General features: G+C 62.4%; 53 protein-coding genes (2 of these 53 cut by a window edge). 16 read left to right on the forward strand and 37 right to left on the reverse strand.

Translation table 11 applies throughout. From position 1 onward, the window contains the following. The 3 genes in view from AC1DWZ_RS16270 to AC1DWZ_RS16280 are tightly spaced (each overlapping or abutting the next) and all read left to right on the forward strand, a layout consistent with a single transcriptional unit that may run on beyond the window. A protein-coding gene (locus AC1DWZ_RS16270; protein WP_477169967.1) for an XdhC family protein crosses the window boundary here: on the forward strand, positions 1–603 show its 3' portion. It extends 72 nt beyond the left edge of the window; only the last 603 of its 675 coding nucleotides appear in the window; its start codon lies beyond the left edge, outside the window; its stop codon occupies positions 601–603. After that, the gene (locus tag AC1DWZ_RS16275) at positions 600–2,273 is read left to right on the forward strand and encodes an NTP transferase domain-containing protein (protein ID WP_477169968.1); all 1,674 of its coding nucleotides are present in this window, start codon (positions 600–602) and stop codon (positions 2,271–2,273) included. The genes AC1DWZ_RS16270 and AC1DWZ_RS16275 overlap by 4 nt, the downstream gene beginning before the upstream one ends. Beyond that, positions 2,270–2,680, forward strand: coding sequence for an iron-sulfur cluster assembly scaffold protein (locus tag AC1DWZ_RS16280; RefSeq protein WP_477169969.1), 411 nt, complete (start codon positions 2,270–2,272; stop codon positions 2,678–2,680). The genes AC1DWZ_RS16275 and AC1DWZ_RS16280 overlap by 4 nt, the downstream gene beginning before the upstream one ends. Here AC1DWZ_RS16280 and AC1DWZ_RS16285 read toward each other — a convergent pair whose 3' ends face one another. From AC1DWZ_RS16285 to ftsE, 4 genes are read right to left on the reverse strand one after another with little or no spacing between them, the layout of a single operon-like run. Then, positions 2,681–3,391 carry a lysophospholipid acyltransferase family protein gene (locus AC1DWZ_RS16285; RefSeq protein WP_477169970.1) on the reverse strand — a complete coding sequence of 237 codons (711 nt, stop codon included), beginning with the start codon at positions 3,389–3,391 and terminating at the stop codon, positions 2,681–2,683. It lies immediately after the preceding gene. A 10-nt stretch (positions 3,392–3,401) separates the two neighbouring features. Next, positions 3,402–4,145, reverse strand: a complete 744-nt coding sequence (locus AC1DWZ_RS16290; RefSeq protein WP_477169971.1) for a YdcF family protein — start codon at positions 4,143–4,145, stop codon at positions 3,402–3,404. 21 nt (positions 4,146–4,166) lie between these two features. Further along, positions 4,167–5,102 (reverse strand): cell division protein FtsX, encoded by a 936-nt coding sequence (locus AC1DWZ_RS16295; RefSeq protein WP_477169972.1) that lies wholly within the window; start codon positions 5,100–5,102, stop codon positions 4,167–4,169. Next, positions 5,099–5,830, reverse strand: a complete 732-nt coding sequence (gene ftsE / locus AC1DWZ_RS16300; RefSeq protein WP_477169973.1) for a cell division ATP-binding protein FtsE — start codon at positions 5,828–5,830, stop codon at positions 5,099–5,101. Before ftsE ends, AC1DWZ_RS16295 begins: the two co-directional genes overlap by 4 nt. Before the next feature lie 309 nt (positions 5,831–6,139). Here ftsE and AC1DWZ_RS16305 point away from each other — a divergent pair, with 309 nt between their 5' ends. Both AC1DWZ_RS16305 and AC1DWZ_RS16310 read left to right on the forward strand, forming a co-directional pair. Next, on the forward strand, positions 6,140–6,955 hold the full coding sequence (locus AC1DWZ_RS16305; protein WP_477169974.1) for a zinc-ribbon domain-containing protein: 816 nt from the start codon (positions 6,140–6,142) through the stop codon (positions 6,953–6,955). 410 nt (positions 6,956–7,365) lie between these two features. Next, positions 7,366–7,749, forward strand: a complete 384-nt coding sequence (locus tag AC1DWZ_RS16310) for a response regulator (protein WP_477169975.1) — start codon at positions 7,366–7,368, stop codon at positions 7,747–7,749. 69 nt (positions 7,750–7,818) lie between these two features. Here the strand turns inward: AC1DWZ_RS16310 and AC1DWZ_RS16315 are convergent, their stop codons facing one another. From AC1DWZ_RS16315 to argH, 5 genes are all read right to left on the reverse strand, one after another. Further along, positions 7,819–8,355, reverse strand: a complete 537-nt coding sequence (locus AC1DWZ_RS16315; RefSeq protein WP_477169976.1) for a DUF4166 domain-containing protein — start codon at positions 8,353–8,355, stop codon at positions 7,819–7,821. Between the two features lie 124 nt (positions 8,356–8,479). Continuing rightward, the gene (locus AC1DWZ_RS16320; protein WP_477169977.1) at positions 8,480–11,017 is read right to left on the reverse strand and encodes a TIGR02302 family protein; all 2,538 of its coding nucleotides are present in this window, start codon (positions 11,015–11,017) and stop codon (positions 8,480–8,482) included. A 79-nt stretch (positions 11,018–11,096) separates the two neighbouring features. Then, complete coding sequence (gene lysA, locus AC1DWZ_RS16325) at positions 11,097–12,356, reverse strand: diaminopimelate decarboxylase (RefSeq protein ID WP_477169978.1); 1,260 nt, start codon at positions 12,354–12,356, stop codon at positions 11,097–11,099. 27 nt (positions 12,357–12,383) lie between these two features. Continuing rightward, positions 12,384–12,560, reverse strand: a complete 177-nt coding sequence (locus tag AC1DWZ_RS16330) for a hypothetical protein (RefSeq protein ID WP_477169979.1) — start codon at positions 12,558–12,560, stop codon at positions 12,384–12,386. After that, a complete protein-coding gene (gene argH / locus AC1DWZ_RS16335) occupies positions 12,557–13,984 on the reverse strand; it encodes an argininosuccinate lyase (protein ID WP_477169980.1) in 1,428 nt (475 codons plus the stop codon). Before argH ends, AC1DWZ_RS16330 begins: the two co-directional genes overlap by 4 nt. On the opposite strand from argH, the gene AC1DWZ_RS16340 reads away from it, so the two are divergent. Then, a complete protein-coding gene (locus tag AC1DWZ_RS16340) occupies positions 13,950–14,546 on the forward strand; it encodes a TlpA disulfide reductase family protein (protein ID WP_477169981.1) in 597 nt (198 codons plus the stop codon). The two genes, argH and AC1DWZ_RS16340, sit on opposite strands and share 35 nt — an antisense overlap. Before the next feature lie 28 nt (positions 14,547–14,574). Here AC1DWZ_RS16340 and AC1DWZ_RS16345 read toward each other — a convergent pair whose 3' ends face one another. The 6 genes from AC1DWZ_RS16345 to AC1DWZ_RS16370 all read right to left on the reverse strand — a co-directional run bounded on the left by AC1DWZ_RS16345 (position 14,575) and on the right by AC1DWZ_RS16370 (position 20,132). After that, positions 14,575–16,128, reverse strand: a complete 1,554-nt coding sequence (locus tag AC1DWZ_RS16345; RefSeq protein ID WP_477169982.1) for a hypothetical protein — start codon at positions 16,126–16,128, stop codon at positions 14,575–14,577. A gap of 37 nt (positions 16,129–16,165) precedes the next feature. Next, the gene (locus tag AC1DWZ_RS16350) at positions 16,166–17,041 is read right to left on the reverse strand and encodes a 3-hydroxybutyryl-CoA dehydrogenase (protein WP_477169983.1); all 876 of its coding nucleotides are present in this window, start codon (positions 17,039–17,041) and stop codon (positions 16,166–16,168) included. A gap of 86 nt (positions 17,042–17,127) precedes the next feature. Beyond that, positions 17,128–18,063 (reverse strand): FAD-binding protein, encoded by a 936-nt coding sequence (locus tag AC1DWZ_RS16355; protein WP_477169984.1) that lies wholly within the window; start codon positions 18,061–18,063, stop codon positions 17,128–17,130. A gap of 11 nt (positions 18,064–18,074) precedes the next feature. Further along, positions 18,075–18,827, reverse strand: coding sequence for an electron transfer flavoprotein subunit beta/FixA family protein (locus AC1DWZ_RS16360; RefSeq protein ID WP_477169985.1), 753 nt, complete (start codon positions 18,825–18,827; stop codon positions 18,075–18,077). A gap of 549 nt (positions 18,828–19,376) precedes the next feature. Further along, on the reverse strand, positions 19,377–19,937 hold the full coding sequence (locus tag AC1DWZ_RS16365; RefSeq protein WP_477169986.1) for a cob(I)yrinic acid a,c-diamide adenosyltransferase: 561 nt from the start codon (positions 19,935–19,937) through the stop codon (positions 19,377–19,379). Positions 19,938–19,940: 3 nt separating this feature from the next. Then, positions 19,941–20,132 (reverse strand): twin transmembrane helix small protein, encoded by a 192-nt coding sequence (locus AC1DWZ_RS16370; RefSeq protein ID WP_477169987.1) that lies wholly within the window; start codon positions 20,130–20,132, stop codon positions 19,941–19,943. A 110-nt stretch (positions 20,133–20,242) separates the two neighbouring features. Between AC1DWZ_RS16370 and AC1DWZ_RS16375 the strand changes: the two genes are divergently transcribed. The 3 genes from AC1DWZ_RS16375 to AC1DWZ_RS16385 all read left to right on the forward strand — a co-directional run bounded on the left by AC1DWZ_RS16375 (position 20,243) and on the right by AC1DWZ_RS16385 (position 23,404). Beyond that, complete coding sequence (locus AC1DWZ_RS16375) at positions 20,243–21,076, forward strand: aldo/keto reductase (RefSeq protein WP_477169988.1); 834 nt, start codon at positions 20,243–20,245, stop codon at positions 21,074–21,076. 160 nt (positions 21,077–21,236) lie between these two features. Continuing rightward, positions 21,237–21,725, forward strand: coding sequence for a GNAT family N-acetyltransferase (locus tag AC1DWZ_RS16380; protein ID WP_477169989.1), 489 nt, complete (start codon positions 21,237–21,239; stop codon positions 21,723–21,725). Between the two features lie 257 nt (positions 21,726–21,982). Continuing rightward, complete coding sequence (locus AC1DWZ_RS16385; protein ID WP_477169990.1) at positions 21,983–23,404, forward strand: calcium-binding protein; 1,422 nt, start codon at positions 21,983–21,985, stop codon at positions 23,402–23,404. 181 nt (positions 23,405–23,585) lie between these two features. On the opposite strand, the gene AC1DWZ_RS16390 is transcribed toward AC1DWZ_RS16385, so the two are convergent. The 18 genes from AC1DWZ_RS16390 to AC1DWZ_RS16475 form a co-directional block, all read right to left on the reverse strand. Beyond that, complete coding sequence (locus tag AC1DWZ_RS16390) at positions 23,586–24,959, reverse strand: FAD-binding oxidoreductase (protein WP_477169991.1); 1,374 nt, start codon at positions 24,957–24,959, stop codon at positions 23,586–23,588. A 37-nt stretch (positions 24,960–24,996) separates the two neighbouring features. After that, positions 24,997–25,260 (reverse strand): DUF2061 domain-containing protein, encoded by a 264-nt coding sequence (locus AC1DWZ_RS16395; protein ID WP_477169992.1) that lies wholly within the window; start codon positions 25,258–25,260, stop codon positions 24,997–24,999. A gap of 132 nt (positions 25,261–25,392) precedes the next feature. After that, positions 25,393–26,208, reverse strand: coding sequence for an aminotransferase class IV (locus AC1DWZ_RS16400; protein WP_477169993.1), 816 nt, complete (start codon positions 26,206–26,208; stop codon positions 25,393–25,395). Next, the gene (gene pabB, locus AC1DWZ_RS16405) at positions 26,205–27,644 is read right to left on the reverse strand and encodes an aminodeoxychorismate synthase component I (protein ID WP_477169994.1); all 1,440 of its coding nucleotides are present in this window, start codon (positions 27,642–27,644) and stop codon (positions 26,205–26,207) included. The genes AC1DWZ_RS16400 and pabB overlap by 4 nt, the downstream gene beginning before the upstream one ends. Positions 27,645–27,728: 84 nt before the next feature. Next, positions 27,729–28,112: a winged helix-turn-helix domain-containing protein gene (locus AC1DWZ_RS16410; RefSeq protein ID WP_477169995.1), complete on the reverse strand. Its 384-nt coding sequence runs from the start codon at positions 28,110–28,112 to the stop codon at positions 27,729–27,731. A 3-nt stretch (positions 28,113–28,115) separates the two neighbouring features. After that, positions 28,116–29,255 carry a C45 family autoproteolytic acyltransferase/hydolase gene (locus AC1DWZ_RS16415; RefSeq protein ID WP_477169996.1) on the reverse strand — a complete coding sequence of 380 codons (1,140 nt, stop codon included), beginning with the start codon at positions 29,253–29,255 and terminating at the stop codon, positions 28,116–28,118. Between the two features lie 234 nt (positions 29,256–29,489). Continuing rightward, entirely contained in the window at positions 29,490–30,182 is a 693-nt protein-coding gene (locus AC1DWZ_RS16420; RefSeq protein WP_477169997.1) for a gamma-glutamylcyclotransferase, read from the reverse strand. Positions 30,183–30,264: 82 nt separating this feature from the next. Beyond that, positions 30,265–31,098: an energy transducer TonB gene (locus AC1DWZ_RS16425; protein ID WP_477169998.1), complete on the reverse strand. Its 834-nt coding sequence runs from the start codon at positions 31,096–31,098 to the stop codon at positions 30,265–30,267. A 5-nt stretch (positions 31,099–31,103) separates the two neighbouring features. Beyond that, a complete protein-coding gene (exbD, locus tag AC1DWZ_RS16430) occupies positions 31,104–31,568 on the reverse strand; it encodes a TonB system transport protein ExbD (RefSeq protein WP_477169999.1) in 465 nt (154 codons plus the stop codon). A gap of 10 nt (positions 31,569–31,578) precedes the next feature. After that, positions 31,579–32,559 carry a tonB-system energizer ExbB gene (gene exbB, locus AC1DWZ_RS16435; protein ID WP_477170000.1) on the reverse strand — a complete coding sequence of 327 codons (981 nt, stop codon included), beginning with the start codon at positions 32,557–32,559 and terminating at the stop codon, positions 31,579–31,581. A 165-nt stretch (positions 32,560–32,724) separates the two neighbouring features. Beyond that, positions 32,725–33,948 (reverse strand): PepSY-associated TM helix domain-containing protein, encoded by a 1,224-nt coding sequence (locus AC1DWZ_RS16440; RefSeq protein WP_477170001.1) that lies wholly within the window; start codon positions 33,946–33,948, stop codon positions 32,725–32,727. Between the two features lie 15 nt (positions 33,949–33,963). Continuing rightward, on the reverse strand, positions 33,964–34,644 hold the full coding sequence (locus AC1DWZ_RS16445) for a Fe2+-dependent dioxygenase (protein ID WP_477170002.1): 681 nt from the start codon (positions 34,642–34,644) through the stop codon (positions 33,964–33,966). A 77-nt stretch (positions 34,645–34,721) separates the two neighbouring features. After that, on the reverse strand, positions 34,722–37,283 hold the full coding sequence (locus AC1DWZ_RS16450) for a TonB-dependent siderophore receptor (RefSeq protein ID WP_477170003.1): 2,562 nt from the start codon (positions 37,281–37,283) through the stop codon (positions 34,722–34,724). A gap of 167 nt (positions 37,284–37,450) precedes the next feature. Beyond that, positions 37,451–38,413: a DUF4880 domain-containing protein gene (locus AC1DWZ_RS16455; RefSeq protein WP_477170004.1), complete on the reverse strand. Its 963-nt coding sequence runs from the start codon at positions 38,411–38,413 to the stop codon at positions 37,451–37,453. A 107-nt stretch (positions 38,414–38,520) separates the two neighbouring features. Continuing rightward, positions 38,521–39,030, reverse strand: coding sequence for an RNA polymerase sigma factor (locus AC1DWZ_RS16460; RefSeq protein WP_477170086.1), 510 nt, complete (start codon positions 39,028–39,030; stop codon positions 38,521–38,523). 137 nt (positions 39,031–39,167) lie between these two features. Next, positions 39,168–40,637, reverse strand: coding sequence for an efflux transporter outer membrane subunit (locus AC1DWZ_RS16465; RefSeq protein ID WP_477170005.1), 1,470 nt, complete (start codon positions 40,635–40,637; stop codon positions 39,168–39,170). 37 nt (positions 40,638–40,674) lie between these two features. Further along, positions 40,675–42,669 (reverse strand): MacB family efflux pump subunit, encoded by a 1,995-nt coding sequence (locus tag AC1DWZ_RS16470; protein ID WP_477170087.1) that lies wholly within the window; start codon positions 42,667–42,669, stop codon positions 40,675–40,677. 145 nt (positions 42,670–42,814) lie between these two features. Next, complete coding sequence (locus AC1DWZ_RS16475) at positions 42,815–44,119, reverse strand: efflux RND transporter periplasmic adaptor subunit (RefSeq protein ID WP_477170006.1); 1,305 nt, start codon at positions 44,117–44,119, stop codon at positions 42,815–42,817. 186 nt (positions 44,120–44,305) lie between these two features. Here AC1DWZ_RS16475 and AC1DWZ_RS16480 point away from each other — a divergent pair, with 186 nt between their 5' ends. Then, complete coding sequence (locus AC1DWZ_RS16480; protein ID WP_477170007.1) at positions 44,306–46,036, forward strand: long-chain-fatty-acid--CoA ligase; 1,731 nt, start codon at positions 44,306–44,308, stop codon at positions 46,034–46,036. A 19-nt stretch (positions 46,037–46,055) separates the two neighbouring features. Here the strand turns inward: AC1DWZ_RS16480 and AC1DWZ_RS16485 are convergent, their stop codons facing one another. Both AC1DWZ_RS16485 and AC1DWZ_RS16490 read right to left on the reverse strand, forming a co-directional pair. Beyond that, entirely contained in the window at positions 46,056–47,585 is a 1,530-nt protein-coding gene (locus AC1DWZ_RS16485; protein WP_477170008.1) for an HAL/PAL/TAL family ammonia-lyase, read from the reverse strand. Positions 47,586–47,689: 104 nt separating this feature from the next. Then, positions 47,690–48,580 carry a LysR family transcriptional regulator gene (locus tag AC1DWZ_RS16490; RefSeq protein WP_477170009.1) on the reverse strand — a complete coding sequence of 297 codons (891 nt, stop codon included), beginning with the start codon at positions 48,578–48,580 and terminating at the stop codon, positions 47,690–47,692. Positions 48,581–48,671: 91 nt separating this feature from the next. On the opposite strand from AC1DWZ_RS16490, the gene AC1DWZ_RS16495 reads away from it, so the two are divergent. Beyond that, entirely contained in the window at positions 48,672–49,481 is an 810-nt protein-coding gene (locus AC1DWZ_RS16495; protein WP_477170010.1) for a phytanoyl-CoA dioxygenase family protein, read from the forward strand. A gap of 4 nt (positions 49,482–49,485) precedes the next feature. Here the strand turns inward: AC1DWZ_RS16495 and AC1DWZ_RS16500 are convergent, their stop codons facing one another. Both AC1DWZ_RS16500 and AC1DWZ_RS16505 read right to left on the reverse strand, forming a co-directional pair. After that, positions 49,486–50,787: an HlyD family secretion protein gene (locus tag AC1DWZ_RS16500; RefSeq protein ID WP_477170011.1), complete on the reverse strand. Its 1,302-nt coding sequence runs from the start codon at positions 50,785–50,787 to the stop codon at positions 49,486–49,488. Further along, positions 50,784–51,149 carry a DUF3302 domain-containing protein gene (locus AC1DWZ_RS16505; RefSeq protein ID WP_477170012.1) on the reverse strand — a complete coding sequence of 122 codons (366 nt, stop codon included), beginning with the start codon at positions 51,147–51,149 and terminating at the stop codon, positions 50,784–50,786. The genes AC1DWZ_RS16500 and AC1DWZ_RS16505 overlap by 4 nt, the downstream gene beginning before the upstream one ends. A gap of 280 nt (positions 51,150–51,429) precedes the next feature. On the opposite strand from AC1DWZ_RS16505, the gene AC1DWZ_RS16510 reads away from it, so the two are divergent. The 5 genes from AC1DWZ_RS16510 to kdpC form a co-directional block, all read left to right on the forward strand. Then, a complete protein-coding gene (locus AC1DWZ_RS16510) occupies positions 51,430–52,257 on the forward strand; it encodes a substrate-binding periplasmic protein (protein WP_477170013.1) in 828 nt (275 codons plus the stop codon). A 258-nt stretch (positions 52,258–52,515) separates the two neighbouring features. After that, positions 52,516–52,605 (forward strand): potassium-transporting ATPase subunit F, encoded by a 90-nt coding sequence (locus tag AC1DWZ_RS16515; protein ID WP_477170014.1) that lies wholly within the window; start codon positions 52,516–52,518, stop codon positions 52,603–52,605. A 29-nt stretch (positions 52,606–52,634) separates the two neighbouring features. After that, entirely contained in the window at positions 52,635–54,350 is a 1,716-nt protein-coding gene (kdpA, locus tag AC1DWZ_RS16520; protein ID WP_477170015.1) for a potassium-transporting ATPase subunit KdpA, read from the forward strand. Positions 54,351–54,379: 29 nt separating this feature from the next. Beyond that, positions 54,380–56,443, forward strand: coding sequence for a potassium-transporting ATPase subunit KdpB (gene kdpB, locus AC1DWZ_RS16525; RefSeq protein WP_477170016.1), 2,064 nt, complete (start codon positions 54,380–54,382; stop codon positions 56,441–56,443). 12 nt (positions 56,444–56,455) lie between these two features. After that, positions 56,456–56,551, forward strand: partial view of a potassium-transporting ATPase subunit KdpC gene (gene kdpC, locus AC1DWZ_RS16530; protein WP_477170017.1) — the start only. It continues 474 nt past the right edge of the window; only the first 96 of its 570 coding nucleotides appear in the window; it begins with the start codon at positions 56,456–56,458; its stop codon lies off the right edge, out of view.

The following is a 56,551-nucleotide window of genomic DNA, read 5'->3' on the forward strand; positions in this document are numbered from 1 at the left end:
CTTGAAAGCGGTACGCAGTCCGTCTTCACCGTTGCCAACGCCAACGGCGAGGTCGCGCAGGCCATTCAGGATGATCGCAGTGGCGAACTCATGCTCGACGGCAAACGTTGCTTCGTGCTGGTCCGCAATCCGCCCTCGCGCATCATCATCATCGGTGCTGTCCATATCACCCAGGCGCTGGCCCCCATGGCGACGCTTGCCGGTTACGACGTGACCGTGGTCGATCCGCGCGGTGCTTTTGCCACGGCAGACCGCTTCCCGGGCGTCACCCTGTCACAGGACTGGCCCGACGAGGCGCTGGAGACGCTGAAACCCGACCAGCGCTCAGCCATCATCACCCTGACCCATGATCCGAAGCTAGACGATCCGGCGTTAGCTGGCGCCTTGCGCTCCCCGGCCTTTTATATCGGCGCCTTGGGCAGCAGGAAGACCCATGCATCGCGCCTTGAGCGCCTGCATGCGCTGGGTTTCACCGAGGCGGAGATGGCGCGCATCCATGGCCCGGCCGGTCTCGATATCGGTGCCAAATCGCCGGCCGAGATCGCGGTTTCGGTCTTGGCGCAGCTCACCGCGGCGCGTCGGCAGAAGCCCACCGCGCGATGATTTTCGCTGCCTTGCCCCTGGCCGACTGCATCGGCGCCGTGCTGGCCCACAGCCAGCGCGTGGGTGCTGACATGTTCCGCAAAGGGCGCATCCTCACCGCTGCCGATATCGCCGCCCTGCGTGCTGCCGGGCATGAAGCCGTGACGGTCGCCAAGCTGGAGCCGGGCGATGTCGGCGAGAATGAGGCGGCCCAGCAACTGGCCACAGCGCTCACCGGTGGTGACCAGAACCTGCCGCTCGAACCGGCCTTTGCCGGCCGGGTCAACATCCATGCCGCCACGGCCGGCGTCTTGGCACTGGAGGCGGCTGCGATCGATACTCTCAATGGCATCGACGAGGCGATCACCCTGGCGACGTTGCCGCCTTTTGCCGCGATGATCCCCGGTCAGATGGCCGCCACCATCAAGATCATCCCCTATGCTTTGCCGAAAGCCGTCCTGTCGCAGGCTTTGGAGCGCATAGCGGCGACGGGACAGAAGCTGCTGCGCCTTCACCCTTACCGTCCGCACAGGATCGCGCTCATCCAGACCGAATTGTCCGGCATCAAGCCCAGTGTACTGGACAAGACCGAGCGCGTCATGACCGAGCGTCTTGGAGGCATGGGACAGGCAGCGCCGATATCGACCCGCTGCGCCCATAATACCGCTGCCTTGCAGGACGCCCTCGGCGCCGCCCTGACGGCGGGCGCCGAGATGGTGCTGGTTATCGGTGCCTCCGCCATCAGCGACCGGCGCGATGTCATCCCAGCCGCCGTCACTGCGCAGGGTGGCACGGTCGATCATTTCGGCATGCCGGTCGATCCCGGGAATCTGTTGCTGCTCGCCCATATCGGCCATGTCCCAATCCTCGGCCTGCCGGGCTGTGCGCGGTCGATCAAGCTCAATGGCTGCGATTGGGTAATGCAGCGCCTGCTGGCGGGGCTCGCCGTCGGACAGCAGGACATTCGCGCACTCGGCATCGGCGGCCTGCTCGCGGAAGTCCCCAGCCGCCCCCTGCCACGGGAAGCGCGGCCACCGGAATCCGCTGCCCCCAGGATCGCCGCCATCGTGCTGGCCGCCGGCCGATCCAGCCGCATGGGCCGCAACAAACTGCTGCTCGATCTTGCCGGCCGGCCGATCGTGGCGCATGTGCTCGACACCGTAGCCAAATCAACCTTCGCCGAAATCGTCGTCGTCACCGGCCATCAGGCCGGCAAGGTGAAGGCAGCCCTGAGCGATGTGCCGGCGCCCCTGAAATTCGTCGAGGCGCGCGACTATGCCGACGGCATGGCGGCGTCGTTGAAGGCCGGCATCAAGGCCCTCTCGCCCAAAATCGATGCCGCACTGGTGATCCTCGGCGACATGCCGCAAATCTCGCAGCAGCTCGTCCGCGACATCGTCGCTGCCTACAATCCACTGGAAGGCCGCGCCATCGTGCTGCCCGTGGCGGACGGCAAGCGTGGCAACCCGGTGTTGTTCGACCGCCGCTTCTTTGCCGAGATGCTGACACTCGACGGCGACGTCGGTGCCCGTCATATCATCGGCGGCAACGGTGAACTGGTTGCCGAAATTCCCGCCGAGCCGGGGCAGATCTTCATGGATGTCGACACGCCCGAAGCCTATCGCCAATTGCTGGCCCAGGGGAGCGGCCAGGAAAATGGCCAGGAAAACGATCAGGACCGTGCCTCATGAGCACGGCGCTCTATCACGATGCGCTGGTGGCGAAGGCCCGGGCAGGCGTTGGTAAAGGCCGGCTGAAGGATGCGACTGCTACGGCGCGTCTCGACAATCCACTCTGCGGCGACCGCGTCACCATCGACCTGCGCCTCGAAGGCGGCAAGATCATGGAAGTGGGTCACGAGGTCAAAGGCTGCCTGCTCTGCGAGGCAGCCGCCGCCAGCATCGCTGAACTCGGGCCCGGCAAGACCACCGCAGAGGCGCGGGAACTTGCTGCCGGCATCACCGCCATGATGAAGGAGGGTGGTGCTGCACCTCTGCCGGCGCTCGAGATATTTACGCCCGTCCAACAGGCAAAGTCGCGCCGCGATTGCGTGCTGCTGCCCTACGGCGCCCTGACCAAGGCGCTGGCCGGATTCTAGCTAGGGGTGCGTCGCCAGCCGTTCGGCAGCCGTTTCGATGCGGGCTTCCAATTCGCGCATGAAGGTCTTGCGGTCGAGGCCTGGCGGGATCTGCGGCAGATATTCGATGGTGATGATGCCGGCCTTCTTGACGATCGCCTTACGACCCCAGAACAGGCCGGAATTGAGCGCGACCGGCACCACCGGCACCTCAAGCTGCGCATAGAGCGCTGCGATGCCCGGCTGATAGGGCTGGCGCGCGCCCGGCGCCACCCGCGTTCCTTCCGGGAAGATGATCACTGGCCGGCCGGCGGCAAATACGGCCTTGGCATCGGCCACCATCTTCTTCAGGGCGCTGGCCTTGCCGCTGCGGTCAATGGCAATCATGCCGACCCGCTTCAAGAACCAGCCGAAGACCGGGATCATCAGCAATTCCTGCTTGAGCACGAAGGCCGGATGATTGAGACGCCACGAAAGATAAAGCGTCTCCCAGGCCGATTGATGCTTGGCCGCAAAGAGTGCCGGACCCGCCGGCAGGTTCTCGGTACCGATTTCGCGCACCGCGAGACCGACGCAGACCTTGAGCAGCCACAAGGCACCGGCGATCCAGACCTTACCGGCAGCATGAATGGTTTGCGGCGAGGCCAACAGCAGCGGCAGGCAGACGATATGCATCGCCACCGTCCACAACAGATAAAGAATGTTGAAGATGATCGCGCGCAGGGCTGTCATGACGGCACCGTCACAGTTTCGGCAGCCAGTCGGGCCATTTCCAGTCCGGGAGCGAGATGTCCGGCCAGGACCAGCCGCTCTGGTCGCGCAGATTGCTCATAGAGACCAGCACATCCTGCAATTCGGCGCGTGCCCAGGCGCCGATGAATTTATGATATTCGCCGGCAATCAATGCCAGGGTGTGCGGCTTTACAAACCACCAGGAATCCTGCATCTCCTTGGGGAAGACCGGGTGCGGAATGATGGTGAGGCCAGGCAGTGCCCGGTGGAATTCCAGCTGGCTGCGCTTCATGTGGTAGTTGGCCGTCACCAGCCGCACCGACTGCACATGGTTGTCGCGCACCCAGGCCGCGGTCTCGACCGCATTACCGACGGTGTTGCCAGCTTCATAGCCCAAGGTGACGCAGCAGGTCAGCAGGTCGCCACTGGGGGCCACGCTCTTATTGTCGCCCATGCCATCGATCACCTGAGTCAGGGTGACGCCCTGTGCGACACCGGTGATCAGCAACCGGGGTGAGAGGCCCGCACCCAGCAGCCGGAACCCTTCCGCCAAACGGTCGCCACCGCCAGTGAGGACCACCACGGCATCGGTCTTGCTGGTCGCATCCTTCACCTCACGCGGGATGAAGGCGGCAAATCCCATGAAGCCGATGAACCAGACGAACGCCGCCAGCAGCAGGATGTGGACAAGCTTGCGCCCCAGCCCTTCGCGCTGTGCGTGCGGATCGCGGAAATTGATGCGGTTGACCCCCATAGCGCGCCCTATCTAGCAGGTTCAAATGAACCGCGCCAGCGACCGCAAAACGGTCCAGCGGGCGGTTATCATGGCAATCAGCGCCGTAGCAAAGGGCAGCAGGCCAAGCACCCCCCATTGCCAGGGCAACAATTTGACATCGAGATTGAGGGCAAGGCCCGAAGGGTCGCCACCGGCCACATTACCAGCCGCCGTGACGGAGCTGGTGAGATGCAGAAGATGATCCGCCCCCAGCAGGGTGGCTGCCGCCAGGATCGTGCCCACGACACCCCCAACGATGCCAAGGCGCAGCGACTGTGCCTGGAACTGCTGGGCGATATAGGAATCGGGCGCCCCTATGAGATGCACGATCTCGATGACGCTGCGGTGGATGGAGAGGCCGGTCCGGGTCACGAAAATGACCGTGAGCGCGGTTGCCGCCAGCACCAGGCCCGTGAGCAGGGCCGCCAGCAATTTGAGGCCACGCAGGAAGGCCAGCGCATCGGCAATCCAATCTGCATGGTCATCGACCCGGGCACCCGGCTGGATGGCTTCGAGATCATGCTGCAGTTGGACCTGGTCGAGTGCGGCATCGTCGCGCAGCGTGACCGCGATCATGGCCGGCAGCGGAATGTCGAGCTCGCTGGCCTCGGCCCCCAGCCAGGGTTCCAACAGGCGCGCGATCTCGCGGTCGTCAAGCAAGGTGGTGCCGGCGACGCCCGGCGTGGCACTCAAAAGGTCGATCACCTTGTCGAGAATCTCGCTGCGCTCGGTGACGCCGATATCGTCGGTGAACGGCACCTCGACGGTGAGGTTGCCCGTGAGGCCACTCTGCCAATTGGCTGATAGGCGATCAACCACCATGGCCGAGCCTACGGCCAGCGCCGCCAGATAGACCATGAACCCCAATATCCAGGGCAGGAATTTCGCCGCGGCATCGCGGTTGAGCGGCAGGTCGGTGCGCAGGCCCAGCATCATGCCTGCTCCTGCCCACCGGTGGTGGGCATCACATAAGGCGAGAGTGGGCGCGGTTGCGATTCTCCGGCCGGATCGAAGATCCGCACCGAGCTCTGCTCCAGCCGCAATTGCCGATGCGTGAAGCGGCTGACCAGCGCATCGTTGTGCGTCGCCACCACCACCGTTGTCCCAAGCTTGTTGAGTTCTTCGAAGAGGTACATGAGGCGCAAGCCGATGACGTCGTCGACATTGCCCGTGGGCTCATCGGCCAGCAGCAGATTGGGCCGCGCAATGACCGCGCGCGCAATGGCAACGCGCTGCTGCTGCCCGCCGGACAAGGTAGCCGGCAGTGCGTTGAGATGCTCGGCAAGGCCCACCCAGCTCAGCAGCTCGCTGCAATGCCGGCGGATATCGGATTCGCGCACGCCAGCGACCCGCAGCGGCAAGGCGACATTGTCCAGCGCCGAGAGATGTTCAATGAGGCGGAAATCCTGGAACACCACGCCGACGCGCCGGCGGATGGACGGGAAATCGGCCGGCTGCAGTGTCGCCACGTCGCGCCCGAACAGGCTCACCAGACCGGAGCTGGGCCGCAGGCCCAGATACATCAGTTTCAACAACGAGGATTTGCCGGCACCGGAACGCCCGACCAGGAAGTGGAACGAGCCAGGCGCCAGGGTGAAGCTGATATCTCGCAGGATCTGCGGTCCGGCGCCGTATTGCACCGATACCTGATCGAATAAAACCACTGTCGCCCATCCCAACTGACCAGAGACTTGAAAGAGCTAGCCCAATAGCAGGGGGCCAATCGAATTTGCGCCATTTCTGGCCGAGGATCGGCGCTAACATGGCATAGCGCCTTTGCCTTCGTAAAGCAGATGCACCCGGCCCGAATCCGCCCCGACTCGGCGCGGCGACCCTCAGGCAGGCAAGCCAAGAATAGCGGATTTTCCAGGCTTTTGTGCAGCGCAAGCAGCAGCTAAACGCAGCCCTTGGGCTTGTCCGATGCATTTCCCGGACCTATAACGATTGGGGTTATCGATCGAGCGGACGAATCAGTGATTGTTTCCTGCCCAGCTTGTGCCACCCGCTTTTCGTTGGATGCCGCGTTGCTTGGTGACGCTGGCCGCAATGTGCGCTGTGCGAAATGCGGCCATAAATGGAAGCAGCTGCCGCCGAAATTGGAAACGCCTGAGGGTGTCAGCCCCGACCCGCTCGCGGAATCGGTAGCAGACTCGGCCGCAGCCGCCAGCACCGCGGCGAGCCCCTTTGCCGCCGACATGACCGACCCCTTGCCCGATGCGGCAGCCATGGCCCAGGCGGTGGATATCCCAGCGGCGCCGCCCCGACCGCGTTCACCCCAGCGGCCGACAGGGCCGATCACGGTTCCGCCCAAGCTGCGCCCGATGATGCCAAGGCGCCGCTTTGCGCTTTTGCCCTTGTATCTGATCGCGGGATTGCTGGTGGGCCTGGTGGCGGCGGGTTTCTTCTTCCGAGCCGAAATCGCCCGCGCCGTTCCGGCGCTCGACATTGTCTACAGCCTGATGGGCCTCTCGACCAGCAACCCTGCCGAAGACCTGCAGATCGGCAATTTGGTGTTCAAGCGCCGCAACGAGGACGGCAAGGCGGTCATCTCCATCCAGGCCGACGTCTTCAACGCATCGGATTATCCGGTGAAGCTGCCGGATCTAAAGGCAATACCCTATGGCAAGGATGCTTCGGGCAATAAGATCGTCTTGCAGCCGGGCCACCTCTTCCAGCTTGAGCAGGATGTGATCGAGCCCGGCGAAACTATTACGTTCCGCACTTTTTTTGAGAACCCACCCGAGGGGTCGAAAAGCCTCGAGGTCACATTTGGCCAAATGCCCGACTAACGGCAGCTGTCTATCTGCCTCCACGTCAAAATGCCTCAAATCTGCCACTTTCTACTGTCGAAATGCGCCTCGACGGTTGCTCGATCTTACCAATAATTAACGGTTTCCGCTTAAGCTCACCCCGAGATCGTTGACCACTCGGTCATTTTCCCCCGAGTCGTTTGGTCTGGTCAGCCGGTTGGCAATAGTCGGAAAGCAGGTAAGTCGATTTTGGAGCCCGATGGATATCGGGAACCAAGTTTGGATGTGATCGTTAATGGGCGGTTGGCCATCCTCTGTTGGCCAACCGGGAAATTAGTACCTTGGCGAGCCAGCATTCATGACGGCGGGTAATGTGAGGAATTGGTGGATTGATGTCGGCATTGAGTGCACGCGCTACGACCTACAGAACCAGAAGGACTGAAAATACTGTGTCCGCGATTCTGCTCGCTGAAGACGACGAATCTGTGCGCGCTTTTGTGACCCGGGCTTTGACCCATCGTGGCCATGAAGTGACCGCCGTGGGCGATGGCGATGCTGCCATCAAGGCCCTGAAGGCACAGACCTATGATTTGATGCTGACCGATATCGTCATGCCTGGCCTCGACGGCCTCGCTTTGGCCGAGACCGCAGCCAAGATCAACCCGCGCATGACCGTGCTGATGATGACCGGCTTTGCCGAAGCCCGTGAACGCGCCGACGGTTTCCGCGGCCAGCAGGGCCCGGTCACCGACGTCATTACCAAGCCCTTCAGCCTGCAGCAGATCTGCAATGCCGTCGACGAAGCGCTGAGCGGCCAGCGTCAGCTCGGATAAAACCGTTTCCAGGCAGCTCTGAGCCAGGCAGTACTTAGCCGGATATCGCTTGAACCGTCGTGATCTGCCCTAAGCGGACTCCTCGCGTGCGACAAGCTCCAGCAATCCGCCATAGCGCACGAGCCGCCCCAATAGCGGAAGCTCGATGTTGACGTTGAATTCATAATGATCGCCGTGCTCACTCTCCCAGGCCGTCAGCCGTGGCGCCAGCCACGACGGCAGCGTGATAGGACCCAAGCGTACATCGACCAGCCGATAATGCAGGGCTCCCCCGGCGACCTCTGGCTTCAGGCGTAGCCGCAGCGGTCCCATGGCTTCGACGAGATAGGCGCCCGCCATGGAAAAATTGCTTTCCAGGCGCCGGCCTGCGAAATCGCGTCGCCAGATCATCCGGTCCGGCAGATGCTCGCCATGCACCGTCATGAGGCAGGCACGGGCAGCGGGTGGCAACTTCATGATCGCTCCAATAAGCGCACAAATGCCGGTACCACGCTCGACGGCGACAATTCCGACCAGATTGATCTGCCCCTGATGAGCCCTTTGCACGACCTCCGGCAACCGGGCGAAATCGACCCCCAGACATTCTGTCAGGACGTTCTGTGCCACCTTCTGCCCCCGTCGATTCGTCGATGCTTGGCGCCGACTATCGGCTTAGCACGACACAGCCGACATCGCCGGTCGTTTCGATATCTCGAAACCATCTGTTGGAATGTATCCGGGGATTCTTGAATCAGAACTGCTTCAGCAGCCGATCGAGATAGTCGCGTTCGATTTTCGGACGCGTGGGGTCGTTGCGGCGCTTCTGAATATTCTCGAAGATTTTCTTGGCTTCCTCAGGCGGCTCCGACAGCGGCCAGCCGTCTCGTCGCGACGTGTCCACGGCACTGCCTGCGTTGCCATCGTCGGTCGCGCGGCCGAGCGGATCCATCTTGTCGCGCTGGCCGCGGCCCGGCACCTGGCCGGCCTGCCGCTGCATCATCTGCTGTGCCGATTGCAGGCCCTGCTGCAATTGGCTCAGCGCATCGTTCTGGTTTTCAGCCGCCCCGCCGAAATCCTGATTGTTGAGATTTTCGACGGCACCGCGCATCGATTGCTCGGCCTGGCCGAGGCCATCGGGCAGGTCGCCGAAGGTATTGCCGAACTGGCGCATGAGATTGCCAAGATCGCGGCGCAACTGTTCTTGCCCCGTGGCACCCGATCCGGCACCGCTGCCTTGATCACCCGGCATGCCCTGACCATCCATGCCCTGGCCCGGGTTCATCTCACCCTCGCCCATGCCTTGCTGGCCAGGCTGCTGGCCGCGCTGGGCATTATAACTGTCTTCGAGCAGCTTTTGCTGCCGCTGCATCAGGCGGCCAAGCTCGTTGGAAAGCTGCTGCTGCTGTTGGCCTTCGCGGCTCATCATCGAAGGCACGCCCGCCTGCAGATTCTCCATCATCTTCTGCAACTGATCGAGCATCTGCTTGGCGGAATCCTTGGCACCCGATTGTGCCATGCGCCGCGCATCGTTCAGCATCTGGTTGAGGTCCTGCTGCGACAGCTTCAGTCCGTTGGGCGAAAGCTGGCGCATCGGCTGGCCACTTTCCATGGCGCGCTGCAATTGCTGCTGCAGATCCTGCATGTAGCGATTCATCGCCTCCTGCAGCTGGTTCATCAGCCGCTCGATTTCTTCATCCGGGGCACCGCGATCAAGCGCATCCTGCAATTCCTGCTGCAGGCGGCGGAATTCGCGCAAGGCCAGCGACGTGCCGCCATCCTCCAGATCGATCGCCGTATCCCACATCAATTGTAGGATCGGCGGCAGGTCCGATGGCGCGAATTCGGACGCCATCAGCCGCCGTGCCGCGAAATCCATGCCGAGGAAGGCGGCAATCCGGTCCTCATAGGTTTCCGGCTGCGATTTCAACAACATCAATTCGCGCGCTGCCAACTGATGGTCGCGCCAGTCGACGGCGAGGCGCTTCCGCTGTTCGATGATGGCGCGGGCAACCGGATGATAGAATTTCCGCTCCGGCAGAGTCATGGCAAGGGGCGCCGACGCGCCGATCTGGCCCATCGCATCGCGCGCCACCAGCCGCAGCTCAACATCGAGCCCGGCCCAACTATGGGCGGTCAGATCCTGGAAGCTGCCGCCCTTGGCAATACGCGACCCGTCGGTATCAACGCCGGATTGCGACAGCGGCAGTTTGAACTCGAAGCTTTCCGTGCCGCGGCTGACGACCAGGCGCAGATCGGTGACGCCGTAATCGTCGCGGGCGGTGTAATTGAGACGCAGGACGCCGCGGTCGGTGACGGCGGGATCGCCGGCAAAGGCAGCGCTGGGCGCGCGGTCCGAGACAATATGCAGCGGCCATTCGATGACCGTGGCGAGGCCCGACTTGACGCCGATGCTGCTGCCCGTGGTCAACGTTGCTTCCGCCCGCTGTGTCGTGCCGTCCAGCGCTTCGAAGGGAGTCTTTGCGTCATTGGCCAGCAACGTCGCCGGACCACCTACGCCACTCGTCGGCAGCCCCTGTGCCTGCATCAGCAAGCGGGAACCGGCGGGCACGTCGAGGGGTTTGGCATCTTCCGCCACCTGGTCCTTGGCGAGGCTGATCGGCGGCAGGCCGGTATAATCCGGAGGTGTGATCCAGGCCTCGACGATGACCTGGTCGATATCCTCAATGCCCGCAAAGTTCGGCAGCAAGGCCTGGTCGATGCGGCGCAGCCAGGCTTCATTGGCGATGAAGAAGCTGGCCACCGCCAGCAGCAGCGCCAACTGCCGCAGCGCCCGTGGATCGCGCATGGCCAGGCCGGTATCCGGCCAGCTGAGGTCGAGACGGCCAATCGACGCCATAAGGCGCGCCCGGTGTCGCTGCCACAGGCTGGTCGCCGCCGGATCGATGAGGTTGCTGACCTGGGCATCGTCGATATGGGTCAGCGGCCGGTGCGCAAGGCCGCTGTCCCGTTCCAGCCGCCGGAGGGCATCGCGCCAGTTCGGCAGGCGGAAGCCACGCAGGCCACGCCACAGGGCAAACCCAAGGCCCGCGGCAGCCAGAGCAAGCAGGGCCGTATGAAGCCAGACCGGCAGCAGGCGCGGCAGGCCGGCCCAGGCGACAGCCAGCGCCAGCGCCAGCACGGCAATCGGTGGTGTGAGGGCAGACCATAGCCGCTCAAGCGCCAGGATACCCCAGGCAAGAACGGCCATCAGCCGGACACCGATCGGCAACCCCGTCGGCGTTACCGGGCTTTTGTCTCTCTCTTCCCCGAGAACCGGGCGTCTTGCCATCTGTCCTCCTGGTTGTCGCCGATCTTCTCCCTCTCCCTAAAGGGAGAAGGAATAAGGTGGGATATTGCTGGCGCTAAATTTACAGCCAGCTGGGCAGATTGTCTTGGCCGATGATTGCGTCATAAGTTTGGCGCGCCCTAACCACTTCAAACTTATCGCCTTTTACCAACACCTCCGGCACTAGCGGGCGCGTGTTGTAGGTCGACGACATGACCGCGCCATAGGCCCCGGCCTCGCCAAAGGCGATAAGGTCCTCGGGCTTCAAGGGCGGCAGCGGCCGCTGCTCGGCAAACTGGTCGCCGGTCTCACAGATCGGCCCCACCACATCAACCCGTTTCACGGGCGCGTCGTCGGCCGGCTGCTGCACGGGCAGGATCTGGTGATAGGCATCATAGAGCGTCGGGCGGATGAGGTCGTTCATCGCCGCATCGACGATCACGAAGGTGCGGTTGACCCCCTCCTTCACATTGATGACGCGGCTGACCAATATGCCGGAATTGCCGACGATGCTGCGACCTGGCTCAGCCTCGAGCTTCAGCCCCATATTGCCGAAATTCTCCGCCACGGCTGTGGTGTAGTCGGCGAAACTGATGATCTGCTCGTCGCGGTAGGTAATGCCGACGCCACCGCCAAGATCGATCCTCTCTACGGTCAGGCCCTTTGCGCGCAGTGCCTTGACTAGATCGGACATCTTTCGAAAGGCATCCTTGAACGGCGCGATATCGATGAGCTGCGAACCAATGTGGCAGGCAAGGCCCTTCACCTCGATGCCGGGCAGGCTCGCGGCCTCGGCATAGATCGCCGGCGCATGATCGATGTCGATACCGAATTTGTTTTCCGATTTGCCGGTCGCGATCTTGGCATGGGTCTTCGCGTCGACATCCGGGTTGATGCGCAGGGCGACCGGCGCGCGCTTGCCCAATTGCAGCGCGACCTCGTTGAGTGTCCGCAGCTCGCCCGGCGATTCCACGTTGAACTGATAGATGCCCGCCTTCAGCGCCTCCGCCATTTCGGCGCGCGTCTTGCCGACCCCGGCAAAGACGATGTCGCTGGCCGGGATACCGGCCTTCAGCGCCCGGTACATCTCGCCCACCGACACCACATCGGCGCCGGCACCCAGGCTGGCCAGCGTCTTGATCACCGCCTGGTTCGAATTGGCTTTCAGCGAATAATAAAGCCGCGCATTGAGCCCACCCAAGGCCGCATCGAAGGCACGGAAATTGTCGGCAAGCTTTGCCGTCGAATAGCAATAGAACGGGGTCCCGACCTCGGCCGCGATACGGCTCAAGGGGACGCCCTCGGCATGAAGCTCGCCGTTCTGGTAATGGAAATGGCTCATGGAAGTCTTTCTAAGAACGGAAACGCATCAACCGCTGAAAACGCCCGTCTGCGGTTTGACTGTCTGCGGATATTGCTGCGGGAACTGGTCCTTATGGACTTCCTTGGGCAGTTCGGGGACACCATTGCGGCCACAGGCACTGACACCGGCCGCCAGCACCAACGCTGCCGTCAGCAGAACCACGGAAATCTTCGACATCTTCATAACAAGCGCTCCCTGGCGGCTTTGGCGGCGGCCCGCACATTGTCGGGCGCCGTTCCGCCCTCGGATCTGCGGCCAGCCACCGAATTCTCGACTTTCAAGACCGGATAGACATCCTGCGTGATGCGCGGCTCGACTGCCTGCATATCAGCCAGGCTCAAATCAGCAAGGCCCTTGCCCTGGCCCTCTGCCTGTTTTACCAGCGTGCCGGTGACATGATGCGCATCGCGGAACGGCAGGCCCAGTGCCTTGACCAGCCAGTCGGCCAGATCCGTCGCGGTCAGGAAGCCGCGCTCGCAGGCATCGCGCATGCGCGCGCGGTTGGGCGTCAAATCGCGCACCATCCCTGTCATCGCTGCCAGCGACAGCAGCACGGTGTCGGTGGCGGCAAAGGTCGGCGCCTTGTCGTCCTGCATGTCCTTGCCATAGGTCAGCGGCAGGCCCTTGAGGATGATAAGCAATTGCACCATCAAACCGATCACCTCGCCGGCCTTGGCACGCACCAGTTCCGCCGCGTCCGGATTCTTTTTCTGCGGCATGATCGAGGAGCCGGTGGTGAAGGCGTCGGACAATGTGATGAACCGGAACCCCTCGCTCATCCAGATGACGATCTCTTCCGCAAGACGCGAGAGATGCACCGAGAGGATCGAGAGGGCGGCGAGATATTCCAGCGCAAAATCGCGGTCCGACACGGCGTCCAGCGAATTGGCCGCCGGCCGATCGAAGCCCAAGGCCTTGGCGGTCATCTGCCGGTCGATCGGGAACGTCGTGCCGGCGAGGGCGGCTGCCCCCAGCGGGCTCTCGTTGAGACGCCGGCGCGTATCGGCGAGGCGCCCAAGATCACGGCCGAGCATCTCGACATAGGCCAGCAGATGATGGCCGAAGGTCACGGGCTGGGCCGGCTGCAGATGCGTATAACCCGGCATCACGGTCGCAGCTTCCTCTTCAGCACGGTCGATGAGCGCTGCCACCAGGGCGCGCGTCTCGGCCGTCACCTCGTCGCAGGCGCGGCGCACCCACAGCTTGAAGTCGAGTGCCACCTGGTCATTGCGCGAGCGTGCGGTGTGGAGCCGGCCGGCGGGCTCGCCGATCAGTTCCTTCAACCGTTGCTCGACATTCATGTGAATGTCCTCGAGCGCCACCTTGAATTCGAATTTGCCGGCCTCAATCTCGGCCTTCACGGCGGTGAGACCCTTGGCGATCGCAGCGCCGTCCACCTCGGTGATGATGCCCTGCTTCACCAGCATCGCGGCATGGGCCAGCGACCCCTGGATGTCTTCCGCATAAAGGCGCTTGTCCACGCCGATGGAGGCATTAATCTGCTGCATGATCGCTGCTGGACCGGCAGCAAAACGACCGCCCCACATGCTGTTGGCGGAATCAGGTCCTGGGGTGGACGATGACGAAGATTGGTTCTTGGCACTCATGATACTGAAAAAGACCGCCTTTTTGGGCACGATTCTGGGCATTTGCCTGGGGTTGGCACAGCTTCACCCGGCTGTGGCCGAAAGCGCCTCCCCAAAGCTCGGGGACTTTAGCCCGTTCGATCCACCCCTGCCAACGCCCAATGAGGATTTTGAGGATGCCCTGGGGGGCAAGGTCCATCTCGCCGATTTCAAGGGCCAGGTGGTGGTGCTCAATTTCTGGGCCAGCTGGTGCGCCCCTTGCGTCGCCGAAATGCCGACCCTGGACGCCCTCCAGGCCGATTTGGGCGATGCCGGGCTCAAGGTCATCGCCATCAGCCTCGACCGCGACGGCATCAAAAAGGCCGCCCCTTTCTTCCGGCGGACCGGCGTCAAGAATTTGAAGCTCTATACCGACCGCACCAGCGATCTGTTCCAGGAGTTGGAAGGCTCGGCACTGCCCACCACCTACCTCATCGACCGCGACGGCAAGGTCGTGGAGATGTATGTCGGCGCCACCGACTGGAACGCCGACGCGGTGAAGGGCGTGTTGAAGAAGTATCTCGACGTCAAGCCAGCGGGATGACGCAGCCGGCCGTTATTTCCGGGCCGTTTTATTTCGCCCTGACATAGATCGCGATCGGCTTCTTGCCCCACATGGTGGACGCCACCTGCCGATAGTTCGACCAGGCTTCGGCAAAGGCCGGATTGTGCGACAAATAGGCGAGATAGCTTGAGCCGTCGGCGAGGGCCGGCCTTTCGTTGACCAGCACGATATCAGGCTGGTGGCGCGTCATATCCTCGACCAGGCCTCGCTCCAGTTCGGCAATGTCCGCTCGCGCCTGCAGGGCTGCAGCACCTGTTCCATTGACCGCAACCTCGACCATGGGACGCAGCAGCCAGGGGCATTGCGAGCGGAACGCGATCCTGGTGCCATAAAGCGGCACAGCGTAGATCGCCGGCAAGGCGCCGGTATCCAGCAGCAGCATGCCGTTGCCGGCATCCTGCGCCCGAATGGCCGCGAGGGTGGGATCGTCCGTGAGGGCTTCCGGATTCGGAAAGCTGCGGCTCACCGCCGAGACGGTGAGGCCCACGGTTGCTGCCAATAAGGCCAGCGACAGGCCGATGGCGGTGCGCGCGGGTCTACCGCCCTTATCCAGCATCGAGATCACCGCGAGCGTGCCTAAAAGTTCGGTCGCCACTTCGAGCGGGATGAGATGATAGGCAAAGCCCTTCGACTGCAGGACAAAACCCAAGGCAAGTCCGGGCCAGACGAGGAGCAGCGCCGTCATCAGCGGCCGCCACGGCGATGTTGGCGGCAGACGTCCCCAGGCAAGAAGGGCGATGCCCAGAATACCGAACAACGGCCAGCGCAACGTGAAGAGGTCGAGCAGCAGCGAGGGCATCGGCCGGTTGAGATACGCATAATAGCGCCACCCCAGTTTCCCCATCTCCAGCCATTCGGGAAAGATTGCGAAGCTGAGAATAAGGATCACGACCCCAGCCAAGATGGCCGACCGCACATCCGCCGCATTGATAGTCTTGCCAAGGCCGAGCTGCCAGGCGCGGACACCCCAGAGCGTCAGCACGACAATCGCATAGTGCGGCTTGACCGCCAGTGCCAGCGCCGTGAACACGCCAGCCAGGATCTGCCAGGCGGTGCCCGACCGTGTGCCGGCAAACCGCGCTGCCTCCAGGGCGATGAGCGGCAGCAGGAACAGGATGACGAAATTGTCGCGCTGGCCGAACTGATAGATCTGGACACAGAACGCGATGAACGCGGCTTGCGCGAGAGGCCACAGCCAATTCTGGGCCATCTTCGGCGCCAGCACGGGATGGAGAACCATCACCATCACGGCGATCGGGCCCAGCGCGATGAGGGCCACGGCAAGGTGGTGGCCAAGCGCCATGGAGAGGCCGAAGATGCGCGACATCAGCACCGACGGCAGATAGAGCAGGATGCCCGGCGGGGTATTGACCTCGACGACGTCGATACCGAAACGGCCGCCGTCCAGCAGCCGGCCTGCCGCCGTCAGGAACCAGATGACATCTTCATTGAGGACCGACAGCTGCTGCCGGTAGAGGCACAATGCCCAGATGGCAGCCGACAGAAGCAGAAACGGAAGGGCCGACAACCAGCGCGGGGTGGGCGTCGTTGTGACGCTCATCGAGGGGATTGCCCACTCACCCGCAGCATGGGCGTATTTAGCGCGTCGGGACGGGCGTTTCGCCGCTGTAATCGTAGAAGCCGCGGCCGGCCTTCTTGCCGTACCAGCCAGCTTCGACATATTTCACCAGCAGCGGGCACGGGCGGTATTTGCTGTCGGCAAGACCTTCATAGAGCACCTGCATGACGGCAAGGCACACGTCGAGGCCGATGAAATCGGCAAGCTCCAGCGGACCCATCGGATGGTTGGCGCCAAGACGCATCGCCGTGTCGATGGCATCGACATTGCCGACACCTTCATAAAGCGTATAGACCGCCTCGTTGATCATGGGGAGCAGGATGCGGTTGACGATGAAGGCCGGGAAATCTTCCGAGGTCGCCGTGGTCTTGCCGAGCTTCTCGGCCAGATCGCGCACCTGGGTAAAGGTGTCGTCGTCGGTGGCCAAACCCCGGATGAGCTCGACCAGCTTCATCAGCGGCACCGGGTTCATGAAATGCATGCCGATGAACTTCTGCGGCCGGTCGGTGGCAGCAGCGAGGCGCGTGATCGAGATCGACGACGTGTTGCTGGCCAGCAGCGTCTCCGCCTTCAAATGCGGGCACACGGCACGCATGATCTCTTTCTTGATCTCTTCCTTCTCGGTCGCGGCTTCGATGACGAAGTCGCTGGGACCGAGGTCCTTCAATGATTGGCTGGTCTTGATGCGCGCGATCGCCGCGTCTTCATCGCCTTGCGTGATGAGGCCGCGCTTCACCTGGCGGTTCATGTTGGCGCGGATGGTTTCCAGCGCCTTGGCCAACTGCGCCGGATTGTTGTCGACCATGATGACGTCGAGCTTGGCCAGCGAGCACACATGGGCGATACCGTTGCCCATCTGACCCGCACCGATGATGCCGATAGTTTCGATCGTCACGTTTGGACCTCTTCTTCTCGTTTCACCGGAAAGAGGCGGCCCGCTGACGTCGCTGCCAGCGGGCCCACTTCCGGGTATCTTTTCGCTTACTTGCCGAGTTCTTTCACCAGTTCCGGCACCGCCGTGAACAGATCGGCGACCAGGCCGTAATCGGCAACCTGGAAGATCGGCGCGTCTTCATCCTTGTTGATGGCGACGATGACCTTGCTGTCCTTCATGCCGGCGAGATGCTGGATGGCACCTGAAATGCCGACGGCGACATAAAGGTCCGGCGCCACGATCTTGCCGGTCTGGCCGACCTGGTAATCGTTGGGCACGAAGCCGGCATCGACGGCAGCGCGCGAGGCACCGACCGCAGCACCCAATTTGTCGGCCACTTCTTCCAGCATCTTGAAATTGTCGCCCGACTGCATGCCGCGACCACCCGAGATCACGATCCGCGCCGAGGTGAGTTCCGGACGCTCGGTCTTCTGCACTTCTTGGCCCAGGAACTTCGAGAGACCTGCATCGCCGCCCGAGGCGATCTTTTCGACCGCGGCAGAGCCACCGGTTTCAGCGGCGGCATCGAATGCCGTCGCGCGCACGGTGACCAACTTGATCTTGTCCGACGATTGCACGGTGGTCAGTGCGTTGCCGGCATAGGTCGGGCGCACGAACGTGTCCGGGCTCTCGACCGCCGAGATTTCCGAAATCTGCTGCACGTCGAGGAGTGCTGCGGCGCGCGGCAAGATGTTCTTGCCGTTGACCGTCGCGGCAGCCAGCACATGGCTGTAATTGGCGGCAAGGCTGACGATCAGCTTGGCCACGTTTTCAGCCAGCGCATGGCCATAGATGGCGTCATCGGCCAGCAGGACCTTGGCGACGCCAGCCACCTTGGCCGCGGCCGCGGCCGCGCCTTCAGCACCGGCACCGGCCACCAGGATATGAATGTCGCCGCCAATTTTCTGGGCGGCGGTAACGGCATGCAAGGTCGCTGATTTCAGCGAGGCGTTGTCATGCTCGGCAAGGACGAGAATGCTCATGATCTATGACCTCAGATGACTTTTGCTTCGTTCTTCAGCTTGTCGACCAGCTCGGCCACAGACTTCACCTTGATGCCAGCCGAACGCTTCGGCGGTTCGGACACTTTCAAGGTCTTCAGTCGCGGGGTGGGGTCGACGCCCAGCTGCTCCGGGGTCAAGGCATCAATCGGCTTCTTCTTCGCCTTCATGATGTTGGGGAGCGATGCGTAACGCGGTTCGTTGAGGCGGAGGTCGGTGGTCATGACGAAGGGCGTCTTGACCTCGATCGTCTCCAACCCACCATCGACTTCGCGGGTCACGTTGGCGGTATTGTTGTCGTTCAAGACCAGCTTCGAGGCAAAGGTCGCCTGCGGCCAACCGAGCAACGCCGACAGCATCTGGCCGGTCTGGTTGGCATCGTCATCAATCGCCTGCTTGCCCAGGATCACCAAGCCCGGCTGTTCCTTGTCGACCACGGCTTTCAATAGCTTCGCGACCGCCAGCGGCTGCAGCTCGACATCGGTCTGCACATGGATGCCGCGATCGGCACCCATGGCAAGGGCTGTACGAATGGTTTCCGCGCACTGCGCGTTGCCCAGCGAGACAGCGACGATTTCCGTCACCTTGCCGGCTTCCTTGAGGCGGACGGCCTCCTCGGTCGCAATTTCGCAAAAGGGATTCATGGACATCTTGACGTTCTGGGTTTCGACGCCCGTGCCGTCCGCTTTGACGCGAACCTTCACGTTGGCATCGATCACCCGCTTAACTGCGACGAGGACTTTCATCTTGATGGACCCGGATGAGACAGTGTTTGAACTACTGTGGTTGCAACGGTCGATGCCCGCGGCGCTCGGTAACCTGCCCGTTCGGCAAGCCCTGTGCCCGGCGCGACACCCCCTGCCCTCGCACACCGCACAAAACGGCCGCGAGGCAGTAAATTTCGCATGCGCAAAATAGGGGCATGGCATCTTTGTGTCAACGCCGCCACATAACTAGCCCCGAAGCGTCAAACAAGCGCTTAAGCGCGAAATATCAAGGGCTTCGTGACCATCCGCAGCGTGTGGTTAACTCCTGGCTCCGCCCATTCGGGTAAGCTGCATGCAGCTTCCTTAGGCAATCCTTGCCAGGATTTTGAGCAATGGGACCTCGCCCAAGAACCGATTCTACCGCAAGCGCTTTGGTGCCCGCTTGGGCAAAATCTTCCCCGTTGCCCCATCCCAACCCTCCCTCTGAAGGGAGAGGGCCTTCCGACCGAATTTACACAAACACCACGCTCCAAACTCCCTCTCCCTTCAGAGGGAGGGCTGGGGTGAGGCTGCGCGTTCAGTTTCGCTCTACCTATTCTTCCCCGGCACCCACAGCACGTCGCCTTGCCCCTTGTCATTGACATAGCGCGCCATGACGAAGAGGAGGTCGGAGAGGCGGTTGATATACCGCAGGCCCGCCGGATTGACCGGCTCGGTTTCCATGAGCTGGGTGATATCGCGCTCGGCACGCCGGGCGATGGTGCGCGCGAGATGGAGATAGGCGGCAGCCGATGTGCCACCGGAGAGCACGAAGCTTTTCAGCGGCTGCAGTTCGGCATTCAGCCGGTCGATCTCCTGCTCCAGCCGTTCGACCTGCGCCTCGACCACACGCAGGGGCGGATAATCCTTCGGATCCTCCGGCTGGCAGAGATCGGCGCCCAGATCGAAGAGGTCGTTCTGGATCCTGCTCAGCATGCCGTCAATGTCGCCATTTGTATGCAACCGTGCGACCCCGATCGCGGCATTGGCTTCGTCGACCGTGCCATAGGCCGCAACCCGCAGATCATGCTTCTTCACGCGCTTGCCTGAGCCCAGCGACGTCGAACCCTTGTCGCCGCCCTTGGTATATATGCGCGTGAGCTGGACCATATCTCAGCGCACCAGGATATAAAGCACGAAGCAGACGACGGCCCCGGCCTGGAACAGCACACGGTAACGCATGAACTTGTTGCTATTCTTCTTGTTGAAGTCGCCACCCTTGCCCATGGCAAAGACGCCGACCAGCAGCGTGCCCAGGGTGAGGAGCATGAAGATGATGAGGAAGACGAGGATGATGGTTGTCATGTCCTGATGATAGCGGCGTGAACGCTGCCGCGCTAGAGTGAAGGGAATGGGCCAAGAGCTGGCTTTCGGCCCCCCCCCCGCAACCTACGAGACCCATAAGGGAACGGACCATGCGACGTATAGTCCTGCCGGATGGCAGCAATATCCCGGTGATCGGGCAAGGCACCTGGCGGATGGGGGAAGTAGCCGCCAGGCGCAGCACCGAGGTAAAGGCATTGCAGGCCGGCATCGACCTTGGCCTCACCCTCATCGACACCGCCGAAATGTACGGCAGTGGCGGCGCCGAGGAGGTTGTGGGCGAGGCGATCAACGGCCGCCGCGACGAAGTTTACATGGTCAGCAAGGTGCTTCCCAGCAATGCGAGTTTTGCTGGGACGCTCAAAGCCTGCGAACGCAGCCTGAAGCGCCTCAAGGTCGAGTGTCTCGATCTCTATCTTCTGCATTGGCGCGGCGGCGATCCGCTGGCCGAGACGCTAAAGGCGTTCCTGCAGCTGCAGGACCAGGGCAAGATCAAGAGCTTCGGTGTCAGCAATTTCGATGTGAATGACATGAAGCAATGGTTGGCGATCTCCGGCGCTGCCGCCACCCAGACCAACCAGATCCTCTACAATGTCGGGGTTCGCGGCCCGGAACATGACCTAGCTCCCCTCATGACGCGTCACGGTGTTACTCTGATGGCCTATTGCCCGCTGGCGCAAGGCGACGTCAAGGCGTTTGCCAAACTTCGGCCCATCGCCCAGCGCCATGATGCTACCGTGGCCCAAGTGATGCTGGCCTGGGCCACCCGCAGCAAGCTTTCCTTCGCTGTCCCGAAGAGCAGCAATGTCGCACGCCTCAAGGAAAACGCCGCCGCCATGGACCTCCGCCTCACGCCCGAGGATCTGGCCGAGATCGACGCCGCCTTTCCCGCGCCGAAAAGACCGGTGCCGCTGGAGATGATATGAGTATGTTCGTTCCATCCCCTCACCCCACCCCCTCTCCCGCAAGGGGAGAGGGGCTTCTCACTCGCAAGGCAACAATCATTATATCATTCAACGATACTGCCGAATAAAACGCATCCCCTCTCCCCTCGCGGGAGAGGGTTAGGGAGAGGGGGAGCGACTGATGAACGATCAGAGCAACAAGCACAATACCTTCACCCTCCGCCCTGCCCGTGACGCCGAGCGCCCGATCCTCGATGACATCTGCTTCCGCTCGAAAGCGCATTGGGGCTATGATTCCGCCTTCATGGAAAATGTCCGCGATCAGATCCGCGTGCATGCAGATGCGGTGAAGGCTGGTCGCGTCTGGGTGGCCGTTGATTCCGCCGACAAACCTTTGGGGCTGGTCGAGGTCGACCCCATTGACCACGACGCCGCCGACCTCACGCTCCTCTTCATCGCCCCTGAGAATCTCCGCCAGGGCATCGGCCGTGCGCTTTATGAAAAGGCCCGCGACCTTGCCCGCCGATTGGGCGCCCGTGAGCTCCTCATCGATTCCGACCCGCAGGCTGCCACCTTCTATGCGTCAATGGGCGCCATCCGCATCGGCGCGGAACCGACCGGCTATCAGGGCCGGCTGCTGCCGCGATTCAGCACGCCGATCGATGCCTGAAGGCAGGGAGCAGACTTGACACCAACCCTCCCTTGCATGGGGAGGTCGGGAGGGGGCTAGATCGATACCCCATACATCGCCGTATGCGTTCCCCAACAACATCTTCCGGATTCCGGTACGCCGGCGCGAATATCTGTGAGCGCCGTCACAGTTTGCCCGATACGGGCGACCTGATCCGGGCCACGGCGCGACTGCTCCTTTAGGCGGGCCGATACCCGGCCGCCGCTGGTCATGAACCCAGCCTTGAGGAGGTTGCCATGATTGTGAAGACACCCCCGATCGAACCGATCGGCGAAACTCCCGGCGGCTATGGCTATGATTTCGATTTGCTGAAGATGGGCTACTACCGCAGTTTCGAGGCGACGCTCACCGGCACCGCCGCTGCCAACACGCTGATCGGCGGCAGTGGCAATGACAAAATCCTGGGGCTCGCCGGCAACGACATTCTCATTGGCGGTGGCGGCAATGATTGGCTGGTGGGTGGTGCTGGCAATGACCAGCTGATCGGCGGCGCCGGTTACGATGTCGCCAGCTATATCGACTCGCCCGATGCCATCTATGTCGACCTCACCACCGGCGAAGGTCACGACAACAACCTCGGCAACGGCGTCAATGCCGACAGTCTCGGCGACAATCTTTCCGACATAGAGCAGGTCAATGGCTCAGTGTACGGCGACACGCTTGTCGGCAACGAGGACGGCAACGCGTTCTACGGCTATGACGGCAACGATGTCATGTACGGTTTCGCCGGCGACGACCAGCTCTTCGGCATGGACGGCGACGATACGCTCTCCGGCGGCAACGGCAACGACGCGTTGGATGGCGGCTACGGCAATGACACGCTGAATGGCGGCAATGGCGATGACGACCTCACCGGCGGAGCCGGCAATGATAAGTTGTCAGGCGGCATTGGTATCGACCAAATCAGTGGCGGCAGCGGCAATGACGACATCCATGGCGGTGCCGATAACGACGTCCTCTCCGGCGCGTCCGGCAATGACAATCTCTATGGTGACGCTGGCGACGATGCCATCACCGGCGGCAGCGGCAACGACCGCATCCATGGTGGCGACGGTTATGACCATCTGAAGGGCGAGGCTGGCGACGACACTATCTATGCTGAAGGTGGCAGCGCCCATATGGAAGGTGGCGAGGGCAGCGACATCCTCTATGGCGATGCTGAAGAAGACTCCCTCGATGGCGGCGACGATCGTGACTATCTGTTCGGCGGTGGCGCCAACGATTTCATATGGGGCGGCAACGGCAACGATATGATGAACGGCGATGATGCTGACGATTATCTAGATGGTCAGGCCGGCGATGACGAGTTGCACGGCGGGACGGGCACCGACTGGCTCCTCGGCGGCATGGGCTCCGACACGCTCTATGGTGATGGCACCACCCTCGAAACTGCCGACATCTTCTTCTTCGAAGTCTTTGGCAATAACGGCGCCGATCACGTCAAGGATTTCGACGTCGATCATGACATCCTGGATTTGGACGGTCTGGGTGGAGCCGGCGTTAGCGTCAGCCATACCGCCAACGGCTGGCTGCAACTCGACTTTGACGGTGGCGGTTCAGTTGATTTCGTCGGCAACGAGCAACTGGCCAATGTGAACAGCATGAGCCAGCTCAATGCGATGATCGAGATACATTACGACGATTGGAACGGCGCCTAAACGATGGTTCGCATTGAGCGAGACTGAGATCTGCCCCACCCCGACCCTCCCCCTAAAGGGAGAGGGAGCTGGAACGAGTTAGTTCGAACAGACTTCGCTCTAGAGCCCTCTCCCTTTAGGGGGAGGGTTGGGTGGGGGCATGAGTGATGAGTCTTAGAGAACTGGGCCCCGACGCCTCGCCTCAAATCACCTTGCCCGGATTCAATATCCCCCTGGGATCCAGTGCTGCTTTCAATCGCCGCATGACATCGATCTCCGCTGGCGATCGCGAATACGACAGATAGCCCCGCTTCAGGGTGCCGATGCCGTGCTCCGCCGAGACCGAGCCGGCGAAGTCGCGGACGCAGGCATAGACGATCTCATCGACATCATGCGTGCGCTCGCCCGCCGCATAGGCGACGCAAGTCGTGATGTGGAGATTGCTGTCGCCGATATGGCCATAGAAATAGAACTGCCCGTTCGGCCAGCGCGCGGCAAGACGCGCGCGGCAGTCTTCCGCAAAGTTGCCGATGCGCCCGACGCCCAGGCTCACGTCGAAATTGACGATGTCCGGCAAGGTGTCGAGGGCATAGCCTTCGCGCACGCGCCAGAAATCTTGCGCCTCCTTCTCGTTCTGGGCAATGACGGCGTCGACGAGTGCGCCCTCTTCCAGTGCTGCTTCGAGGAAAGACTGGAAGCGCACCGGATCGTTCTCCGCGTTCGATCCCTGATGCTCGATCAGCACATAGAAAGGATGATCGAGCCCCAACGGCTGCGACTTGGTCATCTGGTGTCCGCTCACAAAGCGATAGAAATCCGGCCACATCACCTCAAAGGCCGAGGGACCGCCGAGATCGATTTCAGCCCGGCGCAGCAGGGAAAGCACAGACTGGAAATTGCCGAGCGCGCAGAAGGCAGTGCTGGTCGAGCGCGGTGCCGGCTTCAGGCGGAATACGACGCGCGTGATGACGCCCAGCGTCCCCTCGCTGCCGATGAACAGCTGCTTCAGATCGAAGCCGGCATTGTTCTTGAGCATCTTGTTGAGGCTGGTGAGCACGGTCCCATCGGCCAGCACCGCTTCCAGCCCCAGCACCTGCGCCCGCGCCATGCCATAGCGGATGACACGGTTACCGCCGGCATTGGTGGCGAGATTGCCACCCACCTGTGCACTGCCGCGGCTCCCAAGATCAAGAGGCAACAGGAAACCCTGCTCGGCTGCGGCCATCTGCGCCCGCTCAAGCGGCGTGCCCGCGAGCACGGTCAAGGTCGCCGCTTCGACGTCCAGTTCCTCGATGCCGTTGAGAAGGTCGAGAGAAAGGGCGATATCGTCAGGCCCGGCATTGGCGCCACCTGCAAGGCCCGTGAGCCCACCTTGTGGTACGACCGACTGGCCGACATCGCTGCAGATCTTGAGCGCCGCCGCGACCTCATCCGTGTTGCGTGGCCGCAGGAGCGCTTTGGGGAGATGCTTGCCGGTCATGCTCATATCGGACCGATGGCGCGGTCCGATATCATAGCCTGTGAGAACGGCACCCTCGCCCAATGCCGCGCGCAACACCTCGATTACATCCGCCATCACTGCCCCCAAAATGAGGGCGGCAGGTTAGCCCGTCTCAGCCTTGCAGGGCCATAGATCTCAGCTGCCGAAACGAATGATGGTCTTCGACACGCGGCGTCTCTGCGGTCGCAGCCGTATCCTCAGGCGCTTTCGCCCAAATGCGCTCATGGAAAAAGAACACCACCGTATTCACCGCAGGCTCGATCAGCGCCACGCCGAGGGCCACCGGCAGAGAGCCGGAAATAAGGTAGGCGACACCGAAGCCGACGCTGAAATGCAGCAGGGCGAACGACCCCGTTTTCAACAGATCCCGCTTCATGACAAGCTCCTTACTTGCGAATAATTCTCATTAGCAAATATGGGAGCGTTGCAGGCCGGACTCAAGTGAGTTTTCTCGATCCAACTAATCGATCAACTCGATCATAGACCTTATGTCGAATGGAGAAATCGATCAGGGAAGCAGCTTGGCGAGCCTGGCGACCAGATCCGGGTCGGTGGCGATCTCCTGACCGTCGAGGCGTCGGATCGGCACGCAGCCCAGCAGGGAATTGGTGATGAAAAGTCCCTGCAGTCTCGCAAAATCACCCCGTTCGAGGCTTTTTTCCGCGATCTCGCAGCCGGCCTCCGCCCCCTTCAGCAGCAGAACATGGCGCACGATGCCGTCCAGCACGCCGTCGGCCAGCGGTGGTGTCACCCATTGATCGTCCAGTAGGGCAAACAGGTTGCCGCGCGCGAAGCCGGCGACATGGCCCTGATTGTTGAGCATCAGCCCTTCCTGGGCGCCCAGCGCCTGCGCCTGCTGCTGGGCCAGCACGTTGTCGAGATAGTTGAGCGATTTGATGCGGCTCAAGGGCGAGCCTTCATTGCGCCGGATCGGCACCAGGGCGGCATCGAGCGATTGCGGCACCGGTGGGTGCGCGCTCGCCGTGATCACCAGGGTGGGCTTGGGATCAAGCGGCAGCAGCAGGCCGCGCGATCCCACACCGCGCGACAGGGTCAGGCGCAAGGCAGCACGCCCTTGGGTAAGATCGTTGGCCGCCAGCAACGCCGCCATCGCGGTTGCCACCTCCGTTGCCTCGACCGGCAGCGGCAGATCAAGGAGCGTGGAGGCGCGGCCCAGCCGTTCCAGATGGGCCGCCAGATTGACCGCATGGCCATCGACCGCCGCCAGCGTTTCAAAGATCCCGTCGCCCAGAGTAAAGCCACGATCCCGCGGATCGATGCGCGCCTCGCTGGGAGACATCAGCGCGCCGTTGATCCAGATCATGCGGCAGATCCTCCAACGTCGCCCAGGCCATCGGTCCGGGCGCTGCCGTCATAGGCCAGCGTTTCAATGAGCGCCTTGGCCTTGGTCAAACTCTCATCCAGCTCCAGCCCCGGATCACTGTCGGCGACGATACCGCCGCCCACCTGGAAGCTGAGATCGTCGCCCTTCACGCAATAGGTCCGGATGACGATGTTGCTGTCCATGCTGCCATCGAAGCCAAGATAGCCGATGGCGCCACAATATGGCCCGCGCGAGGTCGGTTCCAGTTCGGCGATGATTTCCATGGCACGGATCTTCGGCGCGCCGGTGACCGATCCACCCGGGAACGTCGCGCGCAACAGGTCGACAGCATTCTTGTCGGGCAGCATCTGGCCCGTCACCACCGAGACCAGATGATGCACGGTCGCGTAGGATTCGAGCCCCCACAGCACCGGCACCTTGACGGTCCCCATGCGGCAGACGCGGCTGAGATCGTTGCGCAGCAGATCGACGATCATCAGATTCTCAGCGCGGTCCTTCTCGCTCGCACGCAGTTCAGCAGCGAGTGCTGCATCCTCGGCGGTGGTGCGGCCGCGCGGGCGCGTGCCCTTGATCGGCCGCGTCTCGACCTCTCCATCGCGCACGGAGAGAAACCGTTCCGGCGAGGATGACAGCAGGGCCACGTCGGAAAATTCGAGGAAGGCCGCGAAGGTCGCCGGATTGCGGCGGCGTAGCGCGCGGTAGAGTTCGAACCGGTCGATGCCGGCATGGAGCTTGGCGCGGAAACGCTGGGTGATGTTGGCCTGATAGATATCGCCGGCTTCGATATAGTCGATGGTGCGGCGGACCATGCGCTTGTAATCGGCGCCGCTCAGCTCCGGCCGCGCGGCGATCGCCCAGGAAGAACCGCTGGCCGGCTGCACCGTGTGGGCAAAAAGATCGAGCGCCCAATCGATGCGGGCGCGGGCGCGTGCTGGCCGCATATCATCATTGGCCGGGAAGCCGCTCGATATCAACCAGCCGCGCTTGGCGACATGATCCAGCGCCACCACCAGATCATAGGCGCCGAGCAGAAGATCGGGGATATCTTGGTCGTCCCGCCGGTGACGCGGCACGCGCTCCAGATGATGGCGCAGGCCATAGCCGAAGGACCCAGCGACACCCCCCTGGAACGGCGGCAGGTCGGGCAGGCTCGGCATTTGATAGCGCGCCATCATCCGCGACAGGGTCTCGAACGGATCGCCGCGCGTGACATTGCCGTCCAGCGTCACATGGTCATTGTCGGCGCTGAGCCTGTGGAACGGGTCCGCCATGATGAAGGAATAGCGGCCGAGTGTTTCATGGGGCAGCGCGCTGTCGAAAAAGGCGAGACCGCCCGCCGGCCGCAGGGCAGCAGCCCAGCGCAGCGGATCCAGCGCAGTGTCCGGCAAGGCATGAATGAGCGGCAGCATTGTCATGGGCTGGAACTTACCACGCCGCCGCCGCTGGTTAAAACCGGGAAGCGTCAAGGACTTATGTGTTTTCGACCAGCCAAAATGCAGCTATTTCTGGCGCTGGTTGCGCTTGATAAGGGCGCGCAAGGCCTGCACATCCGCGGCAATCGCCGTGCGGCAGGCAGCTTCCATGGCCCGATAGCGGGTCAGCACCTCTTCCCCAGTGCGCGTCAATGCCGCCCCACCCCCCTTGGCGCCGCCGGTCACGGCGGCGACCACAGGGGCGCCGAGATGCTGGTTGAGCTCATCGACCAGCAGCCAGGCGCGGCGATAGCTCATGCCGAGCTTGCGGCCGGCAGCGGAAATCGACCCGGTGTCGCGGATCGCTTCGAGGAGGTCCGCCTTGCCGGGGCCGATGGCAACGTCGGGCTCGATCACCACCCTGAGGCGCGGCCCGGTCTGTGATGTTCTGGATCGCGTCGGCTTGCCCATCTGCTATTCCGCCGCGCGTGCCAGCAGGACCGGCGCGTCCGTCAAGCTGTAGCGCGTGAAGTCGCGGCAATGCGCCGGCAGCGGCACCACGTCCATGGTGCCGGCGGTTGCATCCATGATGATCATGGCGACGGTCGCGGAAAGATCGCCGGCGGAGTTGGGCAGGACCGGCCGGCACACGGCAAAGGGGGCCGCGAAATCGTCGAAGAAGGCGCACTTCAAATCGTCGGGTGAAACTTTGCCTGTTCCCAGCAATTTCTGCACCCGCCAATCGCGGTAGAAACTGTCGCCGAGCAGCCCCACATCCTTCAGCTTGGCGAGCGCCACCGGGCTCACCCAGTGATTGGCATGCACCAGCATGCCGTCCTGCGGATAGATCGGAAATGCTTCGTCAGGCGCGCATTCGAAGTCGATGGCAAATCCTTCCGCCGTGCTCAGCATCATATTGTTGGAGCAGGTCTTGGGCGTTGCCGCCACCGCGCGCACGGCCATGGCGAAATGGCGCTGCTCCAGCACCTTCCGGCGGATGAGCACCAGCGGCACGCCGGTCTGCCGGTAGTCGCGTTCGGATTCCAGGTAATTGGCCGTGATCGCAATGCCGGCATCGTTCATGCCGCAGCGGGCCAGACCGCCGGCTTCAACGAAGGTGATGAAATCCGGTCCATCGTTGCGGCTCACGCGCAGTACGATGGCGGTGTCGGCGCATTCCGCCCGCCAATCCCAATTCTGTCCATGGATCACGCGGCCGGTGCTGCTGCGCTCGGGCAGGATGATGGCGCCGGTACAGCCATCAACCGTATCATCCTCTGCCTCCGGCTTGTTCTTCAGGCGCCGCGCCTGGGAGACGATCTCGGTCCGGGCATTGATGAGCACGATATCGTCGAGGCTGACCCCGGCGCCTTCCGCAATGCCGCGCATCTCCTCCAGATAATGCGCACCGAAAGCAGCGATATGTCCGGCGAACTCACCGATGAGGTGCGACTTCTCCGCGCCCTCGAAGCCAAGCTCCTCCAGCGTGCCCCCGTAAAGCTCGATCGACCGCTTCACCCGCGCCGGCACCGCCTTGCCATACTGGACCCCCCGCTCATAAGGCGTGCCGCTGACGGCGACGAAGGGAAAAGGCTGCGGGTTGGGGGCGGACATCACTGGGTGCTCCGGGTAGCGTGATCTGGGGTGAGTCTTAGCCAATGGCGCATGTCGTGACAATGAGAAGCAGAAATCCAGCCTCGGTGCAGTTCGTCTCCCTTTAGGGGGAGGTTAGGTGGGGGCATGGGTGATGGCTATCCAATATCGAAACTGAGCGCAGCCCCCACCCCGGAGGCGAATGCCGACCCTCGTCGGCGGCCCTCCCCCTAAAGGAAGAGGGAGAAAGTAAGCTCACTTGTTTGCTACCCCCATCCCCATGATCTCCTGCGCCACCAGTTCCTGCAGATGCCACAGGTTGCGGTCGTAGATGCCGTATTCGCTGAGCTTGGCCACCGTGTTGTAGAGATAGCTGGCGCACGATCCCATATGGCCGCAGGCGCGGGCCAGCATCTGGGCGGCGAGTTCCGTCGTAGGCGGCTCCGGCATGTGGAAGCCCTTGGGGTGCGCCCAGAAGACCAGCGCCCGGCGCTTGATCCCATTCGTCCGCACGGTGACCCAGCGGATGTAATTGAGATCGCCGGGGCGATCCACTTCGCGCAGCAGCAGGGTCAGCAATTCATCGACGACCTTCTCTTCCGGCAGGCGGAACAGGATACCGTCGCACGACCCGCCATGCTCCAGCGCCAGCATCAGGCCGGGCTGTTCCGGCGTCCCGCGCCAGCTGGTGAGCTGCATGGAGAATTGCCGGTGCCAGCCATGGGCCGTGCCGCGCAGATGCTCGACATAATTGAAGCCGGGATTCCAGATGAGCGAGCCATAAGCAAAGATCCAGAACGGCCCATCGTCCTTTTGCGCGGCATAATTCTGCGCCGCGGCCAGATAATCCTCGTCGCTGAGATAGATGCGGCCAGCCAGTCGCCCAGGGTCCGGCACCGGCCGCTCGCAGCGCGCCACCAGCTCGGCCGTCAGCATCATCTGCTTCATCGATCGTCCCAGGAATGTATCGTCGCCGCGGCATATCCTATTTGCCGGACATGTGATGCACAACTGGGCCGCTGGCGGCAACCTACTTCAGGTTGAACACGATCGGCATGGTGAATTGCAGGGTGGCGCCTTCCATTTCGGCCGGGACCGGCGGCAAGGGGGTGGCGCGCTGGAACATGGCGACGGCTTCTTCATCCAGCGTCTCGACGCCGGAGCCGCGGCTGACGCGGGCTCCGACGAGATTGCCCTGGCGATCGATCACGAAGGTGACGTTGGGCGTTCCCACCTGGTTCTTGCGCTTCGCGGCCTTCGGGTATTTCCGGTATTTCTTGATGTGCTTCTCGAAGGCCAGCAGCCACATGTTCTTGGCATTGGCAACGCGCGCAAGATCAGCCGGTGTCGGGCCGGCAGCCACGGGCGCTGCGGTCTGAGCCGGTTGTGGCGGCGTTTCCACCTTTGTGGGCGACGGTGCTTCCTGCGTGTTCTTGAAATCGTTCGGCGGCAGGTCGGTTTCCGGCTTCTTCTCGATCGGCTTCTTTTTCTTCTCCGGCACCTTCTTCTTCTTTTTCTTCACCGGTTTCGGTTTTTCCGGAGCGGCCACGGCCACCTTCACCTCGGGCGGTGCAGGCGGGATAAGGTCGAGCTCGCTGATGGGAGGCGGCGGTTCGACCACGGGTTCGATTTCCGGAATCTCCTCGATCCGCTGCGGCGGTGGCGGCGCCACCGGCACGGGCGCAAGTTCAAAGGCGATCACGGTCGGTGGCGGCAAAATGATCTCGTTGGGCCGCTGCCCCCAATAGACATAGCCGGCAGCACCGCCACCGACATGGAGGCCCATCATCAGCACGCCAGCGGCCGTCCAGCGGCCGGCAGCCTTGCTGCGGCGATCCAATGAGCTTTGGAACAGAGGCCGCATGATTTTTAGGGTGCTGGCGCTGGTGGCGGCGTCACCGGCGCATCCGTGGCCGGCGGCAGTTCGAGGCCGACCAGCGCGATCTTCAGGTAACCCACTTCGCGCAGCATGTTCATGACGGTCATGATCTCGCCATACTCGACCGTCTCGTCGGCGCGCAGGAAGATGCGGGTTTCCTTGTCACCCTTGGTCTGGGCCTCAAGTGCCGGGCCGAATGTCTCGCGCGGCACCTTGTTGTTGCCCAGGCTGATGCCGAGCTGCGCATCGACGGTCAGGAACAGCGGCTTGTCCGGGCGCGGTGCCGGCGTTGCGGTCGAGGCCGGCAGGTCGACCGCGACATCGACGGTCGAGAGGGGTGCCGCCACCATGAAGATGATCAGCAGAACCAGGATGACGTCGATGAAGGGTGTGACGTTGATGTCATGGTTCTCGGCAAGATCGTCATCGCTGCCATGATTGAGCCGGACTGCCATCGCTGCCGCCCTATTCCGCCGCTTCGCGGAACTGACCGCGGCGACGATCGAGGTCGCGGCTGGTCAGGCGCAGGATCTCAGCCGAGATGTCGGCGAGAAGTGCTCGGTAGCCCGAAATCGAGCGCGCGAATTTGTTGTAGATCACCACGGCCGGAATGGCGGCAACCAGGCCGATGGCGGTTGCCAGCAAGGCTTCAGCAATGCCCGGCGCCACCACGGCAAGATTGGTGGTCTGCGCCTTCGAGATGCCGATGAAGGCGTTCATGATGCCCCAGACGGTCCCGAACAGGCCGACGAAGGGTGCCGTCGAGCCGATGGTGGCAAGAATACCCGTGCCCCGCGTGACATAGCGCGAGGCAGCAGCCTCGATCCGCTCCAGGCGCGAGGCGACACGTTCCTTGATGCCTTCCGCCGGCAGGCCGACGGAGATCTCCAATTCATGGACGGCAGCGGCAATGAGGTCGCGGGCCGGGCCATCCTTCAGCTGCGCCGCACTCACCCCGTCGGCCAACGACGGCACCGCGGCCAGCGTCTGGCGGGCAAGCCGCGCCTGGCGCTTGGCACCCATCAATTCGATGCTGGTCACCAGCCACACGGTCCAAGTGACGATCGAGGCGAAGGCCAGGCCCAGCATGACCGATTTCACGATCCAATCCGCCTGCATGAACATGCCCCAGGGCGACAGATCGTGGGGCAGCACGGCGGCATCCGGCGGCAAAGGCAAACCATCGGGACCCAGCACAACCTCATCCGCCGCCGCGACGGGCTGGCCATCGGGGCCAAGGGCTGCCGGCGCTTCAGTTGTTGCAGGCGCGCTGCCTGCCGCGGGTGCCGCCGGTACCGTATCCGTGGCAGCCGGTGCCGGCACCACCTCCTGTGCCAATCCTGGTCCGAGCGGCAGGCTCACCAGCAGGAGGGCGATGAGGCCGGCGGACACCCTCCTCAAGGTCAAGGCGTGGGACATCAGCGTTTCAACGAGGCGCTCAGGCATTTTTCTATCCAATTAGGTCAATCAGTTAGCGGCAAGTCGCACGGCAACAGCCCGGACAGCGGCAGATTTACCTAGGGTTATGATAGGAATGAGAATGAATTGCAATATCGATTGTAACGGCAAAGAGCCTGCCGCTTGCTCCTATTCCCGCGCCCATTCCCTGGCTCACTCGGCCACCTGCCGGACCAGACGCTTGGCCTGCTCCGCCCGCTTCCGGCGCTGGCGTTTCATCCACCACATGGTGAGGCCGGTGATGGAGAAGAGCAGCGGCAACAGGCCGGAGACGAACACCAGGAATTTCCACACCGGCCCCCAGCCGAAGCCGTAATGAAGCGGCCGCTGATAGAGGGCGAAGGTATCACCGGCATTAAAGGCAGCCGGATCACGCACATCGACGATTGCGGCTTTCCAGGGATCGACGAACACGGTGGTGTTGAACATCGTGCTGTCCTGGCCGGTGCGGCCGTAGCTCAGCCGGTAGGGCTGGTCCGGCCGCTGCGGCAGGAAGGCGCTTTGCAGGCTGAGATCGGGCGGAACCGCGGCATCGGCAAGTGCAACGGCGGCTGTGATATCGATGGGTGCCACTCCCGCCACAGGCTGCACGGTCACGGCATTGGGGCGCAAATCCCGCACCGGCGTCATCAGCCCGACGATGGCATTGATCGGTTGCGGATAGACGATGTAGAGGCCGCTGAAGCTGACGATCACAAAGACAGCGAGCAGCCAGAAACCGAACGTGTTGTGAAGGTCGCGGTTGAGACGCAGCGTCGTGGCGTTGCGCTTGATGGTCAGTTGCTGGCGCCATTGTCCCGGCCGCGGCCACCACATGATAAGACCGCTGATGCCAAGGAACAACATCACGACACCCAGCCAGCCGACGATGTCGCGGCCGAAGCCTGGAATCATCAGCGACCCATGCAGCTGATGCGCGATGCCGAAGAACCCGCCCAATGGTCCACCGGGCTTGTTCATGCCCTTCTGCACATCGAGGACAGCCAGCGAGACCGGATCGATCTTGACGCTGCCACCACCCATCATCCCCGCCGGCCCGGCGGGCGCTGCGCCGCCCCCCGGATTGGCGCGTGCAAAGCGGATGGTGGCGGGCTGCCCATCTTCCGGGGGCCAGGTGATGGCGGTGGCTTTGATTTTGTCGCCAACCGCGGCGGTGGCGGCGGCAATGAGCTCGGCAATCGGCGCTGCCTCACCGGCGACAAGATCGTAGCGCGGCCCCTCGGCGCCGAACCAGGCGGGGAGATCGTCGTGATAGACCAGCACGCTGCCGGTGAGGCCGAGAAGCACCAAGGGCAGGAACAGGATGAGCGCCAGCCACAGATGAATTTCCTGCAGCAATTGGCGAAAGGTCATTTTCAAGAACGTTGGGCGTTTCATGGCAGCGGGCTCTTCTTAGAGGTCCGCCCAGCGGCGGAGAAGGTTGTGATAGACGCCGGTGAGCGGCACCACCGAGGCATGGGCCGGCATGTCGGCGCTCACCTGCTGGATGGCACGATCGAGGTTGAACAGCAGCGTCCGCTGACTGTCGTCGCGCACCATGCTTTGCAGCCAGAAAAATGAGGCGATGCGAACGCCCCGCGCGATCGGCATTACCGCGTGGAGGCTGGTCGAGGGATAGAGCACCATGTCACCTGCAGGCAGCTTGATATGGTTGCTGCCGTACGAGTCCTCGATGGCGAGCTCGCCACCCTCATATTCATCGGGCGCACTGAGGAACAAGGTGCAGGAGAGATCGGTGCGAATGCGCGTCTCCGGCTGGAGCCCCTGGCGGATCGCGTTGTCGACATGAGCGCCGAAACCATCGCCCGCGCCATAGCGGTTGAAGAGCGGCGGGAAGACGCGTGACGGCAGGGCCGCCGAAACGAACAACGGATTGCTCTCCAAGGCCGTGAGGATGAGGTCGCCCAGGGTCAGAGCAGCCGGACTTTCTTCCGGCAGTTGCGCGTTCTTCTTCACTTTGGCGGATTCAGGGCCGGCGGTGGCGCGGCCATCGATCCAATCGGCCTCGGCGAGAATTTTCCGGCAATAGGCGACCTGGTCTGGCGTCAGCACGCCAGGAATCCGTAGCAGCATCTGATCAGTCCCTCAAATCGGCATAACCCCGGCCGCTGCCGCGGCCGGGGTTATGCTGTCCTTCAATGTTGCGTCGCTCAGAACTTCAAGCTGGTCGTAAACAGGGCCGAGCGACCGGGTCCTGGTGTCACGAATCCGCCGCCGACCTGGTCGACGTAGAATTGGTCCGTCAAATTGTAGAGATTGAATTGAAACTCGATGTTCTCTGTCAGGCGGTATTGCCCCATGAGGTCGAATACCCAGTAGCTGTCGATGTTCTTTTCATCGGCTGCCCCAAACAGATATTTGCGCGTGCCCATATAGGTGGCACCGGCACCGACCGTGACATCCCGGTTCCACCAAGGGAGATCGTAGCTGGTCCACAGCGACAGGGCATGTTCCGGCATGTTGCGGAATACCGCCGCATCATTGGCGCTTGCCGCTTCGACGATCTTGCCCTTCATGTAGGCGTAGCCGGCGGCCACTTCCCAGCCCTCGGCGATCTCGCCCGATACGCCAAGTTCGATGCCGCGCACGCGCTGCTTGCCGGTCACCACATAGTCCGGGTTCAGCGGGTCATTGTTTTGATCGACAAGCTGCCCGTCCTTGTCAGTCTGGAAGATTGCCGCCGTCAGCGACAGCTTCTCGTCGAGCAGATTCCATTTGGTGCCGACTTCATAGGTCGTCGTCTCCAGCGCCTTGGCCTGGTCTTCCGGGATCGTCGTCGAGACGGAAAGATCGGCGGCCTGCGGCGTGAAAGACTTGCCATAGCCGAAATAGATGCTGCCATATTCGACCGGCTTGAACACCAGGCCCGCCTGCCAGCTTAAATATTCGTCCTTGTTGCGGAACTTGTCGCCGGCAGCGTTGGTCGAAACCGCATTGAACCATTCGTAGCGCAGCCCGCCATTCACCTCGATCATATCGTCGAGGAAGCTCACTGTGTCGTAGCCATAGACGGCCTTGGTATCGCCGGTGTATTTCGTATGCGTCGTCGCCGAGATCGCATAGTCCTCGATGAAATCATTATCGGGATCGAAGATGTCGACGTTCGGAACGGCGTTGTACCAATTGCCGTTCTTATCCTGAAAGCGGAGCCGGTAGTTCTGGACATAGCGATTTTCGCGGCTGATATCGAAACCGACAAGCGCTTCATGATCCAATGGCCCGGTCGAAAAATCGAGATTGGCCATGGTCTGGTTGTTGTAATATTCGTCCTCATAGGTACGGGCGCCGTGGTTGACGTTGACCTCCGGATATGTGGCCGCGGCGATGTCGGTACGCACATGGCCGGCGATGCTGAAAACTTCACTCCATTGCGCGCGGCTCTGGTTGGTGAGGGTCAGCCAGTCCGTCGCTTCGTACTGGAGCTTGAGACCGACGACATCGACATTGGTATTTTCCTGCGCAACATTTTTCTGGTGATAGAAATTGCTCTTGTCGACGTCCGGCACCTCATTGTGATAGGTCGGCAGGCCGTAATCCGGGATATTGTCGGATTCAGCGTGCAGATAGGTGACCGTCGTCGTGAGGGGCTCGCCCAGACCGATGGCAAGCGAGGGGGCGATGCCCCAGCGTTCGCTTTCCGTCACGTCGCGACCGGCGACATCGGAATCATGCCATAGGCCGTTGAGCCGGAAAGCCGTACCGGCAAGGCCGACATAGTCTTCCGGGATCGCCTGGTTGACGTCGAGGGTGACGCGCTTGGTGTTATCGGTGCCCAGCGTGCCATCGAGATTGTAGAACGAGTTTGCTTTCGGCGTCTTGGTGACCGAGTTGATCGAGCCCGAGGCCGAACCGCGGCCGCCCACGGCGGACGACGGACCCTTGTTCACCTCGATCTGTTCGTAGTTGAAAGTGTCCTTGAAGCTGCCGACCGTCGCATCGCGGATGCCGTCGACATAATTGTCGCTGCGATTGCCGTCGAAGCCACGGATGCGGAAATTGGTGCCGCGCGTGCCACCTTCGCCCTGGTTCATGGTGACGCCGGGGACCGTGCGCAGGGCCTGCTTCAAATCAGTAACGCCGCGATCTTCCATCTGCTTTTCGGTCACCACCACAACGGTCTTGGGCGTATCCAGCAAGGGCTGGGTGTTCTTGGTGGTGCCACTGCGTAGTGCCTGGTAGCCATCGCTGAGCGGCGGCGCCGTTTCGGCGCTGTCCTCAACGCTGAGCGGCGCCAGCTCCTGGCCACCTCCCTCGCCATTGGCCGCGACCTTTTGCAGTGTCACGGCATTGTCGGAGGTGGGACGAAAGCCGATGCCGGTATTGGCGAGCAGTGCCTGGAGCGCCTGATCGGGCGCCATCGTTCCCACCACCGGGGCCGAGTTGAGGCCTTCGAGCAAGGTTGAATCCGCGATGACCGACATGCCGGTCGCTTTCGAGAAGGCGATCAAAGCCTCACCCAACGGCTGTGCCGGAATATTGAACGCGATCGTGCCGTCGGCTTGCGCCACCTGCGTCACGAAGGTCTGCATGCGCAGCGCATCGCCGGCCGAAATTTCACCGAGACGCCGCTGCCAGTCGGTCCCGGTGGTGGCGTCCTCGGCCTGCGCGTGGCCAGCACCGGCAGCGCTCGCCAGGGCGGTTCCCCCCAGCATCAGCGCCAGATTGAGATTGAAGTTACGACCCCGCGTCCGCTCATGCGCAGCCCCGCGCACGCGCGCCCATCCACCCGTCTGCATTGTCAGTCAGCCCCATCATGCGCCGGTCTATACCGGCTGATCCTAGAAAATGCGAGTTATTCGCATTTGCATCCCGCCCCTAGGACGATGGAGGCGCGGCGGACCATTACAAAGATTGTTAAGATTTTTCTGATGGGCGTTGGTCAGGCGGCGAAAAGCACCGTCAACGCGTCGCCAAAATTCAGTGATTTCAACGAGAAGGCCGCCAGGATGGCATCCAGCGCCGCATCGCTGCGATCGCTCGCAAAGGTGCCGGTCACCAGCAGGTCGCCCAGCCTGGGATCGCCGATCAGGATCCGGCCCGGACGATAGCGGTTGAGGTCGTCGATCGCATCAACCAGCAGGGTCCGGTCGAAGATGAGCCGCCCTTCCAGCCAGGGAGCGATGCGATAGGGGGCGACCTGGCGCGGCGCGTCCACCGTCTCCGGCCCGAAGGCCAGTTCCGTGAGCGGCCCGATCTCCAGCACCCCGCCCCGCCGTCGATCAACCGCCACACGGCCGGATTGGACCGAGAGCAAGGCGCGGCGGCGCTCGAGTTTGAGATTGAAGACGGCCTCTTCCGCCCGGACATGACCGAACGGCACCTGCAAGCTGATGAATTGCCCGGGCGGCCGCGTCGCTGTCACGAATACCTGGCCGTGGCGCAGAACGGCGCTGGGATGTGGCTCGCTGGGATCGAGGTCGAGACTGGAAAGACTGTCGAGATCCAGTGCCGCATTGGCCGCAAACTCGGCATGAAGGGGTGCACCCAGTGGTGCTGCGATCCCTTGCGGCCGCCAGATTCCCCAGCCCGCAGCAGCCACGGCCGACAGGCCGAGGCCCGCCAGCAGATGCCGGCGCGTCAGATGAAAACCAGCTTGCGCCGGTAGCAAGGGCTGGGGCTGGGTGTGGCGCAGATCCGGCAAGGCATCGAGGCCGGCCCAGATATCGGCCATTTCCGCCATCGCGGCGGCATGGGTCGGGCATCGCGCCAGCCAGGCAGCAAAGGCGTTGCGCTCGGCCTCGGACAATCCGGTGTCGCGCAGGCGCACGAACCAGACGGCAGCCTCATCGGCAGCCGATCCCGATCTTCCCAGTGCGATGCCGTTGCTCTCGGCGCGTGCCATGTCAGCCTTCAGAAACCGTCCCATGTCCCTATAAGACGAATGGGAGCGTGATTTGATTACCTCGGTCACACTTATTTTTTGTGTCGAATTATGCAGCCGCCACATGATCAGCTGCTGTCGGTCCGGTGCAGCTCGATGGCGCGGCGGCAATGTGCCAGCGCCCGCACCATATGGACGATGACCGTGTTCTTGGCGATGCCAAGGCGTGTCGCAATCTCGGCGTAGCTCAGATGATCGACCTTGTGCAGCAGGAAGATCTCGCGACCCCGCGGCGGCAGGCTGGCGATCGCCTGTTCCAGCACGCGAAGCTCCTCGCGCGACAAGGTCGTGCGCTCGGCTGACGGCTGCGGATCCGGGAAATCGGCAATCGCCGCCTCTTCCCCCGTGCTGGTCTGCTGACGGCGGCTGTTGCGGCGATGATCGATGGCAAGATTGGCCGCCGTGCGGAAGAGATAGGCCCTGGCGTCGCGCGGATCGGCCAGTTGGTCGCCGCGCATCAGCCGGAAGAAGGCTTCCTGCGCCAGGTCCGCCGCCGTCTCCGGACTCGTCACCCGGCGCATCAGGAAAAGGCGTAAATCCCTGCCGCAGCTACGAAAAAGAGCATCGAAATCGATCATCGCCGCGGTCGGACTTCCCAACGATCTGGTGAGGCCCGGCAATCTATCGATAATGAGAATTAGTCGCAACTAACCTTTCATGTGTGATTTTGACGCCCGCATGCAGCCCAACACGTTCCCGGAGTACCCTCCGAAAATCACGAGGGCGCCCTGTCCTGCCAGCCACCACCGAGCGCCTTATAGAGGGTGACGATGGCCTGGAGCTGCTGCAGCTTCAGCTGGCTGAGGGCATCTTCGGCATCGAACAGGGTGCGCTGGGCATCAAGGAGCGTGATGAGGTCGTCGCTGCCGCTTTTGTAGCGGGCACTCACGATGCGGAACGCCTTGTCGGCCTGGTCGACCTGCACCTGCTGCAGACGATACTGCTCGGCCAGCGCATGCACTGCACCCAGCGCATTCTCGACATCCGAGAAGGCAGTGAGGATCGTGCTGCGATAGGTATAGACCAGCTCCTTGCGCTGTGCCTCGGCGACATCCTTGTCGGCCGCGAGTTTTCCGCCATCGAAGATCGGCTGCATGATGCTGCCGGCGATGCTGTAGGCAGCGCCCGCCGGGCCGAACATGGTGGAGAGCACGGCGGTTTCCAGGCTGAGCGCCCCGGAGAGGTCGATGCTGGGGAACATGGCAGCACGCGCTGCCACGACGTTGGCGTCCGCGGCTGCCAGATTAGCTTCGGCTTGCGCGATGTCCGGCCGGCGCTGCAGAAGTTCCGACGGCAGGCCGCTGGTGATCGGCGGCACCTGCAGCTTGTCCAGGCTGCGGCCCTCGATCTTGAGGTCTTCCGGATTGCGCCCCAGCAGCAAGGCAAGGGCGTTGATGCTCTCGCGTTCCTGCTGCTCGAGCGGCGCCAGCACCGCTTCCTGTGCCGCCACCACACCGGTCTGTTGTGCAAGATCGGCCGGCGAGACGGCGCCGAGATTGGCTTTGGCAGTCACCACGCGCAGCACATCTCGGGCATTGGCAAGGTTGTTGTCGGCAATGGCGATCTGGTCGCGTAGGGAAAGGATCTGTAGATAGGTGGTGGCAACACCCGTAGTGGCCGTGAGCGCCACGGTCTGCTGGTCATAGACACTGGCACGCAGTGCCTCCAGCGCCGCCGACCGGTTGGCGCGGTTCTTGCCCCAGAAATCCACCTCATAAGATGCTGAAAGCTGCAGGCCGAAGGAATTGCGATCATCGGCAGAGCTGCTGCTGGAACCGCTGCTGCTGAAGCCGCTATTGCTGCCCGAACTGCCCGAACTGTTTTCCTTCGCCGCCGCATCCTTGTCGAGCGGGCCGGTACGCGACGCATCGAAACCCAGATTGAGCTGTGGCCACAAGGCGGAACTGGTCGAGCGCATCTGCGCCTCAGCCTGTTCGATCCGTGCCGCAGCGGCGCCGATATCGAGATTGTTCTCGCGCGCAGCGACGATGAGCCCGTCCAGCTCGTCGCTGCCGAAGCGGCGCCACCAATCGGCTTCCGGCCAGATCTTGGCCCCGCTCGGCACCGGCGCCACCCAGGCGGCCGGCGCCTTGATGTCCGGCTGCGTCGGATCGGCAAAGAGATCGCAGCCCGACAGCAACAGGGTGGCGGAAAGAAGAACGGGGCTAAAAAGGCGTCTGGTCATGATGTCTTCATTCACTCGGCTGTCATTCACACGACAGCTATTCACTCGACAGGGCCGTCACAGGATTCATGTGCGCGGCCTTGATGGCGGGCGCCATGCCGAAGATGAGACCAACACCTGCCGCGCAGCCAAAAGCCGCCAGGATGACCGGCACGGAAAATTGGATGCTCATGCCGATCGCCTGGATGATCAGGGCAGCACCTATACCGCCAGCCACACCGATGAGCCCGCCCAGGGCCGAGACGATCACGGCCTCGACCAGGAATTGCTGCAGGATGTTGCGGGTCCGGGCACCGGTCGCCATGCGGATGCCGATCTCGCGCGTGCGCTCGGTGACACTCACCAGCATGATGTTCATGACACCGATGCCACCGACGACGAGGGAGATGGCGGCGATCGAGCCCAACAGGATGGTCATGGTGTTGCTGGTTTCCGATGCCGCTTCCATGATCGCCGCCATGTTGCGGATCTGGAAATCCTCGAGATGGTGCCGCTCGATCAGCAAGGCGGTGATCTTGTCCTGCGTATCGTCCATCAGCGTCTGGTCGGCGACCGACACGGTAATGGCGCGCAGATTCTTAAGGCCAAACAGGCGCAAACTCGCGGTACTCAGGGGCACGAACACGCTGTCATCCATATCCTGGCCGAAGGCCGCGGCACCCTTAGGCCCCATCACGCCGATCACCCGGAAGGGCACGTTGCTGATGATGACCATCTGCCCGACCGGATCGACGCCGACCGGGAACAGGTTCTTGACCACGGTCTGGCCGAGGACCGCAACGGTGGCGATGCCCGTGAGATCGTCGTCGGTGAAGAACGACCCCTGGGCGATCGCCCAATCGCGGATGATCGGCAACCCGTCGGTGGTGCCGGTGACCTGCGTCTGATAGTCGGCATTGCCAAAGCGTAGCGTCACACTGCCGTTTATCTCCGGGACAGCCGCGCGCACATTGGCAAGCTTCTCGATGGCATCGGCGTCGCCTGCGACCAGCGAGGTGATGCCACCCGCGGAGGGGCCGCGCTGGTTGGGCATCCCTGGCCGGATGACCAGCTGATTGGATCCCATGGCATTGATACGTGCCATCACATCGGCGCTGGCGCCCTGGCCTACCGCCATCATAGCAACGACCGACCCAACACCGATGACGATACCGAGCAAGGTGAGGATGGTGCGCAGCAGATTGCGATGAAGGGCACGCAGCGCCATCTTCGCCGCCTCGTAAGAATCGCCCAGGAATCCGATCCGCGCGGCACGGGGCACGGCAAAGGCATCGACCGGCAGGGTATTGGGCGAAAGATGCCGCGTGCCGCTGTCGGCCGAGATGATTCCATCGGCGATTTCGATCAGCCGGTCGGCATGGCCGGCCACATCTTTGTCATGGGTCACCAGGATAATGGTGTGGCCGGCATCGGCCAATTGCCGCAGCAGGGCCATGACGTCGGCGCCGGAGCGGCTGTCGAGCGCGCCGGTGGGTTCATCGGCGAGGATGATGCGGCCGCCGTTCATCAGCGCGCGGGCGATCGAGACGCGCTGCTGCTGGCCGCCGGAGAGCTGGCTCGGCCGGTGATCCAGGCGTTCGGCAAGGCCGAGGCCCTCCAGCAGCATTTCGGCGCGGTCATGGCGGTCATGCAGCTTGATGCCGGCATAGATGCCGGGGATTTCGACATTCTCCAGCGCCGTCGCCGTGCCGATGAGATTGTAGCTCTGGAACACGAAGCCGAACGCGTCGCGGCGCAGCTCGGCAAGTTCATCCCGGTCGAGCTCGGCGGTGTTGCGGCCGGCGAACAGGTAAGTTCCCGATGTCGGCTTGTCGAGACAGCCAAGGATGTTCATCAAGGTCGACTTGCCGGAACCCGACGTGCCCATGATGGCGACAAATTCGCCCTGATGGATGGTGAGCGAGACACCGTGCAGTACCTCGACCGCCAGGTCGCCGCCCGTCACATAGGTCTTGCGCACATCGCTGAGGTCGATCAGCGGCGATGTGGTCAGATGGTGCGCGATGTCGTTGGGTTTGGTGGCGAGATTCATAGTCAAACTTTTCACGCGTCTTGCCCGGGCCAACTCTTGTGAACCCAGAATGGCCGAGCATCCACGCCCTCAACTGCCGCAGTGGATCCCCGGGTCTTCGCCCGGGGATGACGAGCTAAACTGGATGAGTCCGACTGGCGATTGCTCACGGGAAACCCCTGAGCGCGCTGCGGTTGCCGCCTGGCGCGCTGGCAGCACTGGTTGCGCTGCGCTGGCCGATCACGACCTGGTCGCCCGGCTGCAGGCCATCCAGCACCTGCGCCACATTGCGGTTCTTGACGCCGATCTTCACGTCATGGGGCGCGAAGCTGCCATCCTTCTTGGCAAGCAGGACCTGATAGGCGTCCGGACTCTTGCCCGGCCGCAGTGCCGCGGTAGGTACCGCGATAACGTTCTTCGCCGAGGCCACGACGAAGGTCACCTGGGCGCTCATCTGCGTCATCAGTTTCTGGTCCTGGTTCGCCACATCGAAGAGGGCGTCGTAGAGAATGACGCTGTTCACCTCTTCCGGTGTCGGCAGGATCTGATTGAGGACACCGCTCCAATGGCGATCCGGCTGACCCAGCGTGGTGAAGGTCGCCGTCATCCCGAGCTCGAGGCGCGAAATGTCGGCTTCCGAGACCTGCGCTTCCACCGTCATGGTGTTGAGATCGGCGATACGCATCAGGATCGGTGCGGATTGATTGGCATTGAGGGTCTGGCCAAGGCGCGCATCGAGACTGACGACCGTGCCGGACATCGGTGCAAAGATGCGGGTGTAGCCGAGATTGGCTTCATCGCCTTGCAGTTCCGATTGCGTCTGCTGGATCTGCGCCTTGATCGAGGCAATCTGTGCCTTGGCGGCGCGGAGGTTGGCATCAGCCGTATCCAGCGCGTCCTGGCTGGTGGCGTCCGCCTGCATCAACCCGGATTCGCGCTTGAATTGCTGGGTCGCGAGCTGCATCTGCGCCACCTTCTCATCGAGCTGGGCGCGCAGATTGAGAAGCTGTGCCTGGTTGGCGGCCACCTGCGATTTCAAGACCGATGCATCGAGCTCAGCCAGCAGCGCACCCTTCTGCACCTCGTCGCCGACATTGACCGGCAAATTCACGATCTGGCCGGAGACCTGGGCGCCGACATCGACATAGTCGCGCGGCTGGATTTCGCCGACGGCCGAGACGGTATCCTCGACATCGCCCAGCGACACATCGCCCAAAACATATTGGCTGCCGGCAGCTTCCTTCTCGCGACTGAGCTGCCAATAGGTCCCGGCACCAGCCGCGACAATGACCAGCAGCAAAACGATCCACGGCCATTTCGCGCGCCGGCGGCGCTTGGGCGCGGATGTGCGCGGCATGCCGAAGGGGGTGGCGGCCTCCAGGATGGGTTCAGCCAGGAATTGTTCGGTCTGGGCGCTACTATCAAGCGGTGCGCCGGTGCGGATGTGGCGGGAATCGGGGGCGATGGTCATGATCTGTCGGCACCGGGAAAGGTGTTGAGCGTGGTCAAACCATTGATCGCATGACAGAAATGGCTGGACGACCAGAGCGGTCGCCGACTGGCTGGCTGTCGCCTGCGCGAGCAATGCCCAGATACCACGCCCCGCCGCCGGAAACCCTGCGCATCTATTTCATCGGCCGCTACGTAAGAAGCGGGCATGCTTCAGCTCGCCCGGGCCGGCAGGCCCCCTCGTGCCCAGACGGTGCCGGAAGTAGTCCTGCGTGAAGGTTGCCAGTATCACCCTTGGGAGGAAGAAATGCTTGGCTTGATGATGAATGTCCCGCTGCTGATTCCCTCCGTGCTGCGGCATGCGGCGACCTATCACGGCGATACCGAAATCGTGTCGCGGACCGTCGAGGGACCGATCCATCGCTATACCTATGCCGATTCCTGGCGACGCAGCGCGCAACTCGCCAATGCGTTGACATCGCAGGGTCTCAAACAAGGGGACCGGATCGGCACCCTCGCCTGGAACGGCTACCGGCATATCGAGATCTATTACGGTGTCAGCGGTGCGGGACTGATCTGCCATACGATCAATCCGCGGCTGTTCCCGGAGCAGATCGCCCAGATCATCAATCATGCCGGCGACCGCATCCTGTTCATCGATCTCACGTTCGTGCCCCTGATGGAAACGATTGCCGACCGCCTGACGACGGTCGAGACCATCATTGTCATGACCGATGCAGCACATATGCCAGCTTCGCAAAAGCTGCCGCAGCTAGCGTGCTACGAGACTTTGATCACCGGGCAACCGGGTATTTTCGACTGGCCCACTCTCGATGAAAACACCGCCTCAGGCATGTGCTACACGTCGGGGACCACCGGCGACCCGAAGGGTGTCGTCTACAGCCATCGCTCCAGCGTGCTGCACGCCATGGCCGTGTGCCTGCCCGATGTGTTTGCACTCTCTGCCGCGGCAACCGTCATGCCCGTGGTGCCGATGTTTCATGTCAATGCCTGGGGCATGCCCTATGCGGCACCCATGGCTGGCGCCAAGCTTGTGCTGCCGGGGCCCAAGCTCGACGGTGCCAGCCTTCATGAGCTGATCGAACAGGAAGGGGTCACCTTCACCGCCGGCGTGCCCACGATCTGGCTGGGTCTCCTCGATTGGATGGCTGCCAACGACAAATCCTTTACGACGCTGCGCCGGATGGCCGTCGGTGGATCGGCGTTGCCGCCTGTGATGATCGAACGGTTCCAGGCGCTGGGGGTGGAGATGCTGCATGCCTGGGGCATGACCGAGACCAGTCCCGTGGGCCTTGCCAGCATGTTGAAACCGAAACACGCGGCCTTTGACAAAGAACAACGCCTGGCCCTGCAGGCCAAGCAAGGCGTACCGCTCTATGGCATGGAATTCCTGGTCGCCGACGATGACGGCCAACCCGTGGCGCGCGACGGCAAAAGCTTCGGCAACATGCTGGTGCGGGGACCCTGGGTCTGTGCCGGCTATTTCGGGTTGCGCGACAGCAGCGCACATAATCTGCCGGGCTGGTTCGGGACCGGCGACGTCGTCACGATGGATGAAGACGGCTATGTCCAGATCGTCGATCGCACCAAGGATGTGATCAAGTCCGGCGGCGAATGGATCAGCTCGATCGATCTGGAGAACATCGCCCTCGCCCATCCCGTGGTGCGGGAAGCGGCCGTCGTGGCACGGGCCGATGTGCGCTGGGGCGAGCGGCCGGTGCTGGTGGTGGTGACGCATGACGGTGCAACGCTGAGCTCGGCAGAGGTTGCCGCCCATTTCCAGGGCAAGATCGCCAAATGGTGGGTGCCGGAGGATGTCCTGGTGGTGGCCGAACTGCCCCACACCGCCACCGGCAAGCTGCTCAAGACCAAGATCCGCGAGATGGCGGAGCAGGCACTGGCTGCGCCGGCCGGATGAGCTGCGTGCTGATTTGCAGCTAGAGGCCAGCGGGAAGCTGTGCCGCCACTTTCCCAGCCCACGCATGTTCGCCCATGCGGCGCGCCACAAGAGCGATATCGGGGGAGAGGAAGCGGTCCTGGTTATAGGGGGCGATCTCGGACCGCAAGGCGGCGTAGGCAGCCTCTGTCCCACGGCCGCGCTTCAGGCCGGAATAGAATTCCATCGCCTGCGCCGCCAGCAGGAATTCGATGGCGAGGATGTGGCGGACATTGGCGATCACCTGCAGACATTTCAGCGCCGAGGGCGTGCCCAGGCTCAAATGATCTTCCTGCTGCGCCGAGGTGATGTAATTGTCGGTCACCATCGGCTGCGCGAGCAGCTTGTTCTCGGCCGCGAGCGAGGCCGCGGCATATTGCGCGATCATCATGCCGGAATTGACGCCGCCTTCCGGTACCAGGAAGGCCGGCAGGGTGCTGACCGCCGGGTTGATCAGCCGGTCGAGGCGGCGCTCGGCCACAGAACCCAGTTCGGCACTCGCCATGGCCAGAAGGTCCATCGCCATGCCCAGACTCTGCCCATGCGGATGGGCGTTGGAGATGACGCGGTAATCGTCGGGCGTGCCGATCACCAGCGGGTTGTCGGTGGCCGAGCCCAGCTCGATCTCGATCTGGCGGCGCACATGGTCGATCTGGTCGCGCGTGGCACCGTGAATCTGCGGGATCGAACGGATCGAGAGCGCATCCTGGGTGCGGAAGCCTTTGAAATGCGCGACGATCTCGCTATCCGCCAATAATGCCCGCAGGCGCTTGCCGACATGAAGCAGGCCCGGATGCGGTTTCAGATCAAGGACCGCCTCGTCGTAAGCAGCGAGCTGGCCCTTCAGGGCTTCGAAGCTCATGGCGCCGATGATATCGGCCCAATCGGCCAACGCTTCCGCTTCGACCAAGGCGAGGCAGGCGAGACCGGTCAGACAGCGCGTGCCGTTGACGAGACACAGCCCATCCTTGGCGCCAAGCTCAATGGGCTTGAGGTCGGCGGCTTTCAGCGCATCGGCGGCCGGCATCTGCCTGCCCCCCACCACGACATCGCCGACGCCGATGAGGGCAAGACCGATATGGGCACCATGAACGATGTAGCCGACGGAACCCTGGCTCGGCACGACCGGCGTGATGTCGTGGTTGAGGAGGGCCACCAGCTGGCTCACCACCGCCGGGCTCACGCCGGATTTGCCGTGGCAGAGATCGTTCACCAGCGACACCATGATGGCGCGGGTGGCGGTGATGGAGAGGGGCGTGCCGATGCCGCAGGCATGGCTCAGCAGCGTGTTGCGCGAAAGCTGGGCCTGCTGCGACCCGGTGAGGATGATTTCGGAGAGAGCACCAAGGCCAGTGCTGATGCCATAGGCGCGCTCGCCACTGGCGATAATGCGTTCGACGATGCGGCGGCCGTTCAGCAGATTGGCGTCTGCGGCGGGGCTGAGAGCGATTTTGGCCTCGCCCTGGGCGATGGCCGCCAACTGCAAATAAGTGAGTGCCGCATCGCCGCGTTCGACCGTCTCTATCGCCATTTTCGCCACCTGAATGCCCATCTTAGCTGTACCTGTATATACAGGCGGCCTCACGGCATCAAGGATGGCCCCGATGAGCTTTCGGAACAGGCCGATGAAATCCGCTACTTTTGAAGGGCGAAAGTGCGGAAGGCGGCGGCGAGCGGCGATTGGCGGGATCCGTCCAATTGGGCCAGGACGACCCGCTGCGGCGCCAGCTTTTCTGTGATCGGCCGGCAGGCTATGGCGATACCGTCGTAAGAGCGATCACCCTGGGGCCTGGTGCAGGACAGCGCCACCCCGGCACCGTGCGCCACCAGCCCACGCTGCATTTCGAAGGTCTGGGTATACTGGCTCACCCGGGGCTGATGGCCATAGGCCCAGAACAGGGACATGAAATATTCACGCGACTGGGCCATGTCTTCGAGGATCAGCTTTTCTTTGGCGAGCGACGCCAGGGATACGCGGCGGCGCTTGGCCAAGGGGTGATCGGCCGGCAGCAAGGCATAAGGCGGCAGCTCCGCCAGCACCCAGCGCTTGATGTCGGCAGCGATACCGAGCTCATAGGTGACGGCAAGCTCGCTCCTGCCGCTCATCAGGTTTTCATGGACCGCCGCGAAGTCGCCTTCGAAGAGATCGATGATCGCATCCGGGTGCAGCCTCCGGAATCCAGCGAGCAGCCGCGGCAGGATATAGGGGGCGAGGTCCTTGAAACAGGCGATGGGCAGCCGGCCCTTCAAGGGCCCCACCGGCATGGCGGGCGCACTCGACATTTCCAGCGCCAAAGCGAGGAGTGCGCGCGCCTGATCGAGGAGGATGCGGCCGGCCGGCGTCAGGCTGAGGCCGTGGCCGGCGCGGCGGTGGAACAGTTTCTCGCCGAGGRGCGCTTCCAGCTGGGCAATCGCCATCGACATGGCCGGCTGCGCCACATGGCGCGCCCTGGCCGCCGCACTGACATTGCCATGCTCGGCGGTGGCGACGAAATAGTCGATCTGGCGGAAAGTGAAAGGTATCATTATTTACTTATACCTCTATATCAGCATCATATATTTCTCATGATGCCCTGCTTCTGGCAAGTCTGTAGCAGAACAGATCAACGGAGTTGCCATGCAGATCACCGCGGAAGATACCGCCATCTTTCAACGCGACGGTGCCATTGTCCTGAAAGGGGCCTTCACCGATTGGGTCGAAACCCTGCGGGCAGGTGTCGCGCGCAACATGGCGGAGCCCGGCCCCCATGGTGCCGAGAATGTGCGCCCCGGCGATGGCGGCGGCCGCTTCTTCGACGATTACTGCAACTGGCAGCGCATCCCGGAATTCGCCGACTTCGTGACGCGTTCGCCGGCTGCGGCACTTGCCGGGCAGCTGATGGGCAGCCACACGTCGCAGATGTTTCATGACCATGTGCTGGTGAAGGAACCGGGCACCGCGAAGAAGACCCCCTGGCACCAGGACATGCCCTATTACTGCGTCGATGGCATGCAGACCGGCAGCTATTGGATTCCGCTCGACCCGGTGACGCAGGAGAATACCCTCCGCCTGGTGCTGGGATCGCATCTATGGCCCAAGCTGGTGCGCCCGAAGCGCTGGGCCGGCGGCGAGGATTTCTATGCCGACCAGGACCAGTTCATGGACATGCCGGATGTCGAGAGTGGCAGCTACTGGATTATGGAACCGGCACTGGAACCTGGCGACGCGATCCTTTTCAACTATCGCACCGTGCATGGCGCCAACGGCAACACAGGGACCAACCGCCGCCGTGCCTTCTCCTGCCGGTTCCTCGGCGATGACGCCGTCTTTATAGAGCGGCCGGGCCGCACCTCGCCGCCCTATCCGGGCATCAACCAACGGAACGGGGAACGCTTGCGCGAAGACTGGTTTCCGACCATCTGGCGGCAGAATAAAGTCGCCGCATAGGCCATCACGGCAGGAAGATGTAGTTCTCCCAGCTTTTGATGCGCAGGATGATCTTCCGCATCAAGGCAATGGCGTGGAGATTGTCAGTATAGACGGCGACGATCGCCTGGGAGCCGCCGGGCAAATTCAGTGCTTCGACATCCGGCCCGTATTCGAATAGTACGGGAATGCGTCCTGGCGCCTGTGCCGATGTCGCCGTGCGCAAGGCACCACTGGCTGTCACCTGGCCCTCCGCCGTTGCCGGCAACACCTGCCGCAACGTGGCCGGAAAGATCTTGCCGGGGTAAGCCTTGAAAGCGAGTTCAGCCTCGAGCCCCGGCGTGAATTCGGCGATGACATTCTGCGGGAAGCTAGCAATCAATGCCGGCTCCTCGGCGTGGATGAAAACCATCACCGGCGCCAGCGGCAGAACCGCCGTCATCTGGCCTGGACGCAAAGCGAGCTGGGTCACGTAACCATCGCCAGGTGCACGGACCGTGGTCTGGCGCCGTTCCCAGCGTTTGAGATCAAGCTCCGCCATCACTTGCTGGATATCCGGGTTGACGCCCCTGCTTTGCGCCTGGAGGGCAATGCGGATCTCTTCCTCTTGCGCTTGCGCCTGGCGGAGTTGCTCACGCACGGCTTGAAGCTTGTCGCCGCCGCCTTTGATCACTTCCTCGGCTTGCGCGATGGCGGCATTGGCTTCCGTCAGCTGCGCTTCCAGCCGCACCACCAGTTCCTGCACCTGGTCGAATTTCTGCCGCGGCACCGTGCCCTTGGCAACCAGGTCCCGGTAGCGGTCCTCATCCTTTCGCGCCAAGGCGAGCTGCGTTTTCACCTGCGCCGCAGAGGCCTGCGCCTGCTCCAGCTGGCGCCGCGCCTGGTGGTCGAACTCGGATTCGGAGCCGAGAATCTCCGATCGGGCCTGGTCGCTGGCAGCTTCCGCCCCGGCGAGGCGCTTTTCCAGCTGGCCGAGATCGGTATTGGCTGCAACCAGCTTGGCCTCCAGCCGGTCGACTTCATATTGATAGGGCTGCGGGTCGATCTGGAACAGCACGTCGCCTTCACGCAACAGCGTATTTGCCTGTACCGGCACATCGATGACACGCCCCGGCACCGCGGGCAGGATCGGCGTCGTTGCCGTATAGAGGCGCCCATCCGAGCTGGCCGGATGATATTTGAAGAGCAGCACGGCCAAGACGCCGAGGAAAGCGACACCGATCATGATCGCGGTTGAAACGGTATAGCTGTTGACCGGGATCAGGCGGAACTTCTTGAACACCAACCAGCAGATGAAGCCATAGGTACCAATGACGAGTTCGATCATGACTTTGCCCCCGGCTGGGTTTCAGACTGGGGCATAGCGAGCGTGGCCATGCTGGCACGCACGTGGGACAACTCGCCCTGCAGCAGGTTGATCTGATCCTGCAGCTTCTTCTCGCGTTCTTCATTGACGCCGACAGAAACCGAGATCGGCTTGGGGTTCATCACTGCCCAGAGGAAGACCAGCGGCCATAGCGCTTCCAGCGTAAAGATGCTGAGCCAACAGGCAACATGGATCGCGTCGGTCTGTGGATGATTGCGCTTCTTGGCGACCTGGTAAGGAATGTCATGGATAAAGATGAAGGTATAAAAGACCAATGACAGGCCGACGATGCAGATCGCCAGCGAGAAATAGTCGAGGAACATGATGCGATCCTTTTGCCCTGCTAGAGTGGCGATATCGGTCTATCAAGCAGTTTTGGCGTCTCGGCCCTGTGCTACCCCTGCCGGCCAGTCCCCGCACCAATCCTAGCAGTTGCGTCCAACTTTTCTCTAAATAATATTTGATACTACTGCGCCGCAGCACGCAGATCGGTCACAATCGCCCGGCCTGTTCCACATCGGCATGCCGCAACTGCACTGCCATTGCCCACGGCCTCGGACTGAGGCAAGCTTCCGGCCTGATTGTCGGCGCAACGGAGACTTTATGGCGTTTTGTCGAACCGATGGACATGTCATCGCCTGGCGTTTGGCGGCGCTGATTCTGGCCGGCATCGCACTGCCTGCTGCCGTCACACCGGCAGCCGCCGATCAGGTTGCCCTGCAGCTTGGCTATTCGAATCAGGAATCGCCCTTTTACATTCAGGGAAACGGCGACGTCATTCCACCGCTGCCCGGCATCGCGGTCGAAATGGTGCAGACCGCCGCTACCACCTGCATTGTCGCTGCGAGCTTTACGCGCTATCCCGGCGGCAGGTTGCTGGCGCTGATGCAGGAGAATGTTATCGACGCCACGGTGATGCTGTCCTTCAACCCGGAGCGGTTGGGCATTGCTGCCTATCCCATGCTGGGGGATGTTGCCGATCCGGCATACCAGATCGCCACGCTGACCTATGCCTTCTATGTGCGCAGCGATAGCAATGTGATGTGGGATGGCAAGAGCTTCACCGGCCTTGCTCATCCGATCGGCGCCAATCTCGGCTGGTCGATTGCCAACGACCTTATCAAGATGAAGCTGCCGGTGGAGCAGGCGAAGGACACGCAGAACAATTTCAACAAGCTGCTGCTCGGCCGGATCGACGCCTTTGCCATCCAGACCAGCATCGGCAATGCCTATGTCGAGAGACACCAGCTGACCGACCGGGTCAAGCTGCTGGAGCCACCGATCTCGTCCAAACCCTATTACCTGGTGTTCAGCCGAGCCTGGCATGCGCAGCATAAGGACGTCGCCGATTGCCTGTGGCGGGAGATCGTGCATGAGCGTGAGACCCATATGAAGGCCCTGCTCGCGCGCTATCATGACACCGTGAATTAATGCGGTAATCTACATGTATATCAATGTGTTGTGATCCGCCGGCCGTTTTGTGCCGGCTTTTTCTTTATGCGCTCTTTATGCCCAGGTAGGCGGACTCATCTCGAATCTTTACGGCGATCTGACGATCTTCAGGTAGGTGAAATCTGCCACATGGGATGTGCCATGGTTGATGTCTTTTATACGGTGATCGCGGCCGGCCTCTTCATCGCCGCCTGCTTTTATGCCCGCGCCTGCGCGCATATTTAGAGAGGTAGCCCGATGATCCTCGATTTCGTCCTGGGTGGCGCAGCCGCCGCCTTGCTGCTCGCCTATATGACCTTTGCGATCATATGGCCGGAGAAGCTTTAGACTTAGAACCATAGCCTGGTGAAACCATCATGACTGCCAACGGCCTCCTGCAGATCGCCCTGTTCTGCATCGTCATCATTGTGCTGACCAAACCTTTGGGCGCCTTCATGACCCGCGTATTTGCGGGTGAGATGAGGTTCCTGGCGCCGGTCGAGCGGGTGATCTATCGCGTTTGCGGAATCAATCCGCGCGAGGATCAGCATTGGACGGTCTACGCCATTTCGATGTTGCTGCTGAACGGCGTGGGCTTTGCCTTCCTCTATGCCCTGATGCGCTTGCAGAATCTGCTGCCGCTCAACCCGCAAGGCTTTGGCGCGGTGGCGCCCGACCTCAGCTTCAACACTGCCATCAGTTTCGTCACCAACACCAACTGGCAGAATTATGCCGGCGAATCGACCATGAGCTATCTGACGCAGATGGCCGGTCTCACCGTGCAGAACTTCCTGTCGGCAGCAACCGGCATCGCGCTGGCGGTGGCGCTCATTCGCGGTTTCGCGCGTAGGTCAGCAAGCGGTATCGGCAATTTCTGGGTCGATCTCACGCGCTGCACGCTCTACATCCTGCTGCCGCTCTCCTTCATCATCGCGCTTTTCCTGGTGACCCAGGGTATGCCGCAGAATTTCAATCCTTACGTCGCCGCCACCACGCTTGAAGGCGCACATCAGACCATCGCGCAGGGACCGGTTGCTTCCCAGGTTGCCATCAAGATGCTGGGTACCAATGGCGGCGGCTTCTTCAATGCCAATGCCGCACACCCTTACGAGAACCCGACACCGCTTTCCAACTTTGTGCAGATGGTGGCGATCTTTGCGCTCGGCGCCGGCCTCACCAACGTCTTTGGTCGCATGGTCGGGGATCAACGCCAGGGTTGGGCGATCTTCTCGGCCATGGGCGTCCTGTTTCTGCTCGGTGTTGGCGTCTGCTATTGGGCGGAAGCCCAGGGCAACCCGGCCCTGTCGGCGCTCCATATCGACCAGGCCGCCGGGGCGCTGCAAAGCGGCGGCAATATGGAAGGCAAAGAGGTGCGCTTTGGCATTGCCAATTCCTCGCTCTTTGCCGTGATCACCACAGCCGCCTCCTGCGGTGCCGTCAACGCGATGCATGACAGCTTCACGGCATTGGGCGGCATGATCCCCATGATCAACATGCTGCTCGGCGAGATCATCATTGGCGGCGTCGGTGCCGGCCTCTATGGCATGCTGCTGTTCTGCATCATGGCGGTGTTCATCGCCGGCCTGATGGTCGGCCGGACACCAGAATATGTCGGCAAGAAGATCGAGGCGCGCGAGGTCAAGATGACGGTCCTCGCCATCCTCTGTATTCCACTGGTCGTGCTGGGTTTCAGCGCGGTGGCGACCGTACTGCCCGACGCTCTCAAGAGCATGCAGGACGGTGGGCCGCATGGCTTCTCGGAGCTGTTCTATCTCTACACGTCGAGTGCCGCCAACAATGGCAGCGCCTTTGCTGGCTTCACCGGCAACACGGTCTTCTACAACGTCACCGGTGCCATCGCCATGTTCGTCGGCCGCTTCTTCGTGATCCTGCCGGCGCTCGCCATCGCCGGATCGCTGGCGGCGAAGAAATCAGCACCGGTCAGCGCCGGCACCTTCCCGACCCACGGGCTGCTGTTCATCGTGCTGCTGGTGGGCGTGGTGCTGATCGTCGGTGGCCTCACTTATTTCCCGGCCCTCGCCTTGGGCCCGGTGGTCGAGCATCTGATGATGCAAGCCGGTCAGCTGTTTTGATTGGCGGTTGTTTTTAAGGAAACATGTAAATGACCACGTCGCGTAAAATTACCCTGTTCGATCGCCAGATCCTGGGCCAGGCCGCCTTGGCGTCCTTCCGCAAACTGGATCCGCGGCAGCTTTACACCAATCCGGTAATGCTGGCCGTGGAACTGGTGGCGGCGGTCGCCACGATCCTGTTCATCCGTGATCTCGCGATTGGCGCCGGCACGCCATTTGCCGGACAGATCGTGTTGTGGCTATGGGTGACCGTGCTCTTTGCGAACTTCGCCGAGGCGGTGGCGGAAGGTCGCGGCAAGGCGCAGGCCGACGCACTCAGGAAGTCGCGCATAAATGCGACGGCAAAAAAACTGAATGCCAATAGCAGGGCATTCGAGATCGTGTCGGCATTGTCGCTGGTGCCGGGTGACGTTGTGCTGGTGGAAACCGGCGATCTCATCCCGGGCGATGGCGAGGTTGTCGAGGGTATCGCCTCGGTCGATGAATCGGCGATCACCGGCGAATCCGCCCCCGTCATCCGCGAAAGCGGCGGCGATCGCTCGGCTGTCACCGGTGGTACGCGCGTGCTCTCCGACGAGATCAAGGTGCGCATCACCGCCGCCCAGGGGTCGACCTTCCTCGACCGCATGATCGGCCTGGTGGAAGGCGCCAAGCGGCAGAAGACACCCAATGAGATCGCGCTCAACATCCTTCTGGCCGGCATGACGCTCATTTTCCTGTTCGCGGTCGCCAGCATCCCGAGCTTTGCGCACTATGCTGGTGGCACCGTCTCGATCATCGTGCTCATTGCCTTGTTCGTGACCCTGATCCCGACCACGATCGGCGCGCTGCTCTCGGCCATCGGCATCGCCGGCATGGACCGGCTGGTGAAGTTCAATGTGCTCTCCATGTCCGGCCGCGCGGTCGAGGCGGCAGGCGATGTCGACACACTGTTGCTGGACAAGACCGGCACCATCACGCTTGGCAACCGCCTTGCCTCTGAATTCGTACCGGTCACCGGTGTGACCGTCGAGGAGTTGGCCAATGCGGCGCAGCTCGCCTCCTTCAGCGATGAGACGCCGGAAGGCCGCTCGATTGTGGTGCTGGCCAAGGAGAAATACGGCCTGCGCGGCCGTGAGATGGCACCCCAGGGTGCTGTCTCGGGCCATGCGACCTTCGTGCCTTTCACGGCGCAGACGCGCATGAGCGGCATCGATCTCGACGGCCGTTCCATCCGCAAGGGTGCTGTAGATTCCGTGATCGAGTATGTCCGCCAGCGCAATGGCGGCCAGGCTGCCGGTTCGCAAGAGCTGACCGAGATCACCGAGCGCATTGCCCGCAGCGGCGGAACACCTCTGGCGGTCGTCGAGGGCAGCCGCATTCTTGGTGTCATTCATCTCAAGGACGTGGTCAAGGGCGGGATCCAGGAACGATTCCAGGAGCTGCGCCGCATGGGCATTCGCACGGTGATGATCACCGGTGACAATGCGCTGACTGCCGCAGCCATCGCCGCCGAGGCCGGAGTTGACGATTTCCTGGCGCAGGCAACGCCAGAAGCCAAACTGAAGCTGATCCGCGAGGAACAGGCCAAAGGCAAGCTGGTCGCCATGTGTGGGGATGGCACCAACGATGCCCCGGCCCTGGCGCAGGCCGATGTCGGCGTCGCCATGCAGACCGGCACGCAGGCCGCGCGCGAGGCCGGCAACATGGTCGATCTCGACAGCAATCCGACGAAGCTCATCGAGATCGTCATGATCGGCAAGCAGCTTTTGATGACGCGTGGCGCGCTCACCACCTTCTCGATCGCCAACGACGTGGCGAAATATTTCGCCATCATCCCGGCGATATTCGCGGCCTTCTATCCGCAGTTGGGCCTGCTCAATGTCATGGGACTGAAGACACCGGAAAGTGCCATCCTGTCAGCCACCATCTTCAATGCGCTCATCATCGTGGCGCTCATCCCGCTCTCGCTGAAGGGCGTGCGCTATCAGGCGAAGAGTGCCGGTTCGCTGCTGGCGTCCAATCTGGTGATCTATGGTCTTGGCGGCCTACTGGTGCCGTTCATCGGCATCAAATTGATCGACCTTGTGATCAACGCCATTCATATCGTCTAACGGAGATCTGTCATGCTCGCCCAGTTACGTCCCGCTTTCCTGCTGCTGATCCTGATGACCATCCTCACAGGGCTCATCTATCCGCTGGCGGTGACCGGTTCGGCCCGG

The organism is Dongia sp. P2_B8 (assembly GCF_056404715.1).

What these genes read in the sequence shown, in the direction of transcription:
- AC1DWZ_RS16470 (WP_477170087.1), bottom strand. Translation starts at nt 42,669, where the DNA reads ATGAATCTCGCCACCAAACCCAACGACATCGCGCACCATCTGACCACA.
- AC1DWZ_RS16480 (WP_477170007.1), top strand. Translation starts at nt 44,306, where the DNA reads ATGCTTCAGCTCGCCCGGGCCGGCAGGCCCCCTCGTGCCCAGACGGTG.
- AC1DWZ_RS16425 (WP_477169998.1), bottom strand. Translation starts at nt 31,098, where the DNA reads ATGCGGCCTCTGTTCCAAAGCTCATTGGATCGCCGCAGCAAGGCTGCC.
- AC1DWZ_RS16420 (WP_477169997.1), bottom strand. Translation starts at nt 30,182, where the DNA reads ATGAAGCAGATGATGCTGACGGCCGAGCTGGTGGCGCGCTGCGAGCGG.
- AC1DWZ_RS16485 (WP_477170008.1), bottom strand. Translation starts at nt 47,585, where the DNA reads ATGGCGATAGAGACGGTCGAACGCGGCGATGCGGCACTCACTTATTTG.
- AC1DWZ_RS16400 (WP_477169993.1), bottom strand. Translation starts at nt 26,208, where the DNA reads ATGATCTGGATCAACGGCGCGCTGATGTCTCCCAGCGAGGCGCGCATC.
- AC1DWZ_RS16320 (WP_477169977.1), bottom strand. Translation starts at nt 11,017, where the DNA reads ATGGCAAGACGCCCGGTTCTCGGGGAAGAGAGAGACAAAAGCCCGGTA.
- AC1DWZ_RS16515 (WP_477170014.1), top strand. Translation starts at nt 52,516, where the DNA reads ATGATCCTCGATTTCGTCCTGGGTGGCGCAGCCGCCGCCTTGCTGCTC.
- AC1DWZ_RS16290 (WP_477169971.1), bottom strand. Translation starts at nt 4,145, where the DNA reads ATGGGGGTCAACCGCATCAATTTCCGCGATCCGCACGCACAGCGCGAA.
- exbD (WP_477169999.1), bottom strand. Translation starts at nt 31,568, where the DNA reads ATGGCAGTCCGGCTCAATCATGGCAGCGATGACGATCTTGCCGAGAAC.
- AC1DWZ_RS16500 (WP_477170011.1), bottom strand. Translation starts at nt 50,787, where the DNA reads ATGATCGAACTCGTCATTGGTACCTATGGCTTCATCTGCTGGTTGGTG.
- AC1DWZ_RS16355 (WP_477169984.1), bottom strand. Translation starts at nt 18,063, where the DNA reads ATGAGCATTCTCGTCCTTGCCGAGCATGACAACGCCTCGCTGAAATCA.
- AC1DWZ_RS16285 (WP_477169970.1), bottom strand. Translation starts at nt 3,391, where the DNA reads ATGACAGCCCTGCGCGCGATCATCTTCAACATTCTTTATCTGTTGTGG.
- argH (WP_477169980.1), bottom strand. Translation starts at nt 13,984, where the DNA reads ATGAGTGCCAAGAACCAATCTTCGTCATCGTCCACCCCAGGACCTGAT.
- AC1DWZ_RS16505 (WP_477170012.1), bottom strand. Translation starts at nt 51,149, where the DNA reads ATGTTCCTCGACTATTTCTCGCTGGCGATCTGCATCGTCGGCCTGTCA.
- AC1DWZ_RS16380 (WP_477169989.1), top strand. Translation starts at nt 21,237, where the DNA reads ATGAACGATCAGAGCAACAAGCACAATACCTTCACCCTCCGCCCTGCC.
- AC1DWZ_RS16375 (WP_477169988.1), top strand. Translation starts at nt 20,243, where the DNA reads ATGCGACGTATAGTCCTGCCGGATGGCAGCAATATCCCGGTGATCGGG.
- kdpA (WP_477170015.1), top strand. Translation starts at nt 52,635, where the DNA reads ATGACTGCCAACGGCCTCCTGCAGATCGCCCTGTTCTGCATCGTCATC.
- AC1DWZ_RS16370 (WP_477169987.1), bottom strand. Translation starts at nt 20,132, where the DNA reads ATGACAACCATCATCCTCGTCTTCCTCATCATCTTCATGCTCCTCACC.
- AC1DWZ_RS16475 (WP_477170006.1), bottom strand. Translation starts at nt 44,119, where the DNA reads ATGACCATCGCCCCCGATTCCCGCCACATCCGCACCGGCGCACCGCTT.
- AC1DWZ_RS16445 (WP_477170002.1), bottom strand. Translation starts at nt 34,644, where the DNA reads ATGCTGCTACGGATTCCTGGCGTGCTGACGCCAGACCAGGTCGCCTAT.
- AC1DWZ_RS16415 (WP_477169996.1), bottom strand. Translation starts at nt 29,255, where the DNA reads ATGTCCGCCCCCAACCCGCAGCCTTTTCCCTTCGTCGCCGTCAGCGGC.
- AC1DWZ_RS16390 (WP_477169991.1), bottom strand. Translation starts at nt 24,959, where the DNA reads ATGGCGGATGTAATCGAGGTGTTGCGCGCGGCATTGGGCGAGGGTGCC.
- AC1DWZ_RS16365 (WP_477169986.1), bottom strand. Translation starts at nt 19,937, where the DNA reads ATGGTCCAGCTCACGCGCATATATACCAAGGGCGGCGACAAGGGTTCG.
- AC1DWZ_RS16460 (WP_477170086.1), bottom strand. Translation starts at nt 39,030, where the DNA reads ATGATCGATTTCGATGCTCTTTTTCGTAGCTGCGGCAGGGATTTACGC.
- AC1DWZ_RS16275 (WP_477169968.1), top strand. Translation starts at nt 600, where the DNA reads ATGATTTTCGCTGCCTTGCCCCTGGCCGACTGCATCGGCGCCGTGCTG.
- AC1DWZ_RS16440 (WP_477170001.1), bottom strand. Translation starts at nt 33,948, where the DNA reads ATGAAACGCCCAACGTTCTTGAAAATGACCTTTCGCCAATTGCTGCAG.
- AC1DWZ_RS16410 (WP_477169995.1), bottom strand. Translation starts at nt 28,112, where the DNA reads ATGGGCAAGCCGACGCGATCCAGAACATCACAGACCGGGCCGCGCCTC.
- AC1DWZ_RS16395 (WP_477169992.1), bottom strand. Translation starts at nt 25,260, where the DNA reads ATGAAGCGGGATCTGTTGAAAACGGGGTCGTTCGCCCTGCTGCATTTC.
- pabB (WP_477169994.1), bottom strand. Translation starts at nt 27,644, where the DNA reads ATGACAATGCTGCCGCTCATTCATGCCTTGCCGGACACTGCGCTGGAT.
- exbB (WP_477170000.1), bottom strand. Translation starts at nt 32,559, where the DNA reads ATGCCTGAGCGCCTCGTTGAAACGCTGATGTCCCACGCCTTGACCTTG.
- AC1DWZ_RS16465 (WP_477170005.1), bottom strand. Translation starts at nt 40,637, where the DNA reads ATGACCAGACGCCTTTTTAGCCCCGTTCTTCTTTCCGCCACCCTGTTG.
- AC1DWZ_RS16330 (WP_477169979.1), bottom strand. Translation starts at nt 12,560, where the DNA reads ATGAAGATGTCGAAGATTTCCGTGGTTCTGCTGACGGCAGCGTTGGTG.
- AC1DWZ_RS16280 (WP_477169969.1), top strand. Translation starts at nt 2,270, where the DNA reads ATGAGCACGGCGCTCTATCACGATGCGCTGGTGGCGAAGGCCCGGGCA.
- AC1DWZ_RS16345 (WP_477169982.1), bottom strand. Translation starts at nt 16,128, where the DNA reads ATGAGCGTCACAACGACGCCCACCCCGCGCTGGTTGTCGGCCCTTCCG.
- AC1DWZ_RS16295 (WP_477169972.1), bottom strand. Translation starts at nt 5,102, where the DNA reads ATGATGCTGGGCCTGCGCACCGACCTGCCGCTCAACCGCGATGCCGCG.
- lysA (WP_477169978.1), bottom strand. Translation starts at nt 12,356, where the DNA reads ATGAGCCATTTCCATTACCAGAACGGCGAGCTTCATGCCGAGGGCGTC.
- AC1DWZ_RS16385 (WP_477169990.1), top strand. Translation starts at nt 21,983, where the DNA reads ATGATTGTGAAGACACCCCCGATCGAACCGATCGGCGAAACTCCCGGC.
- AC1DWZ_RS16510 (WP_477170013.1), top strand. Translation starts at nt 51,430, where the DNA reads ATGGCGTTTTGTCGAACCGATGGACATGTCATCGCCTGGCGTTTGGCG.
- kdpB (WP_477170016.1), top strand. Translation starts at nt 54,380, where the DNA reads ATGACCACGTCGCGTAAAATTACCCTGTTCGATCGCCAGATCCTGGGC.
- AC1DWZ_RS16455 (WP_477170004.1), bottom strand. Translation starts at nt 38,413, where the DNA reads ATGGCACGCGCCGAGAGCAACGGCATCGCACTGGGAAGATCGGGATCG.
- AC1DWZ_RS16495 (WP_477170010.1), top strand. Translation starts at nt 48,672, where the DNA reads ATGCAGATCACCGCGGAAGATACCGCCATCTTTCAACGCGACGGTGCC.
- AC1DWZ_RS16360 (WP_477169985.1), bottom strand. Translation starts at nt 18,827, where the DNA reads ATGAAAGTCCTCGTCGCAGTTAAGCGGGTGATCGATGCCAACGTGAAG.